Here is a 57,671-nt window from a genome sequence, read left to right on the forward strand (position 1 = left end):
CCTTCAAGGAGTATATATCGGATGTGAAGAGCGGAAAATTCCCCGCCGATGAGCATTGCTATAATCTCCTGCCTGAGAGGGCGCAGGAATAAGAGCATATGCTCAAAGAATTAACGCGCAAGTAGAGAAAACTCAGCCGCATAGGGCCAGCATCTGTATCAAAAAGTGCTGGCCCTATTGTGGCGTATGAGAAGGTGGATATATGAACGCACAAAAATTTCCCAGGATGATTAAGATAGGGCAGAATTTTGGCCCTCATACGTCTATCGGTAACGTATACACTGCCGTTAGAGGTGAAATCGAGGGCATTCTTCCATCTACAAGAATGAAGCCCGGGGATAGCGTGGCTATTACTGTCGGGAGCAGGGGGATAGCCAACTTGCCAGAGATTGTGCGGGCTATCGTGGATGAGCTAAAAAATTGGAAGTGCAAGCCATTCCTTGTCCCTGCCATGGGGAGCCACGGAGGCGCCACAGCGAAGGGACAGGTTGAAGTGCTTGCTCACTACGGGATAACCGAAGATGGTCTTGCAGTTCCCATTAAGTCGTCTATGGATGTAGAAGAAGTGGGCAGGACGGAAGATGGCCTGAGCGTGTTTGTCGATAAAAACGCCCTGTCGGCAGATCATATCGTGGTGTTCAACCGTGTAAAGCCGCATACAGACTTTCGCGGCGATGTAGAAAGCGGCTTGCTTAAAATGATGACCATAGGCTTGGGAAAACATAAAGGGGCTATGTATTATCACCAAGCGGCGGTAAAGCTCACTGGCCCTAAGGTCATACGCACCGTGGGAAGGGCAGTGATCCGCAATTGCCCAGTAGCCCTCGGCTTAGCCGTAGTAGAAAATGCTTATGATGAGACGGCAATAATATCGGCCCTTTTGCCACAAGATATAGAAACCGGGGAGGGTAAGCTCTTAACGAAAGCCAGGGAGATAATGGCCAAGCTTCCGTTCCAGGAGATGGATTTGTTGATCGTCGATAGAATGGGGAAGAACATCAGTGGCACAGGCATGGACACGAATGTAGTAGGACGCGTTATGAACATATATACGCCGGAGCCTGAGTGGCCGAAGATCACCCGTATCTTTGTGCGCGATCTCACGGAAGAGACTGGCGGCAACGCTATAGGCCTAGGCATGGCTGATTTCACCACCGAAAAACTGGCAGGTAAGATTAATTGGGATGCCACTTATACCAACGCCATTACGGGTTTGGTGGTAGAAAAGGCCCGACTTCCGGTAGTGTGTAAAAACGACAAAGAAGCCCTCGAAACTGCCCTAAAGACGATAGGCTTAGTATCACCTGATGAAGCAAAAGTCGTCTGGATAAGAGATACGCTTTCCTTGGAAGAGGTTATGGTATCGGAGGCTTTTCTGCCTTTCGTAAGAGAGATGTCTAATTTGGAGGTGAGAGGAGAACCTAAGGAATTTAGTTTTTATGAAAATGGCGACCTCGTAGACGATCTATAAATGCCGAATGTGTGATCTGGAGGTGATTAGTTTGGTGTCAGATAAAACAGAGAAGATCTTAAAAGATCTGGAAATCGAGTATAGTCCTGAGCTGAAAGCAGAGAATATTAAAGAACCACCACACAGCCTTTGGGGCACGTTGCGCTCTATGGGCCCAACATTTGTCTTGGCAGGAGCCATAGTGGGCTCTGGCGAGCTCATTGCTACGACCCTTTTGGGCGCCCGGATCGGATATGTGATGCTGTGGATGATCATCTTGAGTTGTTTGGCTAAGGTAATGATCCAAGAAGCGATCGGCCGTTACATAATTGCTACCGGGAAGGGGTTGGAAGAGATCCTTGACGAAATTCCAGGTCCCCGTCTTGGCGCTTCTTGGGCGGTGTGGTGGTCAATTCTGCTGATGGTATCACTGCTTGTGACGATGGCCGGTATATTTGGCAGCCAAGGCTTGGCCATGAAGGGGCTTGTTGGGGTAGGGAGTCCAAACTTTTGGGGCATAGTAGTTGGAATTGTCGGGATCGCCTTGTTGTTCCGCGGCATATACGCCGATATAGAAAGGGTAATGGTAACTTTGGTAGTAGCATTTTCTGTAATTACCACGTTTCTTGCTTTTATTGGCTTACAATTTACACCATATGCATATAGCATCTCTGACATCGCTTCCGGGTTGCAGTTTAAACTGCCAGCGGCAGGTATGGCTGTGGCAATTTCTGTCTTTGGCATGACCGGCCTTTCTGCAAATGAATTGGTTCAGTACACGTATTGGGCGAAGGGTAAGGGATATGCAGCATGGACAGGTCCAAAAGGAACGAGCGGATGGGAAGAACGAGCCAGAGGGTGGATCCGTGTCATGCGCTTGGACCTCATTGTAGGCTGTGTCGTGTATACGTTAGTCACAATTGCCTTTTACGTCTTGGGAGCCGCCGTGCTTCATAAAATGGGCATAACCCCTGGCGGGATGCAGTTGGTGGAGGATCTTGCCAATATGTATACGCAAACGCTCGGTGATTGGGCGAGGATCCTCTTCATGTTCGCCGCCTTCGTTGTGCTCTGGTCCACTTATCTGGTCAACTCCGCCGGCATAAGCAGGGTGGTAGGTGACGGGTTTATCAGAGCAAAGATCTGCAAAGTTGCCGATCTAAGACAAGTGCTATCATGGCGACGATTCTTCCTAATAGTGGGTCCACTGCTCATGTTCCTGCTTTATTATGTTTTTCCGAGCCCTGCGGGGCTCGTCGTGTTGGGTGGCATGCTGCTTTCAATATCATTGCCCGTCATTGCAATAATAGCACTACTTCTCCATTACAAAATAAAGAGGCAGGCTCCAGAATTTTCAATAGGTCCGCTGGGGGAGACTTTATTGTGGATTTCTGTTGTAGTTAACATAACTTTTGTTGTGGGTGGTTATTTATTGCTATAAACTAAAAGAACAGTTGAACAAGTTTAATAGTAGCTTTAAACATAAAGACTGTTCTTGGTCTTTTTGTTAAAAAGAGGGTGATTGGTGTAATCAGCACCTATTATTGCAGTTTGCTAAAACTCCTCTTTTGTCGTTTTGCGTTATTCTATCTTAATATAAAACCAATAATGGCAAAACATAAAGAAGGTGTATTATAAATGAGAAGCGATATTACCAAAAAAGGCATTGAAAGGGCTACGCATAGGGCGCTGTATTACTCTATGGGGCATTCCCCGAAGGATTTACAAAAACCCGTTGTCGGCATAGTGAACTCACAGAACGAGACAATGCCTGGCCATATACACTTGGGACAACTCGCTCGGGCTGCCAGAGAGGGGGTAATAGAAGCTGGGGGACTGCCTGTTGAGTTTTCCACTATAGGAATATGTGACGGAATTGCCCAAGGGCATTACGGCATGCATTATTCCCTCGCAAGCAGGGAATTGATAGCGGATACCGTTGAAGCCATGGTGAACGCTCACTCGTATGACGCAATGATCCTGATCACCAACTGTGACAAAATCACTCCTGGAATGCTGATGGCCTGTGTGAGGCTTGATATCCCTGCAATCGTCGTTAACGGTGGTCCCATGTTGACCGGATGTCACAAGGGGAGAAATATGGGATATTCCGATCTCATGTTTACGCAGGGAGAGGTTGCAAAAGGCCGAATGACGGAAGAGGAGCTTGCAGAAATGGAATTAGATGCTCTTCCTGGATGCGGCGCATGTAATCTTCTTGGGACGGCAAATTCTATGAACTACCTGACAGAGGCACTCGGAATGTGTCTTCCGGGATTAAGCTCTATCCCCGCAGTAGCAGGTCAGAGAGTGGCGTTTGCTCGAGAATCAGGCAGAAAAATAATGGAACTCCTTAAAAGAAATATAACTCCCAAACAAATAATAACCGAGAAAGCCCTGGAAAACGCCGTGACTGTGGATCTGGCCATAGGGGGGTCTACTAATACCATCCTTCACCTTACCGCCATAGCGCATGAAGCGGATATAGATTTCGATGTGAACATCTTTTCAGAGTTTTCAAGAAAAGTCCCCCACCTGGTTAAACTTAGCCCTGCGGAAAATGGACACTATCCGGAAGATTTACATAAAGCCGGAGGCATAGGGGCCTTAATGAATCAATTGAATGAGGTTGGGTTGTTAAACGGCGATGCTATGACAGTAAGTGGAAGAAATGTTTCCGCCAACATTAAGGATTTCGAGGTTTATGATCGTGATGTTATAAGGCCATTAGATAATCCCTATTCACATGCCGGCGGACTGCAACTCTTATATGGCAATCTTGCCCCAGAGGGATGTGTTTGCAAACGTGCTGCCGTTAATCCAAAAATGTATGTTCACCGTGGCCCATGCAGGGTGTTCAATCAAGAAGAATCGGCAGTCGAAGCCATATACAGCGGAAAAATAAACCCTGGCGATGTCGTCGTCATCAGATATGAAGGCCCCAAAGGGGGTCCCGGAATGAGGGAAATGCTTACCCCTACAGCGGCTATCGTAGGAATGGGGTTGTCTTGCGAAGTTGCCCTCATAACAGACGGAAGGTTCTCGGGCGGCACCTCAGGCGCAGCAATCGGCCACGTTTCCCCTGAAGCTGCGGAAGGAGGGCCAATAGCCCTTGTTGAGGAAGGCGATATAGTCTCTATAAATATACCAGAAGGGACGATCACCCTCGAGGTTGACGATGAAACTTTGACAGAGAGAAAAAGGCAATGGAAAAAAGTAGAAAAAGAGATTCCGCAGAAGAGTTATCTTTACAGATACTCTCTTATGGTTTCCTCCGCTATGTCTGGGGCTGTATTCGATTTAAAGAAATGACCAAAGAACTTTGTGTTCGCATAAGTGGCAGGCTTGATAACGAAGGGAAAAGATTACGTTTCAACGTTGAAGACATATTTTCATGATGCGCCAAGATTGCGAAGTCAGGTTAAACGTAATGCTATTTGAAGAATGCCATTGCGGCATAGCCTGAATCTGCTCTCTGGTCTTGCACTACCTGTGGTTTTCATGATAAGGTTTTGCTAACAGTGGCTCTTTGTTGTTATAAAAACAAAGGTGATTGTGAGTAGTTTAGATAAATCTAACATTTTTGTAGTAAGCTAATTCGATGCTTATGATCGGTTCTTGTATTATTTAGTCAGCGATTATGAAGTTCGCCCTCTTTTGGTTGAAAGTGACATTAGGATTTCTTATTTGCGGTCGGAGAGGTATTTCAATTGCAATGAATACAAATTTTTTCGGAGGCGAGGCAGATGAAGATCGCATCTAAGGCACACACCCTTTCCGTGGATGGGGTAGTCAAAGAACTCGAGACTGACGTTCAGAGAGGCCTGAGCAGCGACGAGGCACGACGCAGGCTGGAGGAATTTGGGCCGAACGAATTGATGGAAAAACCTCGTCCTGGTTTTTTAAAGTTGCTCTTCGATCAGTTCAACAACTTTTTGATAATTATATTGATAGTAGCAGCAGCGGTCTCCATGCTCTTGGGCGAAACTATTGATGCCTTGGCTATAATTGCGATCATTGCCCTGAATGCGATCTTGGGCGTGACACAAGAATCCAAAGCGGAACAGGCTTTGGCGGCGCTAAAGAAAATGGCGGCTCCGGTCGCCAGCGTCATCCGCGACGGTCATCAAATAACCGTCCCAGCCAGTGAGCTCGTCCCTGGAGACGTGATAGTGCTGGAAGCCGGCAATTACGTTCCGGCCGACCTTCGCTTAGTGGAGACCGTAAACCTGAAGATTGACGAAGCGTCTCTTACGGGAGAGTCGGTGCCGGTCGATAAAGCAGCGTCGCTTGTGCTCGATGAGGAGTCCCCCTTGGGAGACAGGAAAAACTGCGCCTTTATGGGCACCATGATCACGTACGGCAGGGGCAAAGGGGTCGTCGTGGCGACAGGCATGGAGACTCAGATAGGCCTCATAGCTGAGATGCTTCAGTCTTACGAGGAAGAACCGACTCCGCTGCAGCAGAGGTTGGATCAGCTGGGTAAATGGCTCGGGACGGCATGTTTGGTCATATGCGCGGTTATTTTCTTTATTGGCCTCTTCAGGGATACAGACTTAGCGCTGTTGGGCGAGGGCATAAGGACGTATTTGAGCACCTACGAGCACCAAGTCGTCCTGTTGTTCATGACCGCCGTCAGCCTCGCCATAGCGGCTGTGCCCGAGGGGTTGCCCGCTGTTGTCACGATATGCTTAGCGCTCGGGATGCAGCGCATGGTGAAAAGACACGCCCTGATAAGGAGGCTTCCTGCAGTCGAGACCTTAGGCTGCACGACGGTGATATGCTCCGATAAGACCGGAACGCTTACTCAAAACGAGATGACAGTTGTTAAGACGTGGACCGGCGATGGCTGGCTTCAAGTCACTGGCGAAGGATACAATCCGAAGGGCGAATTCTTGAACGAAAATTCCCCGCAAGAACCTCATCAACATGTCGCATCGTCGTTTCTGCTTTATGGTTCGCTATTGTGCAATGACGCCAAGTTGGAAGAGGTGGAAAGTCCGGATGGAAAGCGCGCCTGGCGTATGGTTGGCGACCCGACGGAGGGGGCTTTGGTCGTGGCCGCAGCAAAATCTGGGCTATGGCGCGAAGAGGTCGAAAAAATCCTCCCAAGAGTGGCCGAGATACCCTTCGACTCTGAGCGTAAGCGCATGACCACAATCCATAAGCCCAGCGGAGAAGCGCCGCAAGGCTTAAGGGGTCATGCCCTTTGGGAGCATCTTCCGAACTCTTATATCGCATTTGTGAAGGGCGCCCCCGATATCGTGCTCGATCTGTGCAATGGCATTTTGGGAGCCGACGGACGGGTTTCTCCCGTTACAGAAGACGTCCGGAGCCAGGTATTGGGGGTCAACAAAGAAATGGCCAATCAGGCCTTGCGGGTGTTAGCCGTGGCCTATCGCCCTCTGGAGTCGGTGCCTGAGCCGTGCACGCCGGATGTCGTCGAAAAGGATCTCGTCTTCGTCGGTCTGTTGGGCATGATCGATCCGGCGCGCCCTGAGGTCAAAGAGGCCATAAAGGTGGCCAAGGAAGCTGGCCTCAAGACTGTGATGGTGACGGGTGACTACAAAGATACTGCCACTGCTATCGCCAGGGAAATAGGCCTCCTAACGCCCAACGGGAGGGTATTGTCCGGCCAGGAGATAGATCGCCTAAGCGACGACGAATTTGTAGCTATAGCAAATCAGATAGACGTTTGCGCAAGGGTTTCTCCGCAGCACAAAGTCAAGATCGTGGATGCGTTAAAAGCTTGTGAACATGTGGTAGCCATGACCGGCGACGGCGTCAACGATGCTCCTGCCCTGAAGCGCGCAGACATCGGCGTGGCAATGGGGATAACGGGCACAGATGTGACCAAGGAGACGGCCGATATGGTCTTGACGGATGATAACTATGCCAGCATTGTGGCCGCCGTGGAAGAAGGGCGCATTATCTACTCTAACATCAGGAAGTTTGTATTTTTCCTCGTCTCCTGCAATGTGGGGGAGATATTGATCATCTTCCTGGCAATGCTCACTGGCCTCCCCATCCCACTGCAGCCCATCCAGCTTCTGTGGTTGAATTTGGTCACCGATGGCGCCCCGGCCCTCGCCTTAGGCCTCGAGAAGGGCGAACCGGACATCATGAAGCGCCCTCCGCGTCCTCCGAAGGAGCCCGTCATAAACAAAGATATGCGTTTAGGGATAGTAGTTCAGGGTATAGCCATGACGGCCGCGATTTTGGCCTCCTTCGTTTATGGCCTTAAGGCTTTCCCGGGGCACGTGGAAGGTGCGCAGACCATGGCCTTCGCTACCCTCGTCTTGTCCGAACTGCTTCGAGCCTTCACCTCCAGGTCCGAGCACTACTCGGTATTTTCTATAGGGGTGGCCTCCAATCGCTGGATGGTTCTCGCCGTAGGTAGTTCCCTCCTCCTGCTCTTGGCCGTCATGTACGTGCCCTTCCTGCAGCCGGTTTTTAGCACCGTACCATTGGGAGCGAGCCACTGGTTGACCATACTGCCCTTTGCCTTTGTGGCTCCTGTGGCGGCCGAGGTCACAAAGGTTTTTCTGCGGCGGCGGTATGCTAAATGGCTCGAGGAGAGCGCGTAGAGTGTATAATTGTCATGTTGATGAGGTTCTCTTGACGAATGCTGCGGAGGCCTTTGGCAAGATTAGAGCAAAGCCTCCGGAAGTTGACCCAAAGCGAAGGTTGTCCCATTTTTTAATGGGCGACCTTCGCTCAAGATTGAATATGGCGGGGCATTCTCGACCATTTAGCAAAGGGTGATGTGATGACATTTCAAATCCTTGCAATAAACGCAGATCTTGATGGCATTATGATCGGCTACTTCATTGACAAAGAAGAAATATGGCGAGATTTTATCCCGCCTCTAAAGGACGTCTTATCGCCAAGGGAGGGGTATGAACGCGAGTTAGAGCTCACGAGGAGGGTCCTCAGCCATCGCGGCGTTGAGGCAGAAAGCCTTTCGGCTGTAGTGGGGAGTGCCGGCGTAATAGGTTCGGTGCCGGCCGGCGTTTTCGCGATTGGGGAACGGTTGTTTGAGACATTGCTGAAAGATCGACACCCGTCGAGCATGGGTGGCGCATTGGCTTACGCCGTTTCGCAGCCCTTTGGCATCCCTGCTTTAGTTGTCGATCCGGTTTCGGTAGATGAGATGGACGACGTCGCAAGGGTGACAGGCTTGCCTGAGCTCGTGCGATTGCCGTATGATCACGCCTTAGCCTGTAGAGCTTTGGCGCGTCGTGCAGCTTCGGACTTGGGCAAAGAATGGTCAAAGGTTAACCTCGTAGTGGCATACCTGGACTCGGCTTTCAGCGTCTGTGTCTTCAAAGGAGGACGCATGGCATATGTCAACAACCCCGACGACAGTGGTCCATTCTCTACAAAGAAAGCCGGTGGCATTGTGGCGCTCGATTTAGCCCGTATGGCCTACAGCGGCCAATATTCCAGAGATCAGTTGGTGAAGAGGCTCACGGCGGAGGGGGGCATGGCGGCCCACTTAGGGACCGCCGATTTGGCTTCGGTTAGAAGGCGCATCGAGTCCGGTGACGAGAAAGCGAGCCTCGTTTACGAGGCCATGGCCTATAATGTTGCCAAGGAGATAGGTTCCTGTGCGGCCATCCTGAAGGGCGAGGTAGATGCCGTCGTTATCTCCGGCGAAGTGGTGCGCGATGCCCGTTTCGTCGCCCATATTCAGGATAGAGTGCGGTGGATCGCTCCCATCCTTTGCTATTCGGGGAGGCAGGAGCTATTGGCCCTCGCTGAGGGGGCCTTGCGCGCTTTAACCGGCGTGGAGCCGGTTGGTGAATTCGGCAACCGCATAGCCTCTTGACCTATAACGTTTTGGTCCATTTGAATACGTTAGTTTAGAAATATATTAGTTTAGATGGGAGGATTTTAGATGAAAGAATTGCACTCTCTTGTTGAGCTGTTGGCATACGCCAAAGAGGTAGGCCCTAAAAGGGTCAGCGTGGCCAGGGCTGAGGACGCCGACGTCTTAGAAGCGGTCGATAGGGCACAAAAAGAGGGGATAGCCGAGGTCATCCTGGTAGGCAACGCCGACAAGATCACAGAAACTGCACGAAGCCTCGGTATCGACCTTTCTCGCTTTCGCCTCGTAGACGCGAGAGGGAGCGAAGTTGAGGTAGGCCTCACAGCCGTCGAGCTCGTCTCATCGGGTCAAGCGGACATCCTGATGAAGGGCATGATTCAGACGGCGAATTTCTTGAGAGGCGTGTTAGACAAGGAGAAGGGATTGCGCACGGGCTCCCTCCTTTCTCACACCTATATACATCAGATTGAGGGTTACGACAGGATTTTCTTCATCTGCGATCCGGCCTTCAACATCGCCCCCGACCTCGATGCCAAGGTTAAAATATTGAACAATACGGTGAACCTGGCCCATTCTTTTGGTATCGATAAGCCGAAGGTAGCGGTGCTCGCCGCCGTGGAAGTGGTGAATCCCGATATGCCGTGCACGTTGGAGGCTGCTGCTTTGGTCCAGATGAACCGCCGGGGCCAAATAAAGGGATGCGTCATCGATGGCCCGCTTGCTCTCGACAACGCGGTAAACGTGGAGGCCGCAAGGCACAAAGGGATCACCTCGGAGGTGGCAGGGCAGGCCGATATACTTCTCGTTCCCGACATAGAAGCTGGCAACCTCTTGGCGAAGTCCATCGTTTACTTTGCACCTAACAAGACGGCCGGCTTGGTCTTGGGTGCCAAAGCGCCTGTTGTGCTGACGAGCAGGACCGACTCCCCCGAGACTAAGCTGCTCTCCATTGCCTCAGCCGTGGTCTTGTCCTCCTATAAGGCATGAGCGGCGATTTCAAAATCCTCGCCATCAACCCGGGCTCGACGAGCACCAAAGTGGCCCTCTTTGAGGGAGAGCGGGAGCTGTGGAACATCACTCAACGCTACGATGTCGGCACACTCAAAGCCTTCCCCAATGTCATGGCGCAGGAGGATTTTCGCCTTGGCGAGATCGAGCTCGTTCTAAAGCAGCAAAATGCTGTCCTTGAGGAGATCGATGCCTTTGTGGGGAGAGGCGGCGTTTTGAGGCCCATTCCCGGTGGTACCTACGCCGTAAACGAAAGGATGCTCGATGACTTGCGAAGCTGCCGTTATGGAGCGCATGCAAGCAATTTGGGCGCGCCCATCGCCTGGAGACTCGCATGCAAATCCGGGGACAAGCCTTCTTTTATCGTTGATCCGGTCGTTGTGGACGAGATGGACGACATCGCGCGCATCTCCGGGCTCCCCGAGGCCCCTCGCAGGTCCATCTTTCATGCGCTGAACCAGAAATTCATGGCCAGGCGCCTTGCCGCAGAGCTCGGGCTGGATTACGAGAATGCGAAAATTATAGTAACCCACATGGGCGGGGGTGTCTCTGTGGGCGTTCATAATAAGGGGCGCGTCGTAGATGTGTATAACGCCCTTGAAGGCGACGGTCCTTTTGCTCCCGAGAGGGCCGGCATCCTTCCGAACTGCGGTTTTGTCGATATGTGTTACAGCGGCAACTATACCTTTGAGCAGGTGCAGCGCAGGATAGCTGGCGAGGGGGGTATGGCGGCCCACTTGGGGACCAACGACCTGAGAGAGGTTGAGCGCCGGATCCGGTCCGGCGACGAGAAGGCGCGCCTTGTCTATGAAGCTATGGCGTACCAGATCATTAGGGCCATAGGCGCATCGGCGACCGTTGTCAACGGCGAGGTGGATGCCATATTGCTCACGGGCGGCATCGCCCACAGCGAAGCGTTCGTCGAACTCATTAAAGACAGAGTTAGCTTTATAGCTCCGGTCTACGTCCGTCCGGGCGAAGAGGAGATGCAAGCTTTGGTCCAAGGGGCCTTGCGCGTCTTGCGCGGCGTCGAGGAGGCCAAGGAATACTGACCGGGAAGTTCCTTCCCGTCGAGGGAAGAGCGGTTCATTGAAGTCAAGATTATCTTGCAGGAGGATGACTGCACTATGGTTAAAAATTGTAGCGGTATAGGACAATTTAGGAGGGGCACATTTGATAAGATACTTCTCGGTCCTGGCCCCAGCACTGTAGAATCTCGGGTTCTGAGGGCTCTTTCCGAACCTACCATGGGCTATCTGGATTCGGATTTCCTGGCCATCATGGACGAGACGAAGAACCTGCTGAAGTACGTCTTCCAGACGGAAAACGACCTCGCGATAGCCGTCTCCGGCACGGGGAGCGCCGGCATGGAGACCGCATGTGTAAATATGATAGAACCCGGGGACAAGGTCATCGTCTGCGTCCATGGCTACTTCGGCCAACGCCTGGCCCAGGTGGCCGAACGATGTGGTGCTGATGTGGTCACAATATCGTCTCCCTGGGGTCGTCCTGTGGATCCAGAGGACGTAAGGAAGGCGATCAAGGCTGCGCCTGGGGCTAAGGCCCTCGGTATTGTCCACGCCGAGACGTCGACGGGCGTGCTTCAGCCTCTGGGAGACATCGCCAAAATAGCCCACGACGCCGGCCTTTTCATGATAGTGGATGCCGTCACATCGCTCGGCGGAGTGGAGGTGCCCGTCGAGAAGTTCAGCCTCGATGTTGTGTATAGCGGCTCGCAGAAGTGTTTAGGAGCACCTCCAGGCTTGGCACCTCTCACCGCAAACGGCCGTGCCATGGAGGCCATAAAGAAGAGAAAAGTGCCGGTGCAGAGCTGGTATTTTGACCTTACATTGCTTGCCCGCTACTGGGGAGACGAAAGGCTCTATCATCACACCGCTCCGGCCAACATGATTTATGCGTTGAACGAGTCGTTGAGGATCGTGGCCGAAGAGGGGATAGAGAAGAGATGGGAGCGCCACCTCAAAAACGCGAAGGCCCTGGCGGCAGGGCTCGAGGCGATGGGGTTAAAACTCTTGGTGGATGAACCGTACAGGCTACCTTCGCTCATAACCGTGAGAGTCCCCGAGGGAATAGACGAGGCTGCATTGAGAAAGCAACTCATGTCCGTCTATGGGATCGAGGTCGGCTCAGGCCTGGGAGAACTAAAAGGCAAGATCCTCCGCATAGGGCTGATGGGCAGCTCCTCCAACAGCAGGAACATAATTCTTCTGCTGGCCGCTTTGGGGAGTATATTGCGTTCCATGGGATTTGCTGCGGACTTGACCGCCTCATTGGATGCCGCTCGGAGCGCTTAATAAGAAGGGCAGATTTAGTCGTCAAAACTACAAAAATATCGCTTAGAGGGGCTGGTGACAGCCCCTCTAAAAAGTGGGATGCGTTGAAGTGAAGCACATTCGACCCGTTATATATCTCGCATTGGCAATCCTCGGCCTGTTGTTGCAAATATTTCCCTGGCTTGAATTGCCGGCAGCTACGGCATGTGCCGTGGCCATGGCGGTTTCTTTGCCTTATACGAGCAAGGGAAGTAGGATATTGGTGATTTTTTTGATGTCGGTAAGTTGTCTTTTTATGTTGAGCCATGGTGCCGGGCTTTCGCTCTGGACTAAGGCCCTTACGGACATGCTCGATGTGGTCGTGGTGGTAAGCTTTGTGCCGCTTTTGACGTTGGGCGTCACAGAGGGCGGGTCCCTCAATGTTTTGGGGGACTTTTTGGGGACGCACGTAAAAAGCATGTGGGGGTGCTATGCCGTCATTGCTGTCGCGGCCTTTATAGTGGGTTCGTTGATCCTGGTCACCACGATACCGCTTTTGTGGGTCATAAGTTCTGCCGCGCTTTCGCGCTTCATGAAGGACCCCGACAGGCTGCTGGTCATTTCGATACCGAGGGGTTATAGCGCAGCGCTCGTATGGGCTCCGGCTGCTCCCACGGTGGCTGTATGTCTTGCCGCCTCACAAGCTCAATGGCTCGACGTGTTGCCTTATGCTATAGGGGTGAGCTTTGTATATCTGGCATTGGCTTTGTTCACTGGCTATCAGTGCTTTAAAGGAGAAAAGGCAGACCTTTTACATTTGGAGGCAAAACCATTGCCCGAGGACGAGGGCCTCTTTGCGACGCGGCGTAAGGCTTTAATTCAAATGATGTTCTTCTTGATTGCGTTTGTGATCTCTGTAGCGCTGCTCACTGGCCCTTATGGTCTCAATTATTACGTCGTCGTTCCAGTTGCTGCGCTCTGCATAACACTGCTTTGGTTGGTTGTCATCAAAAAGACGAGGCGCATACCAATGTTACTCTTGGGTTTTATAAAGAATACGCTGCCGGGCATAGGCTCTCAAGTTGCCCTTCTGCTCACGGCAGGGTTTTTTGGCACTGCAATGTCGCTAACGCCGATAGAGGGATGGATAGGGAGCCTTTTGGCATTTTTCTGCGACAGAGGCGTATTGGTCATCATTGCTGCCCTGGTGGTCCTCATCGTGGGAGGTGCCGTGATTGGCATACATCCTTTTATCACAATAGTGGTGGTAGGCAAAAGCTTGGAGACGTTGGAGTCGGTATTGCCAATTACCGTGGTGGCCCTTACGCTCTTAAGCGCCAGTTCAATAGGGTTTCTCATATCTCCTCTTTCCGCCACTGCGCTTGTCACGTCTGCCATGGCGCATCTCTCTTCGTTTGTGGTGGGGCCGCGCAACAACCTCGTTTATGGGGTAATTGCCTCTTTTCTGATGGTGGTGATCGTTTATATCGTCTCTCAATGGGCGGTATGAGGCGGCAAAACTTTCTAATATGTAAAAGCAAAATTTATGTATAAAACAGAAAGGGAGGGTTCAAAAACGGACCCTCCCCATGGTTTTGCTTACAGCAGTTCTTTAAGTGCTTTTAGCGCGGCGTCGTAGTCGGGATGGTTGGTGGCCTCCGGGACTACCTGCACGTAACGGATTACGTCATCCTTATCCACTACGAAGACCGACCTGGCCAATAAGCGCAGCTCTTTCATCAGGACGCCCCAGTTTTGGCCGAAAGAGGCGTCACGATGGTCTGAAAGGGTTATAACCTTGTCTATCTTGCCGGTCGTGCAGAAGCGCCTGATGGCGAAGGGAAGATCCATAGAGATATTAAGCACCACCACATCGCCTGGGAGAGAGGCGGCTTCGTCGTTGAAGCGGTGTACCTGGAGGTCGCACACTGATGTGTCGAGCGATGGAGTAGTGGAGATAAGTTTGACCTTGCCCGCGAAGTCCTTAAGCGTCACTGGCTTGAGGCTTTGATCTAAGACCACGAAACCAGGAGCCTTGTCGCCGACCTTGAGCTCCGGCCCTACCAGTGTTATGGGATTACCTCCCATGGTAACTACTCCCTTGCGTTCGGTCATCCTCGATCCCACCTTTCTCATAATGTTTGCGTTTCAAATAATACTCATTTTAAGCTCGATAGTCTATATGGATTCGGTTACAGTTTATCGCTGCCGTCGAGTGCTTTCAAAAGTCTGCCGAGTTCCGGCCATTAGGGTGATATCTCTCAGCTCCTTAAAACTATCCTTGAGGGCTGGGTAAAGACTTTTGTAGATAGAGTAGGTGGCATCATAAATGACTTTATCCTCCCCGCTCGGCCTGTGCGCCTTTCCGTTCTTCTGGGCGGCTCTTTTGACCGCTTCTTGGCAGTCTTTGTATGCGCCGGAGGCCACTCCGCCCAGCATAGCCGCCCCGAGCGTAGCTGTTTCGTAAAAGGAGAGTGCCACGATCTCAACGCCGGTTATCTCTGACCTCAAGGAGGCCAAGAAGGGGTTCCTCGCCCCCTTGCCCACCACGGCTATGGAGGAAAGCTTCCTCCCCAACAAATCTTCTGCGGCCTCCAGGTTTTGCCTCAGGCCGTAAGAACCCCCTTCGAGCACCGCCCTTATCAGGTCGTTTTTGGTAGTGCTGAGGCTCAAGCCGAAGAATACACCCTTAGCGTGAGGGTCCCATATGGGGCTGCGTTCTCCTGACATGTATGGAAGGAATACGACTCCGTTGGACCCAGGTTGGGAAATGGCTGCCTCTCGACACAACAGATCATAAGCGTCGAGGCCGCAGAGGTGGGCCACATCTTTTTCTTCCTCTCCGAGGGTGTCTCTTGCCCAACGGAATGCGGCCCCTACCGCCACCATAGCCCCCATGGCTAACCACCTGGAAGGGAAAGTGTGGCAGCGATTCAAAAACCTCGCATCGAACATTGGTCTTTCCATGCAGATTGCGAGCACGTCCGAGGTGCCCATCGTCTCGAAGACTTCTCCGTCCTCGACCACGCCCGCTGCTAAGGCTGAACAGGCGCTATCGGCCCCTCCCATGGCTACGGGGATCCCTTTGGATAAGCCCAATATTTGAGCGCCCCTATTGTTGAGCCTTCCCACCATCTCGTGCGACTGAATGAGCTTTGGCAGTTTCTTTATGTCTACGCCGTATACCTCGCATAGCGCTGGAGACCAGGATCGTTTTCTTCCTTGGTCGAAGAGACCAGTGAGCGAGGCATTGGAATAATCCATGCCGGCATTGCCTGTCAGCGCCATCGCCAAAAACGTATTGGCGTGTCCAAAGATAGCTGCGGAGTCATAGACCTCGGGCTCGTTATCTTTGATCCAGCGCATCGTGGTGCCGGATATGGTCCCAGGGGCAACCCTATTGCCGCTTTCCTCCAAAAACCACTCAAGCGGCGCCTTTTCCTGTATAAAGGCGGCCTCGCGAAAGGAGCGCGTATCGAGGTACAATATAGCCGGTCTTAGCGGGTTTCCTTCAGCGTCCATGGCGACGAGCGACGGGCACATGTTGCTAAAGCCTATGCCGGTTATCGAATACCCATCCAACGCCGAAAGCAGGTTTTTCATACACGCAGAAAGCCTTTCCAGCCAATGTCGGGTTTCGGATTCGGCCCAACCGGGGTGCGGAAAAATATTATCCAACGGTTCGGAAACGAGACCTATGAGGTTCCCCTCCAGGTCGAAGCTTCCGACCTTTATGCCTCCTCCCCCGATGTCGATGCCCAAGAGAACCTCTTTCATGACGCCTTTACTCTTAGGACCCCTTTATTATCATCTTCGCCGCCTCTTCGGGCGTCTTCTCTTTGTGGATCACCGCCTTGACTGCGCTGATCACCCCTGGAATGTCGTCATGCTGCCACACGTTCCTGCCGTATGTCACGCCAGAGGCGCCGGCGCTCACGGCGTCGTAGGTCATTTTCAGGAGGTCCATGCTGCTCTCCATTTTGGGACCTCCCGCCACGACTACATAGGTTGGGCACGCCTCTACGACCTTGGCGAAGCTTTCAGGAGAACCGGTGTACCAGGTCTTTACTATGTCCACGCCGAGTTCAGCCCCAACGCGGGCGCAGTAGCTTATGTGCTCCGCGCTGTAGCGTTCGCTCTCAGGGATGAGGTTACCGGCCGGGTATATGTGGGCGACGAGGGGCATGCCCATGCTCTGGGCTTCCTTGGAGATCATGCCCAAGCCTTTGAGCATTTCAGGCTGCCTCTCGTCGCCCATTATGATGCCCACGGATATGGCGTCTGCGCCGAGCCTTACGGCCTCTTCCACATCTGCGAAGAGCACATCATAGCTCTTGTGGAAAGGAGAGAAACCGGAGGCTTTCATGATCAGAGAGGCCTTGCCGGCATGAGGAGGGAAGAGTTTGGAGGCGATGCCCTTGTTTAATGTGACTGCCTCGACGCCGGCATTTACGACAGCAGCGAGCTTAGCTCTGATGTCTTCTATCCCCGGCAAAACGCCCCTGTTGACGCCATGATCGAAGGCCACCACAAATATGCGCCCCGATTTAGGATTAAGTAAGCGGGATAGGCGAATCTGTTTTCCTAAAGACAAGCTGCATCTCCCCTTTGTGGCTTTATGGTTCTATCAATATCTTCACGCCTTCGGCAGATTTGGCCACGTCGAAGGCTTTGTTTATTTCCCTTAAAGAAAACCTGTGGGAAATGAGTTGCTTTAAATTGACCATGCCGTATTCGACCATCTGCATAGCTTCAATGAAATTCTGCCTGGTGGAGGAGCTCGCCCCCGTGACGATGATCTCGTTGTAATGAATGACGTTTGGATCTATTACACTTGTATCTCCCTCGGGGAAGCCCGCAAAGAGGCTGACCCTGCCCCCCTTGCGGACCGTCTTCAGCACGTCGCCGACGAGGTCTTTTACACCCACTGCCATGATGGCCACATCGAATCCCATCTCCGTCTCTTCCTTTGCGACGTCGATCAACGATTCGACAGCGGGGTCTACCACCCTGTCTGCGCCGAACTTTGCGGCGAGCCTTCGCCTCCCCTCAAACAGTTCGCTCGAAACGACTTTTCTGGCCCCTCTAGCCTTTGCGAGCATGAGGTGCATGAGGCCAATGGGGCCGGCACCTATGATGAGCACGGTATCTCCAGCCGAGACATTCGCTTTCTTCTGGCCGTTTATGCAACAAGCAAAGGGCTCAAGGATTGCAGCCTCTTCGAAGTCTATAGAATCGGGAAGGCGCACGACATTGCCGCTTTCGAGAGCCACAGCAGGTATGCGGACGTATTCGGCGAAGCCTCCGTCGAACTCGTAGCCTATGGCTTGCCGGTTTGCGCAGACATTTTCGAGCCCTATCCGGCAGTAAAGGCACTTCCTGCACGGCACGATGGGGGCTACGCCGATCCTATCGCCCAGTTTGAATTCCAAAACCTTTTTGCCCACCTCTACAACTTCGCCCGACAATTCGTGCCCGATTATCGAAGGATAGTGGATGCCCCTCGTCTTCTTGCCGGATACGATGCGAAAGTCAGTTCCGCATATAGCCGCCGCCAGCACTCTCGCCAATATCTCGTCATCGCCGATCGCTGGGCGTTCGATCTCGGTCAATTCCAATCTGTTAGGACCATAAAGTATCGCTGCCAGCAATGCAGTTGCACCTCCCCGCTTTTCGTCGCTACCTTTCGCTATAGCGCTTTCTTGTAAATCTCTATTATGTCCGCCTTAGAGGGGAATCTCGGGTTCAACGGCACATTGCCGCTGGTGAGTGCTTCGTCGGCCAGCATGTCGAGGTCGCTTTCCTTTACGCCGAAGTCGCCGAGGCGCTCGGTTATCCCGATATCCTCCATCAGGTCCCTTATGGCCTTTACCGACTTCGCCGCCGCCTCCATAGGCGTGAGGAACTCTATGTCTTCGCCGAAGGCTACGGCTATGTCTATATATTTTTCGATGTTGCCCATGAGGTTATATTCCATGACAGGAGGCAGCATTATGGCGTTGCTTATCCCGTGGGGTATATCGAAGTGGCCGCCGGCCGGCTGCGACATGGCGTGTACTATGCCCAACCTTGTAGAGTTGAACGCCAAGGCCGCGAGGGCGCTGGCGGCGAGCATGTCCTCTCTGGCCTGTAGGTTAGTGCCCTTCGCCACGGCCTTCCGCAGGCTCTTTGCGACGAGCTCTATAGCGCGCATGGCGAGCGGCTCAGAGATGTGGTGGGCTGTCGTGTTTACGTACGATTCGATGGCGTGGGTCAACGCGTCCATGCCCGTACCGGCCGTGACTTTGGGCGGCAACGTCAATGTGAGCTCGGGGTCCAAAATGGCATATTTTGCCATTGTGAGGTAGCTTCCTACGGTGAGCTTAGTCCTCACGTCGACGCCGGTGAAGACTATGAACCTCGTGAGCTCGCTCCCAGTGCCGGCGGTGGTGGGGACGGCGATCACGGGAAGGCCGGGCTTTTTAACCTTCTCAACGCCTACATAGTCCAGTATGCCTCCGCCATTGGTCACCAAGAAGGCGGCCGCCTTAGCGGTGTCCATGGACGTGCCGCCGCCGACGCCTATGGCAACTTGAGCGCCGCTTTTCGCGAGTTCTTTTGTCGCGTCTCCGATGGAGAGCACCGTGGGTTCTTTTTCAAGCCTGTCGAAGACGGTGGTCTTGATCTGGGCTTCGTCCAATAGTTTTAGGATTTTATCCAGGATGCCCGCTGCCTTGACGCCCTTATCTGTTACCACAAAGGCATGGTTTGCGCCGACCTCTTTTGCCTTTTCGGGGATGGCTTTTATGCTCCCGGGGCCGAATGTGATATCCGTGGGCAGTTTGTATGTGAACTCCACCTTAAAACACCTCCGTGATATATATAATTTCTCCGCTCTGCGGAGAATGCTCGCCATGTGCCGCACTTGACCATTTTATACACGGAGCGTCTTTCGCTGCGGATGCGCCGACCTGGTCTCTTGATCTTTTGCTTCTCTATCCTGTTGACGAAGACGCGCCTTTCCGCCCTTTTTGACGGAACCGAAGGTGCTTTATGACGATATCCCAAAAGAGAAACTTCGTCAACATCTGGCGACTTGACGGCGTACCGGGTGAAGCTTGACAGGACAAAAGGAAGGTAGTAATTTAACGACACAAGAGGTGCGCCCGTAGCTCAGCGGATAGAGCGTTGGACTCCGGATCCAAAGGCCGGGAGTTCAAGTCTCCCCGGGCGCGCCAAAATAGATCCTGACCGGGTTTGTAGCCTTAATTATTATTTTGACCTCCATCACTATGAAGGCCATAAAAGTTCTTATCTTTTTGGGCAGTAGACCGGCTTGGTTAGGTAGGGATAAAAAACGATTATAAAAAGCATCGTTACTATAGCAGCGAGAATTATGCCCGCTGCAGCGGAGGTGATGTTATGTTCATTTCCTGTGGGAATCGTAGCCATGGAAGACATGAACGCCGAGTAAGATGATGATATAAATATAAAACAAGACGTATTGAAGACGTGCCTTCCGGGTGTGCCGAAAAGCCTCTTGATGTTGATGGCAAGTGCTATATATAACACAGTGTTGATTATCAATGTTTTGTGTAGGTCAAGAGGTAAGCGAGCTTATTTCCCGTGTTCGGATGTGCTACGACATGTTTTAACATCGGATGGTCTGTAATCGGGTGATTTTTGAGGTTGTCCTATGGCGTAGGGAGGCGGATTGCCTTGATTTCCAACGCTTCTGAAATCAAAAAGGAGAAAGCTCCTGCCCGTATCGAGTACCTGAAAGTCAATAATTTTAGGGCTTTGCAGGATACCGAAATGAAGGAACTGACGCCCCTCACAGTGCTGCTTGGCCCAAATGGCAGTGGAAAATCCACTGTTTTCGACGTCTTCGCTTTCTTGGCGGAGTGTTTTGAAATGGGACTCCGGCGAGCCTGGGACAAGCGCGGTCGCGCAAAGGAGATCAAGACGAGGGGGTGTGACGGCCCTGTCGTCGTGGAAATCAAGTACAGGGAACCAGGTTATCCGCTTATCACCTACCATCTGGCTGTGGACGAAAAGAACCGACAACCGGTGGTCGTGGAGGAATGGCTTCAGTGGCGACGTGGAAGGAGAGGCAAACCGTTTCGTTTCCTGGAATACCGCGAAGGGCAGGGTCAGGCAATTAGTGGTGAATTACCGGATAAAGAGGACAAACGCATCGAAAGTCCTCTCAAATCGCCCGATCTGCTGGCGGTCAACGCGCTTGGCCAATTTGCGGAACACCCAAGGGTGGCGGCTTTGCGCGATTTTATCACCGGGTGGTATGTCTCGTATCTTTCTACGGACAGCACACGCGGACAACCAGAGGCAGGACCGCAAGAAAGACTTACCAAGACGGGAGACAATCTGGCCAACGTTATTCAGCACCTGGAGGAACTATATCCCAAACGTCTGGAACTGATCTTCTCTACGCTTCGCCGGCGAGTGCCGCGCATTGAAAGCGTTTTGGCTGAATCCATGCCCGATGGGAGGCTTTTGCTGCAGATCAAGGATGCGCCTTTCAGCGAACCGATTCTCGCCCGTTTCGCTTCGGACGGGACGTTGAAAATGCTCGCCTATTTGGTTCTGCTTTATGACCCAACGCCTCCGCCTTTCATAGGAATAGAGGAGCCTGAGAATTTCCTTCATCCAAGGCTTTTGCCCGAACTTGCGGAGGAGTGTCGCAATGCCGTAGATCGTACGCAGCTTTTGGTTACCACTCATTCGCCTTTTTTCCTTGACCCGCTGCGACCGGAAGAAGTCAGGATTTTGTGGCGAGACAAGCAAGGATATACCAAAACCTGCAGGGCTTCGGATATACCTGGAATTCGCGAATTTATTTCCGAAGGCGCCACGTTGGGGTACCTCTGGATAGAAGGGCTGTTCGGTGTCGGAGATCCCCTGGCCAACGAGGGGGAACCCACACACACACAGAAGATGCGAAGAACGGAGAGACCTCGAAAATGAGGACAAGCCACCTTGAAATCATCGTAGAGGAGCATTCCATGGAGGCTTTCCTGCAGGCCTTTCTACCATCGTTACTTCGAGAGGACCAGACTTTCAAGATTGTGCATTTTCAGGGCAAGAAAGACCTCCTCAATAAGCTTGAGGCGCGTCTTAAAGGCTACGCCAAATGGCTGCCTTCGGACTGGCGCATCATAGTTATAGTCGATCGCGACGATGAAGATTGCCTGAAACTCAAGCGACAGTTGGAAGACGCGGCACGTCACGCGGGCCTTGCTACCCGAAGGCAGTCAGGCGGCAAGACATGGCAGATAGCTAACCGGATAGCTATAGAAGAGTTGGAAGCCTGGTATTTTGGCGACTGGGATGCCGTAAAGAGGGCTTATCCTCGCATCAAGGAAAACATTTCCTCGAAAAAAGGTTTCAGAGATCCCGATGCCATACGAAACACCTGGGAGTCCTTCGAGAAAATTCTCAAAAAACATGGTTATTTCAAATGCGGTCTTGCCAAAATTGAAGCAGCGAGGACAATTGGTGCTAATATTTGTCCGGAACGGAATATCTCTCACAGCTTTGGAATTTTTTTAAGAACCGTTACAGAAATTTCGAAATGACTCAAACCCCGGGGATCAGGTCAGGTTTTTGCTTTTTGTATTCTTTAGCCTCCACTAATCCTCATCTCCCTCACTTTCACATCCACTTCCACTGTAGTTTTTCGCGTAAAATAAGCGGCGTCGATGTAAGAACTTGATGTCTATTAGATTTGGAGGCATCTTTCATGAAAGAAAAAGACCTATCTCCTAAGGACCCTCACGATAGATTCTTTAAAAGCATCATGTCCGACGAAAGGAACGTAAGGCAGTTCATCGAGGAGTTTTTGCCTCAGGAGCTTTCCTTAGGAATCAGTTTAAACAATATGAAGATGCTTCCGACGGAAAGGGTCAGGAGATACACGAAGTGTCACATGGACTTGGCCGTAGAGTGCAATATGGGCGACGCAAAAGCCCAAGTCTATTTCATATTCGAGCACAAGTCCTACCCCGATTCAGGCGTATTGCTTCAAATGTTGGGCTATATGTACGTGACATGGGACGAACAGAAGAAAGAAAATAAACCGCTAACGCCTATAATACCCGTAGTCATATACCACGGCGCACAGGAGTGGAACATACCTATAAATTTCCAAGGTCAGTTTGCGAACTTAAAAGAAGCGGTAAAGCCTTACGTGCCTGATTTTAAGTGCGCCCTAATCGACTTGAGCCTGTTTTCGGACGAAGAGATAAGGCAAAAAGCAAAAGGCAACCCTTTCCTCGCCGCAAGCCTTGAGCTTATGAAATACGTACCCCGCCAAGATGTGTCCAGCATCATGGGCATAACTGATATAATATTGCTGCCCGAGAGGGACAAGCTGACTTTATTTTGGTACTTGGTTTACGCCTTGGACGTAGAAGAAGAGACCATACAGCAAATAGCAAAGAAGCTCGGAGGTGAAGAACTGATGCCATCACTGGCTGAGAGATTGATAAAGCGCGGCAAGATGGAAGGCAAGATGGAAGGTAAAATGGAGGGCAAGATAGAAGGCAAACAAACCACCTTAATAAAACAGCTTCACCGTAAATTTGGCTTAACACCTTGGGAAGAAGAAAAGATACGTTCGGTAAACGACGAAGCAAAACTCGACGCAGCTTTAGAAGCTATACTCGACGCCAAATCGAAGCCAGAAGTTTTAAAGGTACTTGAATACTAAAAGACGCTCAGCAGACTCCTTCCATGAATGTGAAGAAGAGACTTGAAGTGTAAGAGATAAGGTGTAGAAGGCAGGGAAGTTAAGATGCCATAAGAAAGGCAAAAAGCAAAAACCTAACGTTAATGAAAATTAACATCTGAGCCTTAAAGCGTTGGGTAGACACTTGCGACAAAAGGAGCATTTAGACCTTTTGTTTAAAGTGGGTTTTGTGTGGTAATATAAATCACAAATGGTGGAAACGCAGCAAAAACACAAAAAATAAAGACCTGACCCCAAGAGAGGTGGTAGTGAGTTGCCTGCGCGAAGGGTAGATGTTTCGATGAGCTTTTCTGCTTTTGAGAACCCTATAGTGGACGATGTTCTGCTTATAGGGAAGAAGGCGCCCATCGGGCAAGAAGCCATGCGCAGGCTGATAAGCGCTATAGCACCAGAGGAATACGAAATAGTGACGCTGGACCATCCGACCTTCGAGGCGGCATCGATAAAGAGAGCCTTGCTGAAGGCCATCCCAAGGGAAAAGCTGTTGCCCCTTCTCCTCGGCGAGGGCGAGAGGTTGGCTACAGAAACGGCCATCGTGCGCGTCAGAGTCAGCTTTGCCGCCAACATAAGTCGGGAGGTGGAGCTGTGATGATGAATCTCACGGTAGAGGACATTATGACGAGGGAGATAATCACCATCGCGCCATACGAGTCCATAAAGAAAGCATCTGAGATCATGGAAGAGTGTGGTATCGGATGTCTGCCCGTTATCGAGAAGGGAAAGCTCGTGGGCATAATCACCTCCAGGGATATCAGGGGGGTTCATTCCAATAGATTAGCGGCTGATGCAATGACGAAAACGGTGATAACGACACATCCGGGTTGTTCTCTCTGGGAAGCGAAAGAAGCCATGGAATTCAACGGCATAGAGAAGCTCGTAGTGATCGAAGATGACAAAGTCGTCGGCTTGGTGACGAAGAAACTCCTCTACGGCGAACTGGGCAAGCATACGGACCTCTTGACGGGTTTCGAGCGAGCGGAATGCCTGCAGCACAGAGCCGTTGAGATGCTCCAAGAAGGAAAAGAGATAGCCATCATTTTTATAGACTTGGATAATTTTGGGGCTATAAACAAAGAGTTCGGTCACGTGAAGGGTGACGAAGTCCTTAGGCAGGCCGCGCATATCTTTCGGGGTATCATAGACGAGGAGACGGATAAGATATACCGCTACGGAGGAGATGAATTTGTAGTGCTTTCCACCAAGAGCATATGGGAGGCCAAGGAATTAGCCAATATGATGCTCGCTGCCCTATCCTCCTGGGGGTGGTGGCCTGTTGGGGTCAAGGTTACTGCTTCTGCTGGTGTAGCTGGTGGGCGGCGCAAGGTCGTTCGCTTTAACGGCAACTTAAACCATATGATGGCTGACCTGATAAACATGGCGAGCCTCGCATCGACTAAAGCTAAGAAGGAAAAGGTGTCAGTGGTCGTAGCAGAGCACGCTATAGACGTAGTTCCTGCGGCAGGTGAATCTTCTTAACTGAATAAAAACGAAAAACCCATTGACAGGGCAAGTGTCTTTGTGATATGAAGGCGCAAATAAATTTATACATGCTATGGGGAAGCGATGAACCTCTGCGGATATGAGGCGGGTGCTGGTGCAGAGGGGAGCGAGTGGCGCGACCGACCCCGAAGGCATAAAGAGGAGAGATATGCCTGGGGTCGTTTTGTTTTCTTAAGAGATTACAAGCTCAGAGATTGTTCGTTTTAGGCGGCATCAGAACGTTTTTAAGGATATGTCACACTTAGGACAAGGGAGGCTTAAAGAAAGCAAAAAAGCAAAGATCTAAACCTGTGGGGTGAGGCAAGCGTGAGAAAGGGGGTTTTGGGGCTTTATTTTGTGCAGGCATTTTATTCATGTGCGAGTCCCCCCTTTTTGCTGCTATTAGCATAGGTGTCACAGGAGGGTGTAACCTTGCGGTTACCTCTTTAGACCTCATCGGCGGCGTTGGGACTAACTTAACTAACTTAAAAGACAGCTACGAGAGTGAAAGCGGCGTTACAATGATAAATATAACAGGTACCACCGGAAACGACGATGCGTGGAAGGTGCAGGTGAGAAAAAGTGGCACTTCGTGGCCAAGCGGGGTGACGCTTCAGCTGAAGCGGACAGGAGAAGGAACCGGGGCAGGTGCTATAAGCGGCAGAACTAATTATGTAACTATCGGAGCGCTTGAGGCCGATTTTTTCGAGGGAAGCGGAGACAAGACGGGCATTCCCGTTCAATACAAGGTTTCAGGGATATCCTTGGCCGTTCCTCCTGGCGCTTACAGCGCTACGGTAGTTTACACGGTGGTGGATTTATGACGTGGACTTGTGCTGAAAGACTTTTGGCGAAAGCAAGGGAAAGCCTGCTGCCAGGTGAAAGCACCTGGGCCTTCGCGCGCCTTCTGTCGTAAGACAGAGTTAGGGGGCCTTAAGAAAGGCAAAAAGTAAAGACCTGACCCCAAGGATGAGAGGGGGTGGGACTGTATTGCATCATAGCTTTTAATTAAATCAACCGTAGGAAAGGAGGTGAAAAAAAGATGAAAAAGGCGATAATAGCAGCTTTAATGTTGGGCCTTTGCTTCGGTCTTGCAACTGCGGCTATGGCGGATGTGGCGGCTGACGATACGGTCACGGTTACAGTAAACGCTATCGAAGCATTGGACGTCCCTAACGAGACAGCTATAACCTTGCAATATCTCAACGATGTTAACCCTGGCAAATACGCTACAAGCACAACAACTCATACTGGTGGCCTAACATATACCCACAATTCATCTACGGCCAAGAAGATCACGGCAACGGCGGCAGCGGATACCAGCAACGGGACAAACGACATCACCCTTAAAGTGAAAATCGGAACGGAAACAGCGGGGGCGGTAGTTAGTGGAGGCACCGCCGAAATTACTGCGTCAGTGTAAAACCTCAGGGTGAGATTTTTACTTTTTGTGTTTTTAGCCCCTTTGGTTTCTTGCAACTTCCTAAAACTTCAAGAGCGAATGGTGTTAAAAGAAGTTTTCAAACGGCCTCGGGTCAGCACCGGAGAAAATATATTTAGGCACAAGATCGCGGTGCGATAAACAGCCTTTGGCAATACACAAGCCTTTACGTCGTCTTGCCCTAAATTATGGTATGCTTGTACGTGATAAATACACGGCACCTCTAAATCAGCCTTAACGTACAACCTAAACTTTAGATTGACATGTTTAGGGGTCAGTGGAGGTAGTGGAGGTAGTGGAGGATAAAGGAGCGGGCTTGCCAGAGGCATCGCTGGGTGGGAATGGTCTCAAGGTTGTCAAAAACACAAAAAGTAAAGGCCCCGTAATTTTTGGGAATGTTGAGTTGGAGATAAAGCCCTCGTTCTTGATTCGTCGGTCGATAGAGGCTGCGCCACCATTGTATTTTCCTGCCCGATTCCACGCTAATATAGCTGGAAGATATCGACCGCCATGGGCATTAAGTGATAAAAGATACAACTGGGTAGCGAGTCAATGTCGGTGCGCAATGTTTATCCTGTTTTCGGGGCCGGCTTCGAGATAGGTGACGACAAAAAAGCCCGTAAATATGGGAAACAAGAAAAAAGGTTTTGCGCTGCCTCTTGTCTTGGCTATAATGCTTGCCCTTTCTGCTTTGGCGGTGGTGATGATGGAGCTGGCCACAAATCGCTTTTCCATTTATTCCATAGCTTCAGAGCGGGAACGACTTTACAACGCCGCCCAGTCAGGCAGCGAATGGGGTAAAGCCCGACTTTGGGAGAGCCGAAATTCCCTCAATAGCGAGCAAAAATCCTATACCGGGGAGCTCGGCAGCTTGGCGGTCACCAAGACTTCAGGGGAGGAATTGGCCTTCAACTTGAGCGTTCCGATTTCATCCCCCGATATAACAGTCGAGGTAACTATCCTTGACTGCAACTATAACCCCGATTCTGCAGTTTATTCCGGGAATCTGCCACCGGTCAGAGTCTTTTCGGGAGATATTTCAACGTCGTCCAGCACGCCGGATGGCACCTCTGCTGCAATCTCACCTGACGAGTTGACGTTCTTGAGCAGTTCTCTAAAAGGAGAGCACGCCTTCGTCATCCGATCCAAAGCCATAGGCAAAGACGAGAAAGAGCTTGTGGTAGAAAGCATGGTGGCGATAAGGTACGGTGAACCTATGGAAATGCATGTGCTCTACTGGCAGATCAAAAATTGACATGGTGAGTCGACGGTATGGAACAGAATCGTGAACATCAACACTTGGGGGAGTTGCCGATCAAGGCGGAGGCTGTTGCCAAAAGAGAACTGAAGGAGGCGCTTGAAGAGCAACGGGTCTCAGGCCTGCATCTGGGGGAGATCCCCCTCGAGGAGAAGCACATTACTGAGATGGAGCTCGCCCAGGCGCTCTCTGCGCAGCTGGGACTTCCCCTCGTTTCTCTCTCTCGCCTTCGTCCGACTTCTGAGGCATTGAACCTTCTGCCCGAGGCTGCGGCAAAGAGGCTTGAGGTGGTCCCTTTAAGCGTCATGGATAACCGCATAATTGTGGCTACAGCGAAGCCGCTTGATATCCTCGCCTTGGACGAGGTTAGGATGCTGGCGGGCATGGAGGCGGAGGTGAATATAGCCACGGCCTCGGATATCCGCAGGGCGCTCGAATCCGTCTACTCTGTTAAGGGGAGAATAGAGGAGGCCATGATGGAGGTCGCGCAAACGCAGGTTCGGGACTCCGAAAGGGAAGAAGAGGTGAGCGCAACCGATGCGCCTGTCATAAGGCTAGTCAACAACATCATAGAGCAGGCGGTGCGAGAGGAGGCTTCGGACATACACATAGAGCCCTTCGAGCAATCCACGAAAGTGCGCTTCCGCGTGGATGGTGCATTATTCGACAGTGTGGATTTCTCTAAAAATTTGCACCCCGCCGTCGTCTCGCGCATCAAGATCATGGCCAATATGGACATCGCCGAGAAGCGACGCCCTCAAGACGGGCGCATCCTCATAAAGACCGATGAGCGCAGAGTGGACTTGCGGGTTTCTACCCTTCCCACGATAAATGGGGAAAAGGCGGCAATTCGCGTCCTCGACCCAGCTGCCGCCAAAGTGGGACTCGAGCTCCTCGGTCTGGAGGATGATGAAAAAAGGCTCATCGACGACATCGTAGCAGTTCCTTATGGCTTGACATTAGTCACCGGTCCCACGGGAAGCGGCAAGTCTACAACCCTTTATTCCATCCTCGAGATCGTAAGCAAGCCAGACGTCAACGTAGTGACGGTAGAGGACCCCGTGGAATACACGATCTCCGGCGTCAATCAGGTTCAGATAAACGAGAAGGCGGGTGTGACCTTCGGCGATACGCTGCGAGCGATTTTAAGACAGGATCCCGACAAGATCATGGTAGGGGAGATCCGCGATGCTGAGACGGCCTCCTTAGCCATACGCGCTGCCCTCACCGGGCACTTGGTCCTTTCTACGCTCCATACGAATGATGCGCTGAGCTCTCTGATCCGCCTCGTGGATATGGGGATACAGCCCTTCCTTGTGGCCTCTTCTGTTGTGGCGGTAATCGCTCAGCGCTTGGTGAGGAAGCTCTGCGAGGCGTGCAAGGAGCCTTATAACCTATCACCAGAGCTGAGCAAAGGCCTGGGCTTGCCCGATGGGCCTGTCGTTTACCGACCTGTAGGGTGTGATTTCTGCCGTGGCACGGGGTATAAAGGGCGCACGGGCATTTTTGAGATCATGGTGATGAACGACGAACTGCGCAGTCTCTTTTTGGCGGCTGCCCCTTTAAATGAGCTCAGGGATGCTGCCGAGCGCGAAGGCATGCGCTCACTGAAGGATGCTGCTGTGCGCAAAGTTGTAAAAGGCGTAACGAGCCTGGAAGAAGCTCTTGAGGTTGCTATGCAGTGATGGATGAGATTATGAGGCTCAGACTTCATCTTAGCGATTTGCTGAGTATAGCATTGAGCCTCTCTGCCAGCGATCTACACCTGGCGGTGGGCGTGCCGCCTGCCTTTCGTATAGACGGTGACCTAAAATTCGCCGAAGAAGTCGAGTCGCTTGCCGACGCAGACGTGAGGGCTTTGGTCAGAGAACTGTTGACGGAAGAACAACTTGCGAGGTTGGAAAATGAGTGGGAGCTCGACTTCAGCCTTTCCTTCACGGCCGAAAGCGGAAAGAGAGCGCGCTTTCGGGGCAATTGTTTCATCGAAAGAGGGCACCTTTCTATAGCCCTCAGGATGATACCGTTTCAAGCGTGTTCCATAGATCAGCTCCTCCTGCCTCGGCTCCTCAAAGACGTTGCCAAAAGGGAGCGAGGGCTCTTCCTCGTCACCGGTCCCACGGGAAGCGGCAAGTCCACGACGCTGGCGGCAATTGTAAAGGAAATAAACGATACGAGACGATGCCATGTCATCACTATAGAAGACCCCATTGAATACCTCTTTCAAAACACCCAGTCTATCATATCCCAGAGGGAGGTCGGAGCCGACACGAAGAGCTTCGCCAGCGCCCTCAAAAGGGTCCTCCGCCAGGATCCGGATGTCATCATGGTAGGGGAGATGAGGGACCTCGAGACGATATCGACGACCATCACCGCTGCTGAAACCGGGCACTTGGTCTTATCGACGCTGCACACGCCTGACGCAGCTCAGACGATAGACCGCATCGTAGATGTCTTCCCTGCACATCAGCAGCAACAGGTACGCGTCCAGGTGAGCAACATCCTCATAGGCATATGCTCCCAGCAGCTCCTGCCGGTAGCTGGCGGAGGAAGAATTGTGGCCACAGAGCTGCTTTTGGCCACGCCTGCAGTGAGAAACTGCATCAGAGAGGCCAAGGTGGGACAAACGAAGACGCTTATGCAGACGGGGAGATCCTCGGGCATGCACACAATGGACCAGGATCTGGCGAGGCTGGTAAGAGACGGTGTGATATCCTACGACGCGGCCAGGGTTTATGCCCATGACACTAAAGACCTGGAACGTCTTGTGTTCGAGATCGCTGCAAGCTGGCCGGAGGGGCGAGGATAGAAAAGATGCTGTTTTATTACCGTGCAAAGAACATGGAAGGCGGCGCAGTCGAAGGGAAACTCCAGGCCCAGACAATAGAACATGTGGTCCAGCAGCTGCACCAGCAGAAGCTGATCCCGGTACACATCCGCGAGGATAAGGCGAAGGAGAGAAAATCATCGTTATGGGAACACCTGAAGCTCCTTTCCACCGTAAGCCTGCGGGACAAGGCAGTCTTTTTCCGCCAGCTCTCCACGATGACCAAAGCCGGCGTGCCCTTGGGGAGTGCCCTGGAAGTGCTCTCTCAACAGACCGCAAACGCCCCCTTGGGGAGCACTCTGGTCGAGGTGAAAGGGCTCATCGACGGGGGGCATCCGTTCCATGAGACCCTCAGCATGGGAAAAATCTTCTCCCCCCTAATGGTGGCCATGGTAAAGGCGGGAGAAGAAGGGGGCGTACTGGACGAGAGCTTGGGAAGGCTCGCTTCGTTCTTAGAATGGCAGGACGCGCTGCACAAGAAGATTGTTTCGTCCCTCACGTATCCGGCTTTTGTGCTGTGCTTTGCCCTCTTTGTGGCTTACTTTACGATTGCGTTCATAGTGCCCCGTTTCGCCGTTATCCTCGGGGGATTGGGTGTGCCGCTTCCTGTAATTACGAGAGTTTTGTTTTCGGTGTCGCTTTGGCTGCAGGAGCACTGGTATGTGCCGGCCTTCGCCGTTTTGGGCGCAGGTGCAGCGCTCTATTTCGTGAGCAAGAGCGCCTCTGCGCGCCCTGTCCTCGACAAAATAAAGCTCAGACTCCCAATCGTAGGCGACATCCTCCACAAGATAGCTCTCACCAGGAGCCTGCGCACGCTCTCTTCCCTCGTCGAGGCGGGGGTGCCGATCCTTCAGGCTTTAGATATGACGGCTGGGGTAACGGGAAACGCCCTCTTTTCGAGCGCCTTCAAAGCCTTGAGCGAGGCGGCGCGCCGCGGAGGATCTTTGGGGGAAGAGGCTTCTCGGGTTAAAGCGTTCCCGATCATGGCATCGCACATGATCTCCGTAGGAGAGCAGACGGGTCGCTTGGAGGAGATGCTCGGAAAAGCGGCAGACTTAGTGGAGGTTGAGCTCGACGAGAAAGTGAAACGCCTGACCTTCGTCTTGGAACCGATCCTTTTAATATTCGTAGGCGGCGCGGTGGGCATCATAGTGCTTTCCATATACCTGCCCATCGTGACGACGATACGGGCCATGATGTAGCACCTGCCGCGAAGGAGGTGATGATAAAGCAGCAGCGAAGACTTAAAGGCGTATGGATTTGAGAACTATGAATCTTCAAATGAGGGGGATGAAGGTGAAAGGGACTAGTGTTGTGAGGAAGGGTTTTACGTTGGTAGAACTGCTCATCGTCATGGTCATCATCGGGATATTGGCCAGCACTTTGATGCTCACGATGGGCGGGGGCAGAGGCAAGGCCGAGGCCACAAAGATAGTGAGCGACCTTAGGAATTTGAAAGCCGCTGCCCTCATGTATTACGCCGATAACGACAAGTGGCCGGGTGGTGGGACAGACACTTGGCAGTGGGTAACTGTAAGTTTAGACAAGTACTTAGATAGAGAATATGCCGATGGCGTTTCAGTGGATCTCTACGTAGTTAAGGATGGCAGTGCGGTTTTTGTGGGTTATGGGAAGATAGAGGACGACGCCATCAAAAACTCCCTTAAGGGGATCGCAAAAGATGTGGCTCTCTATGGCACCGATAGTGTTTCAGCTCCTGCACCTAACGATATTACGACACCAAGCTACTACAATGGTCAAAATTACGTCTGGATGATCGTGACGAAATAAAAATGCTGTGTTCGAGGCGGGCCTTTTCGCTCATCGAAATGATAGTAGCCATGTTTTTGATCGTTGTCGCCTTGCTGCCCCTCATGTCAGTGGCAATTTCGTCCATGCAGCTATCTTCTTTTGTGGGCGGATACGGCACGGCTGCGCGCCTGGCTTTAAGCAAGCTCGAAGAGCTCGAGGCCGAAGACCTTTCGACCTTGGGCTCCGGTTCGGAAATAGTCGGCGGTTATAGCCTGAGCTGGGTCGCCTCAAACGACGTTTCCGAGGCCAGGGCAGTGCGCGTAACGGTGACCTGGCGTTCGATAATGGGGCCTCGCTCCGCGGAGGCGGAGAGACTGATGAGCCCTTATGCCGACGCCTCGGCGCCGTAAGAGTTATTATTATATTTATTGGTAGATGAAAAAAGGGCGCGCTTTCACACTGACCGAGCTTTTGATCGTGGCGGTGATAGTTGCAATCGTAGGCGGAGCTGGCGTTTCACTGCTTTACGTCTTCCTCCAGCATGAAGAGCTGGTGAAAGATACGACGGTGGCGCATCAGAGAGGGGAGACGGTTATGGCCGTCTTGGAGAGGCCCCTCCTCCATGCGGGCCTCGGCGTACCCGACGACAAAGCAGGTTTTCAAAGTGCCTTTAAGATTGGTGGTTACAGCCTTTATCCCGAGGTTGCCTCCTGGGACGGTCCGGTGAGTGTCAAGAACATTAGTTTGATCGAGCGTCTGAGGGTGGTGTATGTCGTATCGACTTATTGTGCGGCCGAGGAGTCTTGCGACGTGACAAGCGGCGATCCCGTGGAAGTTTCTTTCGAAGGAGAGCTTCCTTCGGGTCAAATCTTAGCTGGTGGAGGCAACATAAGAAATTTAAAGTCCTGGGTTGCCTTTCCCGCCTCCAAACTGCCGTTCTTCGTGGAAGGGATAGTCGTCCATTCGAATAAGATTAAGTTCAGGGCCTCAAGGCATGTCTTCATCGCCCAATACGATAGGCTTTGTTTGGTGCGGGCGATCGAGGTCTACGCCTACTCAGGCTTTTTCTATGTGGAGGATGTGACGGCCGGAAGCGGACGTCAGCCCGTAGTCGAAGGGATCGCGAGCGCCAAGTTCGAATACGATAACGATAAGGGGACGCTCGCCGTTACGCTTCTCTGCAGGGGAGCCAAGCGCTATGACCGCGAGGTTACGACAGAAAACCCTCCGCTGTGGGAGGGGGAAATTTCTGATGAAGACAGGCATTATCGGTTAATCGCTATGAGAAAAATCTGGCGTGTGAGGAATTAAAAATAAGTGTGTGTGGTGAAGGGTTTTGAAGTTTTTAAAAAGACACAAGGTATTTGCCGGTATGAGTATAGAACCCGGTGGTCTGCGTTACGTGGAAATTTCGGGCGCCTTGGGGGATTTGAGCTGTCGCTGCGCCTTAGTACCGGTTTTGCCGGCTCCGGTTTACCAAGACGCACTGGTAGACGCAACCGGCCTTTTGCCGGCTCTCACGACCTTAAAAGAAGAGGTCGGAATTTCTCCCGTGCCCGTCTCCTTGGGCCTGCCTCCGCGCGACGTGCTGTTGCGCGTCGTGGAACTTCCCCCCATGGAGCTCGAGGAGGCGCGCGCGGCTATAGGTTTTGAGTTCGAGAGGCACTTCCCATTCCCCGCATCAGAAGCCACTTACGACCTGGCACCTGTTGAGTTTCCGGGGAGCGAAGGAAGGTTTCTGCTACTCGTAGCGGCCTCAAGGAGGAAGAGCGTAGAAGTGCTCGTGGATGTCGCCTCTAAGGGCGGGTTGAACCTGTCGGCTCTGGAGCCAGCCAACCTCGCCACCTTCAGGGCAGTCTGCGGCCCTGAAGGTGGCAAAGGCGGCTTTATGGTGCTCATTTTGGGTGAGGAGACGTCGCAGCTCGTAGTGGCTTATAAGGATAACGGAATTCTCTTCCGCACGCTCCTTTTTGGCTTGAAGAGCTCTCCCGTCGAGGAACTTGCCTCCGACCTGACTCGAGAGATAACATCTACTGCAACATACATCGGAGGGACCTTCAGAGGGCTAAAGGTAGAGGTGTTAATTATAAATGGCGGTGGAGAGGATGTGGCCAGCGCCATTCAGGACAAGGTGAGCCTGCCCGTAGCGCTAACGACGGGTGTATGGGATGTTTGGGACATTAAGCCACCCAAGAGCCTCACTGAAGACGGATGGGAGGCAGCCATCGGGCTTGCCGTGAGGGGTCTGTTGTGAAAGTGAAACTGGACTTGAGGCCGCGCGAGGCGATAATAGCTGCGCAAAAGAAGATAGACTTAGTGCGCCTCACAGCCCTTACCTTAATATGCCTTTTCCCGCTTATGGCTTGTACTTCTTTGGTTTACGGCTTTTTGTTGTCACAGGAGCTTGCATCTCGGGTAAAAAGCTTAAACTTATCAGTTGACATGCTAAAAAAGCGGCACGCTAATATCAGCGAGAATTTGGCTGCCTTAAAGGACGATGTGGAACTATACAGGAAGGCCATAGCCTTTATAAAGGCTGAGCCTCCTGTTTTGGAATGCTTGTCGGCCGTTGAGGAAGCGCTTTCGGATGAGACGTGGCTTTCAAAACTTGAAATAAGGGCAGGCAGGGCAACATTTCAAGGTTATGCTCCTACCGAGGGGGAAGTTGTGGAATTCGCGAGGAGGCTTTTGGCCTCTCCCGTGGTTTTAAACGTGGACCTTCCGGTCACACGAAAAATCGTAAAAGACCGCGAAGGTATAGTCGAATTCAACTTGAACTGCTCACTTAAAGGCTTTAGCGAACTTTACAATAGCACTGAAGATGGGCTTCTTAAAGAATAGGCAAGCCACTGTAATTTTGGCTTCTTTGCTCATATTTGCCTTCCTTGTCTTAGGAGAGCTCCACTTTGCAAATGAGGTGACGACCTTACGGAAAGAGATTGCGCGCCTCGAAGAGGAAAGGACCCTTTATGAGTTGCAAATCGAACGCGCTGCGTCTGAGGCAAGGGCGTACGAAGATGCCAGGCTTAAGCTTTTGAAGTATCCCATGAGGATACTCGAGGACGAAGTCTCGTTTTATTCGGGCGTAGAAAGCGCACTGACGCGAAACGAGATTAGCGTCGCGGACGTCCATCCCGTCGAGGGTGAAAAAGGAGTTGTGGCGGCCCAGGTGAATTTCACCGGTAGCTACGTCTCGGTCCTCAAGGCTATAACTGACTGGAGACAGATGGATGGGGTAGCCCGCTTAAAATTCTTGGTTTTTTTGCCTGGAGATGGTAGCACAGTCCGCGGGACGGCCGTTTTAGAATCCATCCTGAAAAGGTAAGTCATGGCTACTCAAAACAGCTGGGGTAGCGCCGTTAAGGGATTGTGGGGCAACCTACTTAAAGGAAGCGGTATTTTTATAACGTTACGTTGGGCATTTTTAATCCTTCTTGCGCTTGGGTTTTTGTGGTCTTTGTCGCTTTTTGTGAACATGGTAAACTTTTCAAAAGACAGTTTTGCAATCGATGCAGCAGAAAAAATGCAGCGGTCGCTCCCTGAACTCTCGGCGTTGGCGGAGGAAGCAAAGGTCGTTTATTCGGCTCGCAGCGGTGAGGTCTTTTCGGTAGGCGCGTCTGCCAGGCGTTACCTCTTTGCGCCGCTTCCCGAAAAAGTTTCAACGGCTTCCTATGCGAGCGCGGACGAGGGCACTTTTCTCTATACAGAGCCCATGCCTCCTATAACCGTCAAAGGCGTTATGCTCATGGGCAAAAAAACCCTCGCCGTAATCTCCATCGGGAGCGAGGAGGGGATTTTGGCCGAGGCAGGTTATACCTTTGGAAACGGTAAAGGAAGAATAGAGAGCATTTCTTCCGATAAGGTGGTGGTTTCATGGGTGGGCGAAAAAAAGGAAATATTCTTAATGCCTTAAAACCCTCTGTCTTGGCAGCTTTTTTGTCCATCTTTGCCGCAACAGGCGCGGCCTTTTCCGAGGAGGCCAAGGTCGAGGGCATCGTGGTGCAACAGGTCGGATCGTCGCTTGTCATCGTAGAGGTTAGGGGATTTTACCTGCCTGCGCCTCAAGTTACATCTCAAAGCCCTTCAGAGCTTCAGTTTTTGTGGCCCGAAACCACTTTACCAAGCACACAGTGGGGAAAGCCTTATCCATTTCCTCTGGTCAAAGGCGTAGAGCTTGCCCAGGCGGATGACGGTGTGGCCATGAAGGTCTTTACAGGAGAAGAGCTCGCTGTCAAGGAGGTGATGGGCAAGGCCCCGGCCAACAGGTACTTCATTCACCTGGAGGCTGTCTCTCATGCCCCATTACTCAAGAAAGCCTTAAGGGAGGCTCCTGGACCCATAAAGGCGTGGGACCCCATGGCCATCACGACACCCGTAACTATAGAGTGGCGCGATATGGACCTCAGGGATGCCATACGTATGCTCGGTAAGATCACGGGGATGAATATCGTCGCTGACCAAAGCGTGCCGGCCACCACATTGACGATGAGCCTGAAAGACGTGCCGCTGAACGAAGCGTTGGGCTACATCATGCGCATGCACGACCTCAGCTACGCCGTAATGGGTAAAACTGTCGTATTCGGGACCAAGCAGGGACTCGGCAAGGTGCTGGGCAAAGTGTCAAGGCGGTCTTACAATGTGGCTTATGCGGACCCCAAGCAGGTAAGCGAGCTCATAAAGGGGATGACCGGGATAACCGAGGTCGCGGTGGACGAGAGATTGCGGACGATTTATGTCGCCGGAAGCGAGGATCAGCTCTATGAGGTGAATAAGATTTTAGACAGGATAGATCATCCGGGGAGGCAAATTATGCTCCAGTCACGAATCATAGAGGTGCGCGACACGAATAAAGAGGAACTCGAATCGCTCGTTGAGGCTGTCTACAGCCATTGGTGGCTATCTTACGGCGCGAGCGGTGGAATGTTGGGTTATTCGAGTGCAAGCGATGCCGCGCGCTATGGGCCCAAAAACGACAGGACGACATCGCCTCAAGGCATAGACCTCAAGGACATAGCCGAAGGGGGTTTAAGGGTCTTAGATGCAGGGCTTCGCATTTTGGTTGAAAAGAACGCCGCCGATATCTTGGCTTCCCCCTCAATCGTAACCATTGACGGCCAAAAAGCCAGCATCCGCCTAACGACAAATTACAAGTATATATCGGAACGTGACGACGCTGGGAACCCGGTTTACAGCGAAGAGCAGGTGGGGCCCACGCTCGAAATCACGCCCACAATAGGGCGGGACGGCGTAGTGACTATAAACGTGAATATTACAACTGGTGAGATCGTTGAGTGGCGTGCGGGTGGCAGGGGAGAGGAAGTGCCGATAACGAGCTTGAGGGAGGTCAAAACTATGGTGCGTGTTAGAAATGGCGAACTCTTCGTAATCGGCGGGCTCTTTAATGAACGAAATACGGTGACTACGACCAGGGTCCCCGTCTTGTCGGATATCCCCCTCTTGGGCGAACTCTTTAAGAGTAAAAGAAAAGACAAGGAAAGGTCAGAAGTGGTAGCCGTGGTGGTGCCCTATATATTAGAGGTGCCCACATCGAGCGTGGAGATGAGCACGCTCAATTTGCGATAACCCCCCTGCCTTGGCAGGAGACTGCGATTGTTGTATCCTATGAGGCGTCAGTTGGACTCAGAGTCGGGTTGAAAGAGCAGGTGGTAGCTGGATGGCGGATATCGTAGAGGCCGTCGATTTTCACCAGGGAATGAAGGTGCGATGGCAGGGTGAAGTGTGGGAGATAGTGGATTGTCAGCATCACAAGATGGGGCGCGGCGGAGCCATAGTTAGGACCAAGCTGCGCAACATGAACAACGGCTCTATCGTTGACAATTCCTTTCGTCCCACCGAGAGATTTGAGCGCGTAATCCTCGACGAAAGGCCTGCGCAATTCATGTATCGGGATGGCGACAATTACGTCTTCATGGAGCTGGAGAGCTACGATCAGGTATATGTGCCCGAAAAGATCTTGGGCGAAGGCGCTGGATACCTCCATGACAACCTCGAGGTGACGCTCCAGCTGCTCGACGGCAGGGTGGTGAGCGTTGAGCTTCCGAAATCCGTGGAGCTGAAGGTAGTCGACACCCCGCCGGGTTTCAAGGGCGACACCGTGAGCGGCGGAGGGAAGCCCGCTACGCTTGAGACCGGCCTCGTGATAACCGTCCCCATGTTCGTCGAGGTGGGAGATGCGGTCGTCGTGGACACGCGCACCGGAAACTACATCGAGCGCGCCAAATGAGGATCTGTTTTGGGGAAGGAGGCAAAAGGGTGAATTCACGAGAGGCCATAGCTTACCTAAAAGGCTTGCTCGAAGGTGCCCCTCTAACCGATGAAGGGGAGAAGAGGCTGTTCGATGCGATATTTTGCGCCATCGATTCGCTCTCTCTCGAACTGCAGGAGCTCAAGCAGAGGGTGGATGAGGGTGAGAAGGTCTATGGCGACGTCCTCGATAGCTGCCTGAGGTTGGAAGACGAGATGAGCGATCTTCACGATGAGGTGGACCTCCTCAAAGGGGGAGAGGAGGCCGAAGGGGTAGAGGAAGATTACGAGGAATTCTATGCTTCTCTTACCTGCCCCGCGTGTGGGCATAGTTTTTATTACCAGCCCGACGAATACGAGGAGGGGGAACAGCTGCAGTGCCCCAGTTGTGGGGGATTTTTTGACCTTCCTCGATCTTGAAAAAGACGTGAGGGGGTGGATCAGATGGAGGAGGAAAGAAGACGAGAAGAGGAAGTGGCTTCCGAAGGGGTTTCCGAAGGGGGAGAAGCTGAAGAATTAAAGAAAGAGGAGAAAATGGCGTCGGAAGAGGCCGCAGAGGCCAGACCGTTGGTGCCTGTGGAGGAGCCACGAGGAGAGGTCAAGATCGACGAGTCCGTCATCGGTCAGATAGCGATGCAGGCCCTCCGCACAATTAAGGGAGTGCAGCCCTCCGCGGGCAGCATGATGTCTAAGATGGGCTTCGGCCGCAAGATGTACGGGGGCGTCCGCGTATCTCTCGAGGACGAGGAGAATCCGCAGGTAACTGTAGATACCTACATCTCGGTAAGATATGGCCTTCGCATACCGGACGTGGCATGGGACCTTCAAGAGACGATCAAGAATCAGCTCGAACAATATACCGGATACACAGTGAAGGCCGTCAACGTCTACGTGCAGGGCATACACTTCGAAGACGGCCGACCGCTGGAAGAGGCGCCCAAAGAGCCAGCAAAAGAGAGCGAGAGCGCTGAGCGACAGGATGCAGAGGCCTTCAAAGAGGAAGGGTGAGCTTCTGGTGACGGTGGAAGTGCTTTGATCTGTGGGCAGCCTCTGCTGCGTAGGGGGGAGGGCTGTGCACTATTTATGGAAGGCGAATAACCTGGGGTCTATATGGGTTCAAAAGGATGCGCTGCTGCAGTTCCTGCGCTGTCGCTTGCCCTTTGGTTACGAATGCGAAGACGTATCCTTTGTAGCCGAGGAGGGTAGGCTATACCTGTTTTTGGTGCGCCCCGATTCCGATCTCCGTCAGGTCGAGGCGCTGGTCGCAGACCTGGAGAGAGACTTGAAGAAGATCGGCTTTTCGTCGGTCCGCGTGGGGTGGGCTTTAAAAGAGGAAGCTCCCTCCATGCCCGAGCCCGGTCGCCTTTACATGCACCCTCTCTTCTGGGCCGTTCTCGCTTCCGCCATCGTCGCCTTTGTCCAGTTGGGCTTCTGGCGCTCTCTGGTAGTCTGCATTGCGGGATTGGCCGGATACGGGGTGGCGCACTTTACGATTGTGAGAGGTAAAGTGACTCCTTCCAACCCCTTAAGATGTCGCAGGAGGTGAAAAGGGTGTCGCTTTCGCGCGGCCGACACAGAGCCCGCGAGATCGCCCTGCAGCTTTTATATTCCTTGGATTTGCGTCCCGACCAGAAAGTAGAAGAGGCGCTTGAGCTGTTTCCCTTCGAAGAGGGAGAGGAGGGGAATATCGTCCAATACGCCTCTTCCCTGGTGCGGGGAGTGTGGGCCGTGCGCGCCGAGATAGACAACGAAATACGCCGTCATGTAGTGGGATGGAGGCCCGAGCGGATGGTGGCCGTCGATTTGGCCGCCGTGCGGCTGGCTTTGTATGAGGGCGTGATCGCTAGGCTGGTCCCGCTGCCTGTGGCTATATCCGAGGCTGTGGATCTGGCTAAGAAATACGGCACGGAGCATTCGGGCCGTTTCGTGAACGGTGTCTTGGGGCGAATTGTCCGTGCCTTGGAATTGGAGGAAAGCGTTGGTGCAGGAGAAGGTCAAGATCCTCGGCGTGGATGAAATTACGGAGTATATAAGGTTCCTCTTGGAGAGCGACCGCCTTCTGTCGTCAGTGGTCGTCCGAGGGGAGATATCGGGCTTCAAAAGGCACACAAGCGGCCACGTCTATTTCGTCCTCGCAGGGGAAGAAAGCCGGATCAACTGCGTCCTCTTCCGCGGAGACGCCTCTCGCATCCCCTCTTGGCCCAGAGACGGAGACGAAGTGCTGGTCGAGGGAAGGGTGAGCGTATACGGCCAGAGGGGAACATACCAGCTCTACGTGAGGGACATACGCCCCTTGGGCAAGGGTGCTCAGGCCAGAGCGAAGGAAGAGCTTAAGAAGCGCCTCCAGGAAGAAGGGCTCTTCGAGCAGAGGTTCAAGCGCCCGCTGCCTGCTTATCCGATGAAAGCGGCCGTCGTGACCTCGTCGTCGGGCGCTGCCGTCCAAGACGTGATAAAAGTGGCCAGCCACCGCTTTCCGCAGTGCGAGATCGTGGTTGTGCCGTGTTTGGTCCAGGGCCTGGAGTCGCCCGAGGAGATCGTGAGGGGCTTGCGCATCGCAGGAGGCATAGAGGGCGTGGAGGTAGTGCTCTTGGTAAGAGGCGGCGGGAGCAGAGATGACCTGAACCCCTTCGATGACGAGCGGGTGGTGAGGGCCGTCAGGAGCGTTCCGGTGCCCATCATCACCGGGCTTGGACACCAGATAGACCTCACCCTTTCGGACCTCGCCGCTGATGTCCACGCCCCGACTCCTTCGGCCGCCGCAGAGATGGCTTTCCCGGATCGGATGGAGTTGTTGCTGCGCCTCGAAGCCATGGAAAGGAACGCCTCCTTTTACCTCGGAAAGAGGATCGAGCGCCTTGAGAGCGAGCTCGCGAGGTTGAAAGAAAACCTTGTATCGGTTTGTCTGAGGAGCCACGTGGAAAGGATCGAGCGCTCGGTGCAAGACGCCCTCTCCGGGCTGAATTACGCCGTCGAAGCGCTTCTCTCAGAAGCCGAAGGCAGGCTGGCCGAAAGCGCCGCCTCTTTAAATGCGCTGTCTCCGCTCAAGGCCTTCGGCAGAGGGTGGGTGACTTGCCTGGACGCCGACGGGCGCGTCGTGACGCAGGCCTCCGATTTGAAAGTCGGCGATGAGGTGAAGGTGCAGTTTTCCGACGGCGACGCGGTGGCGGATGTGCGCGAGATCGTACTCCTCCCGCACTGGTTGAGGGAGGTGAAGGCGTGCTCCCCGAGCCTATCGAGTGGAGAGGAGAAGCCTTAGAGCTGCTGGACCAGAGGAAACTGCCCTGGGAGATATCGTATTATCGCTGCGAAGATGCCGAAGGCGTGGCGAAAGCGATAGAAAGTATGGTCGTGCGCGGAGCTCCAGCCATAGGGATAGCCGCAGCCTATGGAGTCGTTCTGGCGGCAACGAAGGGAAAAGAAGCGGCTTTTGGCGCGATAGAGCGTCTCTCCCGGACGCGCCCCACGGCGGTGAACCTCTTTTGGGCCATGGAGAGGATGAAAGAGGTCGTAATGTCTTCGAGCGACGGTGAACTGCCCTCGAAGAGCGAAGCGCTCGCCGTTTCCATACACAGGGAAGACGTGGCGACGAACCGAGCCATAGGGAAGCATGGGGAGGCTCTTTTGCCTGCCGAGGCTTCTGTTTTGACGCACTGCAACGCTGGCGCTTTGGCCACGGGCGGATACGGCACGGCTTTAGGGGTGGTCCGTGCTGCCAAGGAAGCGGGCAAGAGCGTAAAGGTCTTCGTGGATGAGACGAGGCCGCTGCTTCAGGGGGCGCGGTTAACGGCGTGGGAGCTCAAAGAGGACGGCTTTGACGTTACCGTAGTGTGCGACGGCGCCGCGGCCTTCGTCATGAAGAAGAAGGCTATTGATGCCGTTATAGTTGGGGCCGATCGCATAGCGGCCAACGGCGATGTGGCGAACAAGATCGGCACGTTGAGCCTTGCCATAGCGAGCTCGCGCTTTGGCACACCCTTTTACGTGGCCGCGCCAAGGAGCAGCATAGACGTACACGTTCCTTCAGGCGAGGCGATCCCGATAGAGGAGAGGGACCCCGAAGAGGTGCGCTCTTTCGGTGGTAAGGCTGTCGTCCCGCGAAATGTCTCGGCTTGGAATCCCGCTTTTGATGTGACGCCGTCGGAGCTCGTCTCCGCCATAATAACGGAAGTCGGAGTTTTGCGCCCTCCCTACGGCGAAAGCATCGAGCGGGCCATGAAAGCCACTTAGGAGGTTCTTAGCCATGGAGGAGTTTCATATAGCAAATCCGGCCCTGGCGGATCAGGGCGAGGAGAAGATCGCGTGGGCTTGGCGATTCATGCCGGTACTGAAGTCGCTTCAGGGGCGCCTGAAGGGCGGTTTGCCCTTAAAGGGCGTTCGCCTGGCGGCATGCCTTCATTTGGAGGCCAAGACGGCGTGCTTGCTTTGTGCGCTCAAGCGGCTCGGAGCCGAAGTCTTTGCGGCCGGCAGCAATCCGCTCTCCACGCAGGATGACGTCTGCGCGGCTTTAGTGGCCAGGGGCGTTCGCGTCTTCAGCTGGCACGGCATGACGACGGAGGAGTATTTTGCCAACATCTATTCGGCTTTGGCGTGGGATCCGCACGTCATCATAGACGACGGCGGAGACATGATCGTCATGGTGCACGAAAAGCGGCCCGACATCCTGCCTCAGATAAAGGGAGGGTGCGAGGAGACGACGACGGGCGTGAGGCGCCTTAAGGCCATGGCCAGGGAGAAGGTCCTGCAGATACCGGTCATCGCCGTCAACGACGCCTACAGCAAGTACCTCTTCGACAATCGCCACGGCACGGGGCAGTCCGTGTGGGATGCGATCACGAGGAGCACGAACCGCCTAATAGCGGGCAAAGCCGTGGTAGTTGCGGGCTATGGGTGGTGCGGCAAGGGCGTGGCAGCGAGGGCTCGCGGCCTCGGGGCGATGGTGTCGGTGGTGGAGGCCGATCCGCACAGGGCGCTTGAGGCTTACATGGACGGTTTTTCCGTGCTGGATATGGATACGGCCGCCTCCATCGGCGACATATTCATTACGGTCACGGGCAATATCGGCGTCATAAGGAAAAGGCATTTCGTCAAGATGAAAAACGACGTCCTGCTGGCCAACGCCGGCCATTTCGATGTGGAGATAAACATACCGGAGCTCGAGGAGCTCGCGTCTCGCAAATTCGTCTCCCGCCCCGGGATTTGGACTTACGAATTGCCGGACGGCAGGAGCATCCACCTGATGGCCGAGGGAAGGCTGGTCAACCTGGCCTCCGGAGACGGCCATCCGATAGAGATCATGGATTTGAGCTTCGCCCTTCAGCTATTGTCAGCCCTCTACATCTTTCAGCACGATTTGGAGCCGGGGGTACACAAAGTCCCCGATGAGATAGACTTAGAGGTGTCGAGGTTAAAGCTTGAGACCCTCGGCATAAAACTCGAGGCGATGACGCCGGAGCAGGAGTCGTATATGCGGGAGTGGAGGGAATGACATGCTGATTTCGAACGTGATCGCCCTCGACGGCTCGAGGCAGCGGGCGCACGCCTGCGACGTGGCGGTCGAGGGAGGGCGCATCGCCGCCGTTTTGCCGGCTGGCTCGTGCGACGGCGCCGCGACCGTCGACGGCAAGGGGAGGCTGGCTCTCATTCCCGGGTTCGTAAACGCCCACACGCACGCGGCGATGACGCTCCTTAGGGGGTTGGGAGAGGAAAAGGCCCTCCAGGAGTGGCTCGAAAAGGAGATATGGCCTGTCGAAAGGCGGCTAAAGAAGCGAGACATTTACGTGGGGACGCTCCTCGCCATGGTCGAGATGGCCTCCTGCGGCGTAACGTGCTTCGGCGACATGTATTTTTTCATGGACGAGGTGGCGAAGGCGGCCCTCGAAGTGGGCATGAGGTGCGGCATATGCCAGGGCATCATAGGAGCCGAGGAGAGGACTTTGAAGATCGGCCTCGCCTTGGCCGACGAATGGAACGGTCGGGGAGGTCTGGTGAGCGTTCAACTCGGGCCACACGCTCCGTATACGGTCCCCCCGGACATGATGGCCGAGGTGGCTAAAGCGGCGCGCGAACGCGGCCTCGGCGTTCATGTCCATTGGCTTGAGACGGAGTGGGAGCTCAATTACATCGAAAAAGAACTCGGCAGAGACCCGGTGTTCTTCTTGAGCGAAGTCGGGCTGCTCGACGTTTCAAGCCTCGTCCTGGCGCATGGCGTTTGGTTTCCTCGCGACAGGTTGAACGAGATCGCAAAGAGTAACGTAGCGGTTGTGCACAACCCGAGCAGCAACCTGAAGCTCGGCAGCGGAGTGATGCCTATGCCTGAGATGCTTGAGTGCGGCGTGAACGTGGCGTTGGGTAGCGACGGCGCCGCCAGCAACAATCGCTTGGACGTGTGGGGTGAGATGCGCACCGCAGCCCTCCTTCACAAGGGCTTAAAGAGGGACCCCTCGTGCGTCACCGCCCTTCAGGTGCTGAACGCGGCCACCTACGAGGGCGCCAAGGCCTTGGGCTTTGCCGATGTGGGAAGGATCTGTGAGGGGTGGCAGGCCGATCTGGTTTTGGTGGATCTCGACCGCCCTCATTACGTCGGGTGGGATCTCGACAGCTTGGCAGGTTACCTCGTGTATGCTGGTTCCTCTGCCGACGTGAAGGCTACGATGGTGGCCGGCAGGTGGATATATAAGGATGGAGAGTTCCTCGGAGCCGACACTGAGCGCGTTATGGAAGAGGCGGCCGGGTGCCGCAAGCGCCTCGTCGGGCGTTGAGGGTACGCCGTAGCGATAGGAGCGTGGCTTTGCAGAGATGGAATGGAAGAGCGGACGAAACTTGAGAGAGGCTTTTATTTCGTTTTTTGAAGAGCGGGGGCACAAGCACTACAAGAGCTTTCCGCTGGTCCCCGATGATCCGACGGTGCTCTTTACCATAGCGGGTATGGTGCCGTTTAAGCCCTATTTTTTGGGCGCGAGGGAGCCCGAGGTCAAAAGGGCCGTCACGGCGCAGAAGTGCCTGAGGACTAACGACATAGACAATGTGGGTAGAACTGGCAGGCATCACACGTTCTTCGAGATGCTGGGGAATTTCAGCTTCGGCGACTACTTCAAGGAGCAGGCGATACCGTGGGGATGGGAATTTTTGACCCGCGTCGTAGGCCTTGAAGCCGACCGGATGTACGCCACCATATATCGCGATGACGACGAGGCCTTCGAGATATGGCATAAAGTTGTTGGGCTTTCCAAGGAGCGGATAGTGCGGCTGGGAGAGGACGACAACTTCTGGGCCGTGGGGCCGGTTGGCCCCTGCGGCCCCTGCTCTGAGCTGATATATGACCAAGGGCCGGAATTTTCCTGCGGTTCGCCCTCCTGCGGCGTGGGCTGCAGCTGCGACAGATACTTAGAGGTGTGGAACCTCGTCTTCATGCAGTACGACAGGGACACAGAAGGCGTCCTCCGCCCTCTGCCCAAGAAGAACATAGACACCGGTATGGGGCTCGAACGGCTCTGCTCGGTTGTGCAACGGGCCAAAAACGATTTCGGCACGGACCTCTTCAGGCCTATCGTGGAGCGGGTCTGCGCATTGGCCGGCGTCCGCTACGGCAGCGACGGTCGCCAGGACATGGCCGTCAGGGTGATATCCGACCACATCAGGGCCATGGCCTTTTTGGTCGCCGACAGGGTGTTGCCCTCCAACGAGGGCAGGGGATACGTCTTGAGGCGCATAATCCGTCGCTCCATCCGCTACGGCCGTCTCATAGGTTTGGAAAGGCCATTCCTGACGGAACTTTTGCCCGTGGTCATAGATCTGATGGCCGATCCTTACGAGGAGCTGGTGGAGGGCCGATCTACGATAGAGCAGGTCTTGGAATTGGAAGAGCGGCGGTTTGCGCGCACGCTCGAACAGGGCACCGAACTGTTAGAGGCTGAAATTGCCTCTCGCCTCTCCCGCAAGGAGACGATCTTGCCCGGAGATGTGGCTTTCGTCCTGTACGACACCTACGGCTTTCCCCTGGAGCTCACCGAGGAGATATGCAAAGAGAGAGGGCTTTCCGTGGACAGAGAGGGCTTTGCGAGAGAGATGGAAAGGCAACGCGAACTCGCCCGCGCCGCCGGCAGGCGCCCCTCTTCTCTGAAGGAAGACGTATATCTCGAACTTTACGGAGAGCTCGGCGATACGCCCTTTGAGGGGTATGTCCTCTCCGAGGCCGAAGCCAGCGTCTTGGCCCTCGTAAAAGGGGGTGCGCGCGCAAAAACGGCTGGGCCCGGAGAAGAGGTGGAGGTGTTTTTGTCTTCGACCCCCTTTTACGCGCAAAAAGGCGGTCAAGTGGGGGATAAAGGGTGGATCGAGGCCGATGGCACAAGGCTTAGGGTTGACGATGTGAAGTATGCGGAAGGCGGCCTCGTATCGCACCTCTGCACGGTGGAAGAGGGGCGCATATCCGCGGGAATGAAGGTTAGAGCCATCGTAGACGAAGAGAGGCGCTGGGCCATCAGACGACATCACACTGCGACTCACTTGCTTCACGAGGCCGCCGTGAGGGTCTTAGGGCCTCACGTACGCCAGGCGGGCTCGCTCGTAACGCCGGAATATCTGCGCCTCGATCTATCGCACTTTGCGCCCATTTCTAACGACGAGATGAAAAAGATTGAAGAGATTGTGAACGCCGAGATACAGGCCAATGTGCCCCTTCAGGTCCTTCTGTCGTCTTTGGAGGACGCCAAGGCCTTGGGAGCGAAGGCGCTGTTTGAGGAGAAATACGGCGAAGAGGTGCGCGTGGTGCGCGTTCCTGGCTTCTGCGCCGAGCTCTGCGGCGGAACCCACGTGGACGCCACTGGCGACATAGGGCTTTTCAAGATCGTCCGCGAGGAGGGCATAGGAGCCGACGCCAGGCGGATAACGGCCGTGGCCGGAATGCCTGCGTTCAATTGTTTAAGGCAGGCATACGAGGAATTGCGCGGCGCGGCCGAGCGTCTCGGCGCGGATATGTTTGCGGTCTGCGACCAGGTCGGGTCCCTCCAGGATGAGATAAAATCCCTGCGGCGCGCCCTTGAGGAGGCTAAACTCCAGGCTCTCGCCGCTCGTATCGACGACATCTTGAGCAAGAGGGAAGAGATAGGGGGCGTCTCTGTCGTAACGGCGGCCTTCGACGGCGCGGATGTGGGGCTTTTAAGGGAATTGGGCGACCGCGTGAAGTCCAGGCAGCCCCGCTCGCTCGTGGTTTTGGCGAGCCGCGACGGAGAGCGCGCTCAACTCGTCATCATGGCCGACGAAGCTGCCGTCAAAGTCGGCGTTCACGCCGGTAAGCTGGCGAAGGAAGTGGCCTCCCTTGCGGGCGGCGGCGGAGGTGGTAAGGCGCAGATGGCTCAAGTCGGCGGGATAGACCCGTCGAAGGTGGAAGAGGCGCTTAACGGTGTGCCGGATATATTGAGGAGGATGTTGAGCTCGTAATGCCCAGGATCATGGGTTTGGATGTGGGCGAAGTGCGCATAGGAGTGGCCGTGAGCGATCCCCTGGGCTTTTTCGCCCAGGGGATCGCGGTGTTGTCGAGGCGTTCGGAGTGGCTCGAAAGACTTGCCGAGCTCGTCGAGTTTTACGACGTTTCGAAAATAGTGGTCGGCCTGCCGGTGAGGACAAGCGGTCTCGAGGGGGTCGAGGCACACCGCATGCGCAGGGTCGTGAAACTCCTTAGGTCGCGCTTTCCTGTGCTTGAGATCGAGGTGTGGGACGAGCGCTTTACGACGACCATCGCGGAACGGTCTCTCCTCGAGGGGGACGTTTCGAGACTCGATAGGCGCAAAAAGATCGATAAGGTGGCAGCCAGCGTGATGTTACAGAGCTTCCTCGACGCCAAGCGGGAGGGCCTTTGATGCGCGAGGTCGCCCTTTTTAGGCCGGAGTCGGTGAAAAAGCGCTCGATCGTGGCGATCATCGGGCCCACCGCCGTGGGAAAGACCGAGGCGAGTCTCGAATTGGCCGAGCGGCTTGGATGCGAGATCATCTCGGTGGATTCGCGCCAAGTGTATCGCTACCTCGACATCGGCACGGACAAAGTCTCTCCCGAAGTCCGCAGGGTCATACCTCATCATCTCATCGACGTGGTGGATCCTGACCAGATCTTTTCTGCAGCCGACTTCGTGCGCCTGGCCGGAAGCGCCATCGAAGATATACGATCGAGGGGACGCTACCCGCTCCTCGTTGGGGGGACGCCCTTTTACTATAAGGCCCTGATAGACGGCATCCTGACGTCCCAGTTGCCCAAAGACTTGAAATTGAGAGAAAAGCTTGAAAGTAGGGCCAAAGAAGAGGGGAGGTCCTCTTTGCATGAAGAGCTCGCCCGAATAGACCCGGAAACGGCCTCTAAGCTTCACCCGAACGATCTGAGGAGGGTTTCGAGGGCGCTCGAGATATACCTCCTCACCGGGCGCACCGCTTCGTGGTGGCGCAAAGAGGGGAGCCGCATGGGCGGGCTTTACGACGTCCTTTACCTGGGGCTTTACAGGCCCAGGGAAGACCTTTACAGCCGCATAGAAAGCCGCATAAGGAGGCAGTTCGTCTCCGGTTTCGTCGAGGAGGTGGCATGCCTCCTCTCGAAGGGATACGGAGAGGAGTTGCCTGCCATGCAGGGCTTTGGCTACAGGGAGCTAGTGGCATATCACAAGGGGTACATCACGCTCGAAGAGGCTGCGAGGCTCGACGCCAAATCGACCAAGGCCTTTGCGAGAAGACAGATGACGTGGTTTAAGAATTTTTCTCACGTTATATGGTATGATATTTCCTGTATTTCTAATCGTGCGTTGTTGAGCGACATGGAGGGGCATATGCGCCGCGCTTTCGAGGGTTGGGTTTTATGATCGTGATCCTGGCTGACCCGACAGGCCTTTGTTTCGGGGTCAAGAGGGCAATAGAGGAGCTCGAACGCTCCATCAACTCGAGGGGCAAGGTTTACGCCTTGGGTAGCCCCATTCACAACCCCCAAGAGGTGAAGCGCCTGGAAGGTATGGGGCTTGTGGTGGTTAATTCCCCGCAGGAGGTTCCCCATGGGGGCACGGCTTTCATAAGGGCTCATGGCGCTACTCCGCAGGCCATCGAAGAGCTGCGCCGCCGAGGCTGTGAAATAGTGGACGGCACGTGTCCGTTCGTGCGCAACGTCCAGGAGAAGGTCGCTTTCCTCTCGAAGGAGGGATATACGGTCGTCATAGTGGGCGATCCCGATCATCCCGAGGTCCAGGGCATAAGGGGATACGCCGTGGGTGACTCCTTCGTGGTGAGCGATCCTTCGCGAGTCGACCTCGTCCCTTCCTGTGCCGGCCTTGGGGTAGTAGCTCAGACCACCCAGAAAGAAGACGTACTGGCGGCAGTAAGCGCCTCCTTGGTGCCTAAGGCCAAGGAATTGCGATTGTACAATACAATTTGCAGCGCGACGCTTTCCAGGCAGGAAGCGGTGAGGCGCCTTGCAGGCGAGGCCGATGGCATCATAGTCATAGGCGGTCGCAACAGCGCCAACACCGGCAAGCTGGTGAGCATCGCAAAATCTATGGGAGTCGACGTTCAATGGATCGAGAACGCCGATGAGTTGGATTGGGGGGGATTGGAAGGCAAAGAGAAGATAGGCATAGCCGCCGGGGCGAGCACCCCGGGTTGGCTGATAGAAGATCTGGTATCGAGGTTGAGACGGCGGTCGATGGGGGGATAATAGGTTATGTTTGAGGAGCCTGAAAAAGGGCAGATGGATGAAAAAGAGGGAATGAATACACCGCTTTCCGTCGAAGAGACAGAAAGCGAGCAGGTAGAAAGCGGTGCCGGAGCAGTCGAGGCGCAGACCGTTGAACAGGAAGCGGCGGAGCCCGAAACCTCAAGCCGCGTTGAAGCGGTGAGGAGAAGCGGCGAGAGCATGGAGCACATGCTCGAGGATTACGAAGTCGGCAATATCTTCAGAGGCAAGGCTGTGGAAGGCAAGATCGTTAACGCTAACGATGACGGCTGGTTGGTGGACATAAGCTACAAGTGCGAGGGCTTCTTGCCTAAAAATGAGTGGACTCATCGCGTTTTGGTGGATAAGGCTGACCTTCCGCAGGTAGGGGACACGGTGCGAGTGCAGGTTACGAAGATCGTTCGCGGCGAGGAGACTCAGGTGTTCTTGAGCCGCTGGCGCCTCGAGTTTGACGAGCGGTGGAGGGCCTTAGAAGAGGCCGTGAAGGCCAACGGCGTCATCCAGGTCGTCGGCCTGAGGAAGGTAAAGGGCGGGATCATCGTGGATGCCTTCGGCATCGAAGGATTCATACCTATATCCCACCTGGCCGAAGAAGGGAGATTCTTGAATCAGTCTAAATTTATCGGAGAACCCTTCGAGGTGAAGGTCCTCGAGATGGACAAGCGCAAGAGGCGCCTCGTGTTGTCGAGGAGGATCCTCTTGGAAGAGGAAGCGGCCAAAAAGCGCGAGGAGTTTTACAACTCCGTATCCTTAGGCGACATCTTCGAGGGAACCGTGAGCAGTATAACCTCGTTCGGTGCTTTCGTGAACTTGGGAGCCATCGAAGGCCTGGTGCACGTGAGTGAGCTTTCGTGGAGGCGCAGCGCGAGACCTCGCGACGTGGTCAAAAAGGGAGAGCGCGTCTCCGTCAAGCTCATAGGGCTGGATAAAGAGAGCGGCCGCGTATCGCTCAGCATCAAGCAGGCCCAACCGGACCCATGGGACGTGGCGATTGAGCATTGGAAGGTCGGCGATCGCGTTACTGGCAAGGTCACCAACCTTACGGACTTCGGCGCCTTCGTGGAGATAGAACCTGGCGTAGAAGGGCTTATTCATATAAGCGATTTGAGCTGGTCGCGGATCAAGCACCCCAGGGATGTCTTGAAGAAGAACCAGCAGGTCGAGGTGCAGATCCTCGAGATCGACCCGTCGCGAAAGCGCATCAGCCTCGGTTATAAGCAGCTTCACGATCCGTGGCTCGGCGTTGAGGAGCGATATCACAAGGGCGACGACGTGACGGTGAAGATAGTGAGGCTCGTGGAATTCGGCGCCTTCGCCCAGCTCGAGGAGGGCGTAGAGGGGCTTATTCATGTCTCTCAGATCAGCAGGCGCCCTGTGAGCAAGCCCGGTGACGTTTTGAGCGAGGGACAGGAAGTGACGGCTCGAATCCTCGACGTCAATCCCAAGGAGCGCAGGATCAGGCTCAGCATTAAGGCCGCTCAGGAGGAAGAGGAGCGGAAGAACAGGCGTGGTCGAGGCGAAGAACGTAGGAATCGCGAGGCTAAGGCGCAAGAGGCGGAGTTTCAGAACACCGAACCATCCGTCACAATTGGCGAGCTTATAAAAGGCCAACTGCCCGAATAGGGTGTATAATATAAAAGAATTTCATATACGCATGGACGCCCTCGCATGCGGGGGCGTCGGGACTTGCACCTTATGGGGGGTTGGCTTGTTTGGCTGTGCGCGAGATTCTCATATACCCCGATTCGCGCCTGAGGGCGAGGAATGCCCCGGTTGAAGATTTTTCCGAAGAGCTGCGCTCGTTGGTAAGGGACCTCTTTGAGACCACTTATTCATATGACGGAGTCGGAGTTGCAGCACCTCAAGTCGGAGTTAATTGCAAACTCGCCGTGGTGGCTTGGGAGGACAAGAAATTGGTCCTGGCCAATCCGCGGGTCCTGCTTCAAGAGGGCGAGGAGGAGCGGGAAGAGGGGTGTCTCAGTTTCCCCGGAATATTTGAAAACGTAAAGCGTCCCCAGAAAGTTACCGTCGAGGCCATGGACGAAGAGGGCAAGCTCTATACCGTCGAGGCCGAAGGCTTTTTGGCGAGAGCATTGCTCCACGAGATCGACCACCTCGAAGGAAAGCTTCTCATAGATTACCTTTCTCCAATGAAAAGACAACTTGTGAAGAAAAAGATGAAGCGCCAGCGAAGGGACGAATGATATATTGCGCCTGTGGTTTATGGGTTCAGGGAGATTTGCTGCGAGGTGTTTCCTCGAACTTTCTGCTTCCTTGCACTTCGAGGTCGTGGTAGTGCCGCCTCCCAAACCCGCTGGAAGGGGGCTGAAGGAGTCGCTGTCTTCTCTGGAGGAAGTGGCGAAAGTCGGTTACGGGCCGTTGATACGGACGCGCGATGTAAACCGTGAACCGACCCTCCTCGATACGCCCCGCAAAGAGTGGCCGGATGTGATAATAGTTGTAGATTTCGGCCAAAAGATAAAGGAACCCATCTTATCTGCGCCCACCTTTGGGTGCATCAATATCCACCCTTCGCTTTTACCCGCTTACCGCGGAGCAGCTCCAATACAGAGAGCCTTAATGGATGGCAAGGAAGAGACAGGCGTTACCGTCTTCAGGTTAGTGGATGCGATGGACGCCGGCCCGATATTGGCTCAACGCCGCTATCCCATATCACCGGATGCTACCGCGGGCCAGCTCTGTGAGGCCTTGGCCCGCGAAGGGAGTCACCTCTTGCTCGAAGTCTTAGAGGGCTTGTCTAAGGGATCGATAAGGGAGGAGCCTCAGGACGAATCTGAGGCTACCTACGCTCCGAAGATCACAAAGGATGAGGCCCTCATACGATGGGATGAATCCTCAAAGCGCGTTCACGACTTGGTGAGAGCCTTAAACCCTGCCCCCGGCGCCTTCACTTTCGCGCACGGAAAAATATTGAAAATCTGGCGCGCCTCTATTGCGGATGGCATTTGCGGCAAGCCCGGTGAGATCGTAGAGATCGAAGGCGGGCGACCGGTCGTGGCCTGCGGCAAAGGCGGTGTCGTGTTGCTCGAAGTGCAGCAGGAGGGAAAAGAGCCTCGCGATGCTGCGGCTTGGTGGCGCGGTGCCAGGTTGAAAAAAGGGGATGCCTTGGGATGAATTCAACCTTCAAAGATCGCTTCAAGAGCTTTCCCTGGGGGAAAGCTGTAGCGGTAACAGGAGCCTTGGGGGCTGGCAAGACCGAGTGGGCGCTCAATTTGTCTATGGCTTTTTTAGCCCTCGGAGAGAGCGTAACCTTGGCCGACGTGGATATCTTGAACCCTTATTTTACAGTGAGGAGCCTCTCGAGTCTGCCGTTCTCCGAAGGGCTTTCCGTAGTCTGCACGGCAGGCGAAGCGAGATGGAGCGACTTGCCTCTCGTTCCACCCGCCGTAGGCAGGGCCTTGTTGAAAGAGGATGAACGAGTCTGCATCGACGTCGGAGGGGGCGAAAGAGGGGCCATGGCCCTCGCGCAGATCGCGCCCCTCATGGATCAGGTAGGTTACACGTTGCTATACGTGGTGAACCCCTATCAGCCCAGCACGGCAAGTCTGGATGGAGTGCAGAGGCTGCTGCAGGGGCTCGAGCGCGCCTCTAAGACGAAGGTCACCGCCCTCGTCGCTAACCCTCACCTGATGGAGGGCACCACGCCCGATGTGGTAGTGGCCGGATACGAGAAGGTGAATGCCTTTTCACAAGCTTTGGGGATCCCCATCCTTTTCGTCGGAATCTCTTCTGCGCTTTATAATGAAGTGGCAACCGTATTCGATGATACAGGGGCGCTGTTATGGCCCATCGAGCGGATGGTTTTAATGCCTTGGGAAAAGAGGTGAAGCTGAATGCCGAAAGGGCGCGTAGTGATCGATGAAGAGCTGTGCAAGAGCTGTGGTCTGTGCGTTGCATCCTGTCCTACCAAGGTGCTTTCCATATCCGACAAAGTCAACAGCAAGGGATATAGACCTGCTACGCAGGCAAAAGAGGGATGCATAGCCTGCAAAATGTGCGCCACTACCTGTCCGGATGTGGCTATCACTGTCTACCGCATCGATGAATAACTTGTGGAGGTGAAACGAAGATGGGCGAGCGTGTACTGATGAAGGGCAACGAAGCCCTTGCAGAGGCGGCCATTCAAGCCGGATGCAGATATTTCTTCGGCTACCCCATAACGCCACAGAATGAGATCCCCGAATATATGTCGCGCAGGCTCCCCGAGGTCGGCGGGGTTTACCTTCAATCCGAAAGCGAGGTCGCCACGATAAACATGCTCTTCGGCGCTGCCGGGGCTGGGGTCAGAGTAATGACGTCCTCTTCGAGCCCTGGGATTTCGCTCATGTCTGAGGGGATCAGCTATATAGCGGGGGCTGAGCTTCCCTGCGTGATCATGAACGTGATGCGCGCTGGGCCTGGGCTCGGCGGCATTCTACCCGGTCAGGCAGATTATTTTCAGGCCACGCGGGGCGGCGGTCACGGCGACTACCGTCTGTTGATTTTGACGCCGGGGACCTTGCAAGAGGCCATAGACCTCGTCATGAAGGCCTTTGACCTTGCCGATCTATACCGCAACCCCGTCATGGTCTTGGTGGACGGGTTTATGGGCCAGATGATGGAAGCGGTGGAGTTCAAGGTGCCCGAGAAGCTGGAGCTTCCCGATAAGAAAGAGTGGGCCGTCGGATACAGGAAGGAGCGCGGCCGGCGAGCCATCGTTAAGACGCTATCCCTTGAGCCCGATCCCTTGGAGGAGCATAACCGTCGCCTCCAGGAGAAATACCGTAGGATCGAGAAGAACGAGGTGAGGCACGAGAGCTACATGATGGACGACGATGTGGAGCTCGTCATGGTCGCCTACGGCACCACCAGCAGGATAGTGCGCTCATCGCTAAAAGCCTTGCGCGCTGAGGGGATAAAGGCCGGCATGGTCCGCCCGATCACGGCTTGGCCGTTTCCCTATGAGCCGTTCAAAAAACTCCCCCCGAGCGTAAAGTCCGTTTTGGCGGTGGAGATGAGCTGCGGCCAGATGGTCGAAGACATAAAACTCGGCGTGGCGGAGCGCTTTCCCGTCCACTTTTACGGCCGCTGCGGAGGTAACGCCCCTTCGGTCGAAGAAGTCGTCCGCGCGGCCAAAGAGATCCTGGGGTGTTGAAGGAGGGAATGCTGCGATGAAAGAAGTCTTAATAGCCGAGCGTCCGAAGTCCATGTATAAGGTGTCTACTCACTATTGCCCCGGCTGCACGCACGGCATAGCCCATCGTCTGATAGCCGAGGTGATAGATGAGCTTGGCATACAAGACAGGGCGGTAGGGGTTGCGCCTGTCGGATGCTCTGTGCTCATCTATAACTATATAGATCTGGATTGGTACGAGGCCGCCCATGGCCGGGCTCCGGCTGTGGCCACAGCGTGCAAGAGGGCTCGCCCCGACCTCGCGGTCTTCACGTATCAGGGCGACGGGGATTTGGCGTCCATAGGCATGGCGGAGATCGTGCACGCAGCCAACAGAGGAGAGCGCATCAGCGTTATATTCATCAACAACGCCATCTATGGTATGACGGGGGGACAGATGGCCCCCACCACGTTGCTCTCCCAACGGACCAGCACGACCCCTTATGGCCGCGATCCGAAGGCGAGCGGCTACCCCATACGCGTGGCCGAGATGCTCTCGACTTTGGCCGCGCCCGGCTACATAGCCCGTGTATCCGTCGTCAAGCCGAAATACGTCATCAAGGCGAAAGAGGCCATAAAGAAGGCATTCCTGACGCAGATCGAAGACAAGGGGTTTTCTCTCGTGGAGATACTCTCCACTTGTCCGACGAACTGGGGGATGTCTCCTGTTGCGGCCACGAATTGGGTCGAAGAGCAGATGATACCGGTCTTTCCGTTGAAGGAGTTCAAGGTTCCCGAATAGGAGGTGAAGGCTCATGGGCGATTTTACCCGCACTCTCATAGCGGCAGGTTTTGGAGGGCAGGGCGTGTTAATGTTGGGGCAGCTGGTGGCTCATGCCGCCATGCGCGATGGGCACAATGTAGCCTGGATACCTTCTTATGGCCCGGAGATGCGAGGCGGCACGGCCAACTGTTGCGTCATAGTGAGCGACGAAGAGATCGGGTCTCCCTTGGTGAGCGCTACTGACATATTGGTGGCCATGAATAAGCCGTCCGTTTTGAAATTCGAACCGAAGTTGAAGAGCAACGGGCTTCTGCTATATGATAAAGATTTAGTAAGCTACGAAGACACGAGGAGCGATGTGACGGTGGTCCCCGTGCCGGCGAGCAGCATCGCGAGGGAGTTGGGAGACGCCCGCATCGCTAACATCGTGATATTGGGGGTTTTGGCTGAACTTTCCGACATAGTTACCGTCGAATCGTGCGAAGCCGTCGTCAGAGAAGTATTGGGGAAGAAAAAGGCGGCGTTGGCGGAACTGAACCTGCAGGCCTTCGCGCGCGGCAGGGAACTCGCCAAGGAGGTATACGTCAGGTAGATGGATACGTCTGAGAAGGGATGCGCCTCGCGCCTGGCATACGATGGCAAGATCGTCCGCGTGCGCATCGACCATGTGGAACTGCCCAACGGCTCGATGACGTACCGCGAGGTCGTAGAACACGCGACCGCCGTGGCTATCGCCGCGGAGACCGAGGACGGGAAGATCCTGCTCATACGCCAATTCCGTTATCCTGTGGGCAAAGAGATTATAGAGGTGCCTGCCGGCATTGTGGAGGACGAGGAAGATCTGGTCGCCGCCGCTAAGAGGGAGCTCAGGGAGGAGACCGGTTTCGACGCCAAAGAGGTCCGCGAGATATGCCGCTTCTATACATCCCCGGGTTTTTCGAACGAGCTCATCGTCCTCTACCATGCCAAAGACATCTTCCCTTCGTCCCTTCCGGGAGATGACGACGAGTTCATAAACCTGATGCCCACGGGCAAGAAAGAATGCCTCAGGTTGATCGAAAGCGGTGCTATAGAGGATGCCAAGACGCTGGTCGCCCTTCTGACGCTTTTGCGTTAACCTTGGAGGAGGCGGGGTTGTTGGAGGCCTGGCTGGTCAACTCTTTTTTAAGCTATCTGCGCTTCGAGCTCGGTTACAGCGAGAACACGGCGAGATCCTACGCGTCGGACCTCGCCAAGTGGGCCGCCTTTTGTTTGCAGAACGATATTCCCCCCGTCCCTCCGACTCAGGATGGGGTTGTGCGTTTTTTGAGATCCCTGGCCGAGGACGGCATGAGCAGAGCGTCTATCCAACGCACTGCTGCGGCCATTCGATCGTTTATGCGCTATCTGGTGGCAGAGGGGTTGGCCGATGGCGGGGAACGACTTCCTCCTCTGCCCGCCAAAGGAAAGACCCTCCCCCAGATATTGAGCGAAGGGGAAATAGAGAGAATCTTGGCCTCCTGCGACGGCAAGCGCGATATAGACATCAGGGATCGGGCAATCATGGAGTGCGCCTATGGATGCGGCCTGCGGGCGAGCGAAGTATGCGAGCTTGAGCTTTCAAACCTTGACTGGGGCAACGAAGTGATCCGCGTGCACGGGAAAGGCAACAAGGAGAGGTTGGTCCCCTTTTTGGGAAGCGTTCGGCGCAGCGTAGAGCGCTATTTGAAGGAAAGCCGTCCGCGTTTGGACAAGGGGCGGTGCGAGAAGC

The 57,671-nt window shown here is 54.1% G+C and carries 56 protein-coding genes and 1 tRNA gene (1 of these 57 running past the window's edge); 52 read left to right on the forward strand and 5 right to left on the reverse strand.

Features of this window, described 5'->3' with window-relative positions; all coding sequences use genetic code 11:
- Positions 1-202: 202 nt before the first annotated feature.
- The 9 genes from EZM41_RS09525 (at position 203) to EZM41_RS09565 (ending at position 14,072) form a co-directional block, all read left to right on the forward strand.
- Positions 203-1,471 carry a lactate racemase domain-containing protein gene (locus EZM41_RS09525; RefSeq protein WP_198470864.1) on the forward strand — a complete coding sequence of 423 codons (1,269 nt, stop codon included), beginning with the start codon at positions 203-205 and terminating at the stop codon, positions 1,469-1,471.
- 34 nt (positions 1,472-1,505) lie between these two features.
- On the forward strand, positions 1,506-2,891 hold the full coding sequence (locus tag EZM41_RS09530; RefSeq protein WP_342449300.1) for an Nramp family divalent metal transporter: 1,386 nt from the start codon (positions 1,506-1,508) through the stop codon (positions 2,889-2,891).
- A gap of 197 nt (positions 2,892-3,088) precedes the next feature.
- On the forward strand, positions 3,089-4,762 hold the full coding sequence (gene ilvD / locus EZM41_RS09535; RefSeq protein WP_198470866.1) for a dihydroxy-acid dehydratase: 1,674 nt from the start codon (positions 3,089-3,091) through the stop codon (positions 4,760-4,762).
- Positions 4,763-5,196: 434 nt separating this feature from the next.
- A complete protein-coding gene (locus EZM41_RS09540) occupies positions 5,197-8,037 on the forward strand; it encodes a calcium-translocating P-type ATPase, SERCA-type (protein WP_198470867.1) in 2,841 nt (946 codons plus the stop codon).
- Positions 8,038-8,219: 182 nt separating this feature from the next.
- Complete coding sequence (gene buk, locus EZM41_RS09545; RefSeq protein WP_198470868.1) at positions 8,220-9,281, forward strand: butyrate kinase; 1,062 nt, start codon at positions 8,220-8,222, stop codon at positions 9,279-9,281.
- A gap of 69 nt (positions 9,282-9,350) precedes the next feature.
- Positions 9,351-10,268 carry a phosphate butyryltransferase gene (locus tag EZM41_RS09550; protein ID WP_198470869.1) on the forward strand — a complete coding sequence of 306 codons (918 nt, stop codon included), beginning with the start codon at positions 9,351-9,353 and terminating at the stop codon, positions 10,266-10,268.
- The gene (gene buk, locus EZM41_RS09555; RefSeq protein WP_198470870.1) at positions 10,265-11,341 is read left to right on the forward strand and encodes a butyrate kinase; all 1,077 of its coding nucleotides are present in this window, start codon (positions 10,265-10,267) and stop codon (positions 11,339-11,341) included. Before EZM41_RS09550 ends, buk (EZM41_RS09555) begins: the two co-directional genes overlap by 4 nt.
- 75 nt (positions 11,342-11,416) lie before the next feature.
- Positions 11,417-12,604 carry a pyridoxal-phosphate-dependent aminotransferase family protein gene (locus tag EZM41_RS09560; RefSeq protein ID WP_198470871.1) on the forward strand — a complete coding sequence of 396 codons (1,188 nt, stop codon included), beginning with the start codon at positions 11,417-11,419 and terminating at the stop codon, positions 12,602-12,604.
- Between the two features lie 88 nt (positions 12,605-12,692).
- Positions 12,693-14,072 (forward strand): hypothetical protein, encoded by a 1,380-nt coding sequence (locus EZM41_RS09565; protein WP_198470872.1) that lies wholly within the window; start codon positions 12,693-12,695, stop codon positions 14,070-14,072.
- An 89-nt stretch (positions 14,073-14,161) separates the two neighbouring features.
- Here EZM41_RS09565 and tpx read toward each other — a convergent pair whose 3' ends face one another.
- From tpx to EZM41_RS09590, 5 genes are all read right to left on the reverse strand, one after another.
- On the reverse strand, positions 14,162-14,677 hold the full coding sequence (tpx, locus tag EZM41_RS09570) for a thiol peroxidase (RefSeq protein WP_198470873.1): 516 nt from the start codon (positions 14,675-14,677) through the stop codon (positions 14,162-14,164).
- 84 nt (positions 14,678-14,761) lie between these two features.
- Entirely contained in the window at positions 14,762-16,339 is a 1,578-nt protein-coding gene (locus EZM41_RS09575; protein WP_198470874.1) for a xylulokinase, read from the reverse strand.
- A 13-nt stretch (positions 16,340-16,352) separates the two neighbouring features.
- On the reverse strand, positions 16,353-17,156 hold the full coding sequence (locus EZM41_RS09580; RefSeq protein WP_198470875.1) for a class I fructose-bisphosphate aldolase: 804 nt from the start codon (positions 17,154-17,156) through the stop codon (positions 16,353-16,355).
- Positions 17,157-17,178: 22 nt separating this feature from the next.
- Complete coding sequence (locus tag EZM41_RS09585; protein ID WP_198470876.1) at positions 17,179-18,213, reverse strand: zinc-dependent dehydrogenase; 1,035 nt, start codon at positions 18,211-18,213, stop codon at positions 17,179-17,181.
- Positions 18,214-18,251: 38 nt separating this feature from the next.
- A complete protein-coding gene (locus EZM41_RS09590; protein ID WP_198470877.1) occupies positions 18,252-19,400 on the reverse strand; it encodes an iron-containing alcohol dehydrogenase in 1,149 nt (382 codons plus the stop codon).
- Positions 19,401-19,703: 303 nt separating this feature from the next.
- Here EZM41_RS09590 and EZM41_RS09595 point away from each other — a divergent pair.
- The 43 genes from EZM41_RS09595 to EZM41_RS09805 form a co-directional block, all read left to right on the forward strand.
- Positions 19,704-19,779 (forward strand) — tRNA-Arg (locus tag EZM41_RS09595).
- A gap of 481 nt (positions 19,780-20,260) precedes the next feature.
- Positions 20,261-21,526, forward strand: a complete 1,266-nt coding sequence (locus EZM41_RS09600; RefSeq protein WP_198470878.1) for an AAA family ATPase — start codon at positions 20,261-20,263, stop codon at positions 21,524-21,526.
- Positions 21,523-22,137: a DUF4276 family protein gene (locus EZM41_RS09605; protein WP_198470879.1), complete on the forward strand. Its 615-nt coding sequence runs from the start codon at positions 21,523-21,525 to the stop codon at positions 22,135-22,137. Before EZM41_RS09600 ends, EZM41_RS09605 begins: the two co-directional genes overlap by 4 nt.
- 164 nt (positions 22,138-22,301) lie before the next feature.
- Positions 22,302-23,270 carry an Rpn family recombination-promoting nuclease/putative transposase gene (locus EZM41_RS09610; protein WP_198470880.1) on the forward strand — a complete coding sequence of 323 codons (969 nt, stop codon included), beginning with the start codon at positions 22,302-22,304 and terminating at the stop codon, positions 23,268-23,270.
- Between the two features lie 292 nt (positions 23,271-23,562).
- The gene (locus tag EZM41_RS09615) at positions 23,563-23,898 is read left to right on the forward strand and encodes a hypothetical protein (RefSeq protein ID WP_198470881.1); all 336 of its coding nucleotides are present in this window, start codon (positions 23,563-23,565) and stop codon (positions 23,896-23,898) included.
- Positions 23,898-24,785: a CBS domain-containing protein gene (locus tag EZM41_RS09620; RefSeq protein WP_232619294.1), complete on the forward strand. Its 888-nt coding sequence runs from the start codon at positions 23,898-23,900 to the stop codon at positions 24,783-24,785. The genes EZM41_RS09615 and EZM41_RS09620 overlap by 1 nt, the downstream gene beginning before the upstream one ends.
- Before the next feature lie 377 nt (positions 24,786-25,162).
- Positions 25,163-25,612 carry a hypothetical protein gene (locus EZM41_RS09625; RefSeq protein WP_198470883.1) on the forward strand — a complete coding sequence of 150 codons (450 nt, stop codon included), beginning with the start codon at positions 25,163-25,165 and terminating at the stop codon, positions 25,610-25,612.
- A gap of 218 nt (positions 25,613-25,830) precedes the next feature.
- Positions 25,831-26,211 carry a hypothetical protein gene (locus EZM41_RS09630; protein WP_198470884.1) on the forward strand — a complete coding sequence of 127 codons (381 nt, stop codon included), beginning with the start codon at positions 25,831-25,833 and terminating at the stop codon, positions 26,209-26,211.
- 619 nt (positions 26,212-26,830) lie between these two features.
- Positions 26,831-27,484: a hypothetical protein gene (locus EZM41_RS09635; RefSeq protein WP_232619280.1), complete on the forward strand. Its 654-nt coding sequence runs from the start codon at positions 26,831-26,833 to the stop codon at positions 27,482-27,484.
- A 17-nt stretch (positions 27,485-27,501) separates the two neighbouring features.
- On the forward strand, positions 27,502-29,172 hold the full coding sequence (locus EZM41_RS09640; protein ID WP_198470886.1) for a GspE/PulE family protein: 1,671 nt from the start codon (positions 27,502-27,504) through the stop codon (positions 29,170-29,172).
- Positions 29,172-30,293: a type IV pilus twitching motility protein PilT gene (locus EZM41_RS09645; RefSeq protein WP_232619281.1), complete on the forward strand. Its 1,122-nt coding sequence runs from the start codon at positions 29,172-29,174 to the stop codon at positions 30,291-30,293. The genes EZM41_RS09640 and EZM41_RS09645 overlap by 1 nt, the downstream gene beginning before the upstream one ends.
- Before the next feature lie 5 nt (positions 30,294-30,298).
- Positions 30,299-31,513 carry a type II secretion system F family protein gene (locus EZM41_RS09650; protein ID WP_198470887.1) on the forward strand — a complete coding sequence of 405 codons (1,215 nt, stop codon included), beginning with the start codon at positions 30,299-30,301 and terminating at the stop codon, positions 31,511-31,513.
- Between the two features lie 94 nt (positions 31,514-31,607).
- Positions 31,608-32,102 (forward strand): prepilin-type N-terminal cleavage/methylation domain-containing protein, encoded by a 495-nt coding sequence (locus tag EZM41_RS09655; protein WP_342449290.1) that lies wholly within the window; start codon positions 31,608-31,610, stop codon positions 32,100-32,102.
- 2 nt (positions 32,103-32,104) lie between these two features.
- Complete coding sequence (locus EZM41_RS09660) at positions 32,105-32,473, forward strand: type IV pilus modification PilV family protein (protein ID WP_198470888.1); 369 nt, start codon at positions 32,105-32,107, stop codon at positions 32,471-32,473.
- A 25-nt stretch (positions 32,474-32,498) separates the two neighbouring features.
- The gene (locus tag EZM41_RS09665) at positions 32,499-33,374 is read left to right on the forward strand and encodes a PulJ/GspJ family protein (RefSeq protein WP_198470889.1); all 876 of its coding nucleotides are present in this window, start codon (positions 32,499-32,501) and stop codon (positions 33,372-33,374) included.
- Between the two features lie 61 nt (positions 33,375-33,435).
- Positions 33,436-34,317, forward strand: coding sequence for a type IV pilus biogenesis protein PilM (pilM, locus tag EZM41_RS09670; protein WP_198470890.1), 882 nt, complete (start codon positions 33,436-33,438; stop codon positions 34,315-34,317).
- On the forward strand, positions 34,314-34,904 hold the full coding sequence (locus tag EZM41_RS09675) for a PilN domain-containing protein (RefSeq protein WP_198470891.1): 591 nt from the start codon (positions 34,314-34,316) through the stop codon (positions 34,902-34,904). Before pilM ends, EZM41_RS09675 begins: the two co-directional genes overlap by 4 nt.
- A gap of 16 nt (positions 34,905-34,920) precedes the next feature.
- Positions 34,921-35,388 (forward strand): hypothetical protein, encoded by a 468-nt coding sequence (locus tag EZM41_RS09680; RefSeq protein ID WP_198470892.1) that lies wholly within the window; start codon positions 34,921-34,923, stop codon positions 35,386-35,388.
- A gap of 3 nt (positions 35,389-35,391) precedes the next feature.
- A complete protein-coding gene (locus EZM41_RS09685) occupies positions 35,392-35,976 on the forward strand; it encodes a hypothetical protein (RefSeq protein ID WP_198470893.1) in 585 nt (194 codons plus the stop codon).
- Entirely contained in the window at positions 35,937-37,646 is a 1,710-nt protein-coding gene (locus EZM41_RS09690) for a type II secretion system protein GspD (RefSeq protein WP_198470894.1), read from the forward strand. The genes EZM41_RS09685 and EZM41_RS09690 overlap by 40 nt, the downstream gene beginning before the upstream one ends.
- Before the next feature lie 91 nt (positions 37,647-37,737).
- Positions 37,738-38,307 carry an elongation factor P gene (efp, locus tag EZM41_RS09695; RefSeq protein WP_198470895.1) on the forward strand — a complete coding sequence of 190 codons (570 nt, stop codon included), beginning with the start codon at positions 37,738-37,740 and terminating at the stop codon, positions 38,305-38,307.
- A 29-nt stretch (positions 38,308-38,336) separates the two neighbouring features.
- Complete coding sequence (locus tag EZM41_RS09700) at positions 38,337-38,747, forward strand: CD1247 N-terminal domain-containing protein (RefSeq protein ID WP_198470896.1); 411 nt, start codon at positions 38,337-38,339, stop codon at positions 38,745-38,747.
- 24 nt (positions 38,748-38,771) lie between these two features.
- Positions 38,772-39,335 (forward strand): Asp23/Gls24 family envelope stress response protein, encoded by a 564-nt coding sequence (locus tag EZM41_RS09705; RefSeq protein ID WP_198470897.1) that lies wholly within the window; start codon positions 38,772-38,774, stop codon positions 39,333-39,335.
- 64 nt (positions 39,336-39,399) lie between these two features.
- Complete coding sequence (locus EZM41_RS09710) at positions 39,400-39,873, forward strand: hypothetical protein (protein WP_198470898.1); 474 nt, start codon at positions 39,400-39,402, stop codon at positions 39,871-39,873.
- 5 nt (positions 39,874-39,878) lie between these two features.
- Positions 39,879-40,343, forward strand: coding sequence for a transcription antitermination factor NusB (gene nusB / locus EZM41_RS09715; RefSeq protein WP_342449291.1), 465 nt, complete (start codon positions 39,879-39,881; stop codon positions 40,341-40,343).
- The gene (gene xseA, locus EZM41_RS09720; RefSeq protein ID WP_342449292.1) at positions 40,309-41,583 is read left to right on the forward strand and encodes an exodeoxyribonuclease VII large subunit; all 1,275 of its coding nucleotides are present in this window, start codon (positions 40,309-40,311) and stop codon (positions 41,581-41,583) included. Before nusB ends, xseA begins: the two co-directional genes overlap by 35 nt.
- Positions 41,544-42,554: an S-methyl-5-thioribose-1-phosphate isomerase gene (gene mtnA, locus EZM41_RS09725; RefSeq protein WP_198470901.1), complete on the forward strand. Its 1,011-nt coding sequence runs from the start codon at positions 41,544-41,546 to the stop codon at positions 42,552-42,554. Before xseA ends, mtnA begins: the two co-directional genes overlap by 40 nt.
- Positions 42,555-42,567: 13 nt before the next feature.
- Entirely contained in the window at positions 42,568-43,812 is a 1,245-nt protein-coding gene (locus tag EZM41_RS09730) for an adenosylhomocysteinase (protein ID WP_198470902.1), read from the forward strand.
- Position 43,813: 1 nt separating this feature from the next.
- Positions 43,814-45,085, forward strand: a complete 1,272-nt coding sequence (locus EZM41_RS09735; RefSeq protein ID WP_198470903.1) for an amidohydrolase — start codon at positions 43,814-43,816, stop codon at positions 45,083-45,085.
- A 37-nt stretch (positions 45,086-45,122) separates the two neighbouring features.
- Positions 45,123-47,762, forward strand: coding sequence for an alanine--tRNA ligase (alaS, locus tag EZM41_RS09740; RefSeq protein WP_198470904.1), 2,640 nt, complete (start codon positions 45,123-45,125; stop codon positions 47,760-47,762).
- Positions 47,762-48,181 (forward strand): Holliday junction resolvase RuvX, encoded by a 420-nt coding sequence (gene ruvX, locus EZM41_RS09745; RefSeq protein WP_198470905.1) that lies wholly within the window; start codon positions 47,762-47,764, stop codon positions 48,179-48,181. Before alaS ends, ruvX begins: the two co-directional genes overlap by 1 nt.
- A complete protein-coding gene (gene miaA / locus EZM41_RS09750) occupies positions 48,181-49,164 on the forward strand; it encodes a tRNA (adenosine(37)-N6)-dimethylallyltransferase MiaA (protein WP_198470906.1) in 984 nt (327 codons plus the stop codon). Before ruvX ends, miaA begins: the two co-directional genes overlap by 1 nt.
- Positions 49,161-50,006: a 4-hydroxy-3-methylbut-2-enyl diphosphate reductase gene (gene ispH / locus EZM41_RS09755; RefSeq protein WP_198470907.1), complete on the forward strand. Its 846-nt coding sequence runs from the start codon at positions 49,161-49,163 to the stop codon at positions 50,004-50,006. Before miaA ends, ispH begins: the two co-directional genes overlap by 4 nt.
- Positions 50,007-50,012: 6 nt before the next feature.
- On the forward strand, positions 50,013-51,647 hold the full coding sequence (gene rpsA, locus EZM41_RS09760) for a 30S ribosomal protein S1 (RefSeq protein ID WP_446697836.1): 1,635 nt from the start codon (positions 50,013-50,015) through the stop codon (positions 51,645-51,647).
- A gap of 95 nt (positions 51,648-51,742) precedes the next feature.
- A complete protein-coding gene (def, locus tag EZM41_RS09765; RefSeq protein ID WP_342449301.1) occupies positions 51,743-52,228 on the forward strand; it encodes a peptide deformylase in 486 nt (161 codons plus the stop codon).
- Between the two features lie 4 nt (positions 52,229-52,232).
- Positions 52,233-53,159 carry a methionyl-tRNA formyltransferase gene (gene fmt, locus EZM41_RS09770; protein ID WP_232619282.1) on the forward strand — a complete coding sequence of 309 codons (927 nt, stop codon included), beginning with the start codon at positions 52,233-52,235 and terminating at the stop codon, positions 53,157-53,159.
- Entirely contained in the window at positions 53,156-53,872 is a 717-nt protein-coding gene (locus EZM41_RS09775; protein WP_198470909.1) for a hypothetical protein, read from the forward strand. Before fmt ends, EZM41_RS09775 begins: the two co-directional genes overlap by 4 nt.
- 6 nt (positions 53,873-53,878) lie before the next feature.
- Complete coding sequence (locus tag EZM41_RS09780; protein WP_198470910.1) at positions 53,879-54,094, forward strand: 4Fe-4S dicluster domain-containing protein; 216 nt, start codon at positions 53,879-53,881, stop codon at positions 54,092-54,094.
- A 20-nt stretch (positions 54,095-54,114) separates the two neighbouring features.
- Positions 54,115-55,179: a 3-methyl-2-oxobutanoate dehydrogenase subunit VorB gene (locus EZM41_RS09785; protein WP_198470911.1), complete on the forward strand. Its 1,065-nt coding sequence runs from the start codon at positions 54,115-54,117 to the stop codon at positions 55,177-55,179.
- Between the two features lie 16 nt (positions 55,180-55,195).
- Positions 55,196-55,939, forward strand: a complete 744-nt coding sequence (locus tag EZM41_RS09790) for a thiamine pyrophosphate-dependent enzyme (protein WP_198470912.1) — start codon at positions 55,196-55,198, stop codon at positions 55,937-55,939.
- Between the two features lie 13 nt (positions 55,940-55,952).
- A complete protein-coding gene (locus EZM41_RS09795; protein WP_198470913.1) occupies positions 55,953-56,513 on the forward strand; it encodes a 2-oxoacid:acceptor oxidoreductase family protein in 561 nt (186 codons plus the stop codon).
- Complete coding sequence (locus EZM41_RS09800) at positions 56,514-57,038, forward strand: NUDIX hydrolase (RefSeq protein ID WP_198470914.1); 525 nt, start codon at positions 56,514-56,516, stop codon at positions 57,036-57,038.
- A 20-nt stretch (positions 57,039-57,058) separates the two neighbouring features.
- Positions 57,059-57,671, forward strand: the 5' portion of a protein-coding gene (locus EZM41_RS09805; protein WP_232619283.1) for a tyrosine-type recombinase/integrase. Its footprint extends 269 nt past the window's final position; only the first 613 of its 882 coding nucleotides appear in the window; its start codon is at positions 57,059-57,061; its stop codon lies off the right edge, out of view.

The organism is Acetomicrobium sp. S15 = DSM 107314, from assembly GCF_016125955.1.
Taxonomy (GTDB): domain Bacteria; phylum Synergistota; class Synergistia; order Synergistales; family Thermosynergistaceae; genus Thermosynergistes; species Thermosynergistes pyruvativorans.

Coding starts and splice junctions, on each gene's coding strand:
- EZM41_RS09605 (WP_198470879.1), top strand. CDS start 21,523: ATGAGGACAAGCCACCTTGAAATCATCGTAGAGGAGCATTCCATGGAG.
- ruvX (WP_198470905.1), top strand. CDS start 47,762: ATGCCCAGGATCATGGGTTTGGATGTGGGCGAAGTGCGCATAGGAGTG.
- EZM41_RS09560 (WP_198470871.1), top strand. CDS start 11,417: ATGGTTAAAAATTGTAGCGGTATAGGACAATTTAGGAGGGGCACATTT.
- efp (WP_198470895.1), top strand. CDS start 37,738: ATGGCGGATATCGTAGAGGCCGTCGATTTTCACCAGGGAATGAAGGTG.
- EZM41_RS09775 (WP_198470909.1), top strand. CDS start 53,156: ATGAATTCAACCTTCAAAGATCGCTTCAAGAGCTTTCCCTGGGGGAAA.
- EZM41_RS09525 (WP_198470864.1), top strand. CDS start 203: ATGAACGCACAAAAATTTCCCAGGATGATTAAGATAGGGCAGAATTTT.
- ilvD (WP_198470866.1), top strand. CDS start 3,089: ATGAGAAGCGATATTACCAAAAAAGGCATTGAAAGGGCTACGCATAGG.
- alaS (WP_198470904.1), top strand. CDS start 45,123: ATGGAATGGAAGAGCGGACGAAACTTGAGAGAGGCTTTTATTTCGTTT.
- pilM (WP_198470890.1), top strand. CDS start 33,436: ATGAGTATAGAACCCGGTGGTCTGCGTTACGTGGAAATTTCGGGCGCC.
- miaA (WP_198470906.1), top strand. CDS start 48,181: ATGCGCGAGGTCGCCCTTTTTAGGCCGGAGTCGGTGAAAAAGCGCTCG.
- rpsA (WP_446697836.1), top strand. CDS start 50,013: ATGTTTGAGGAGCCTGAAAAAGGGCAGATGGATGAAAAAGAGGGAATG.
- EZM41_RS09550 (WP_198470869.1), top strand. CDS start 9,351: ATGAAAGAATTGCACTCTCTTGTTGAGCTGTTGGCATACGCCAAAGAG.
- EZM41_RS09625 (WP_198470883.1), top strand. CDS start 25,163: ATGTGCGAGTCCCCCCTTTTTGCTGCTATTAGCATAGGTGTCACAGGA.
- EZM41_RS09705 (WP_198470897.1), top strand. CDS start 38,772: ATGGAGGAGGAAAGAAGACGAGAAGAGGAAGTGGCTTCCGAAGGGGTT.
- EZM41_RS09610 (WP_198470880.1), top strand. CDS start 22,302: ATGAAAGAAAAAGACCTATCTCCTAAGGACCCTCACGATAGATTCTTT.
- EZM41_RS09665 (WP_198470889.1), top strand. CDS start 32,499: ATGAAAAAAGGGCGCGCTTTCACACTGACCGAGCTTTTGATCGTGGCG.
- buk (WP_198470870.1), top strand. CDS start 10,265: ATGAGCGGCGATTTCAAAATCCTCGCCATCAACCCGGGCTCGACGAGC.
- EZM41_RS09800 (WP_198470914.1), top strand. CDS start 56,514: ATGGATACGTCTGAGAAGGGATGCGCCTCGCGCCTGGCATACGATGGC.
- EZM41_RS09575 (WP_198470874.1), bottom strand. CDS start 16,339: ATGAAAGAGGTTCTCTTGGGCATCGACATCGGGGGAGGAGGCATAAAG.
- EZM41_RS09630 (WP_198470884.1), top strand. CDS start 25,831: ATGAAAAAGGCGATAATAGCAGCTTTAATGTTGGGCCTTTGCTTCGGT.
- EZM41_RS09780 (WP_198470910.1), top strand. CDS start 53,879: ATGCCGAAAGGGCGCGTAGTGATCGATGAAGAGCTGTGCAAGAGCTGT.
- EZM41_RS09735 (WP_198470903.1), top strand. CDS start 43,814: ATGCTGATTTCGAACGTGATCGCCCTCGACGGCTCGAGGCAGCGGGCG.
- buk (WP_198470868.1), top strand. CDS start 8,220: ATGACATTTCAAATCCTTGCAATAAACGCAGATCTTGATGGCATTATG.
- EZM41_RS09650 (WP_198470887.1), top strand. CDS start 30,299: ATGCTGTTTTATTACCGTGCAAAGAACATGGAAGGCGGCGCAGTCGAA.
- EZM41_RS09795 (WP_198470913.1), top strand. CDS start 55,953: ATGGGCGATTTTACCCGCACTCTCATAGCGGCAGGTTTTGGAGGGCAG.
- ispH (WP_198470907.1), top strand. CDS start 49,161: ATGATCGTGATCCTGGCTGACCCGACAGGCCTTTGTTTCGGGGTCAAG.
- EZM41_RS09620 (WP_232619294.1), top strand. CDS start 23,898: ATGATGAATCTCACGGTAGAGGACATTATGACGAGGGAGATAATCACC.
- EZM41_RS09730 (WP_198470902.1), top strand. CDS start 42,568: ATGGAGGAGTTTCATATAGCAAATCCGGCCCTGGCGGATCAGGGCGAG.
- EZM41_RS09660 (WP_198470888.1), top strand. CDS start 32,105: ATGCTGTGTTCGAGGCGGGCCTTTTCGCTCATCGAAATGATAGTAGCC.
- tpx (WP_198470873.1), bottom strand. CDS start 14,677: ATGACCGAACGCAAGGGAGTAGTTACCATGGGAGGTAATCCCATAACA.
- EZM41_RS09785 (WP_198470911.1), top strand. CDS start 54,115: ATGGGCGAGCGTGTACTGATGAAGGGCAACGAAGCCCTTGCAGAGGCG.
- EZM41_RS09540 (WP_198470867.1), top strand. CDS start 5,197: ATGAAGATCGCATCTAAGGCACACACCCTTTCCGTGGATGGGGTAGTC.
- EZM41_RS09690 (WP_198470894.1), top strand. CDS start 35,937: ATGGGTGGGCGAAAAAAAGGAAATATTCTTAATGCCTTAAAACCCTCT.
- EZM41_RS09790 (WP_198470912.1), top strand. CDS start 55,196: ATGAAAGAAGTCTTAATAGCCGAGCGTCCGAAGTCCATGTATAAGGTG.
- EZM41_RS09685 (WP_198470893.1), top strand. CDS start 35,392: ATGGCTACTCAAAACAGCTGGGGTAGCGCCGTTAAGGGATTGTGGGGC.
- EZM41_RS09645 (WP_232619281.1), top strand. CDS start 29,172: ATGGATGAGATTATGAGGCTCAGACTTCATCTTAGCGATTTGCTGAGT.
- EZM41_RS09640 (WP_198470886.1), top strand. CDS start 27,502: ATGGAACAGAATCGTGAACATCAACACTTGGGGGAGTTGCCGATCAAG.